General features: G+C 59.8%; 62 protein-coding genes and 1 other RNA gene (2 of these 63 only partly in view). 15 read left to right on the top strand and 48 right to left on the bottom strand.

The annotated features are described in order from the left end of the window. The 33 genes from HUV26_RS13250 to HUV26_RS13090 form a co-directional block, all read right to left on the bottom strand. On the bottom strand, window positions 1–1,070 hold the 5' portion of the coding sequence (locus HUV26_RS13250; RefSeq protein ID WP_174410609.1) for a DUF3383 domain-containing protein. Its footprint begins 400 nt before the window's first position; the window shows 1,070 of its 1,470 coding nt (coding positions 1–1,070); it begins with the start codon at window positions 1,068–1,070; its stop codon lies beyond the left edge, outside the window. Between the two features lie 4 nt (window positions 1,071–1,074). Beyond that, complete coding sequence (locus HUV26_RS13245; RefSeq protein WP_174410608.1) at window positions 1,075–1,662, bottom strand: phage neck terminator protein; 588 nt, start codon at window positions 1,660–1,662, stop codon at window positions 1,075–1,077. Further along, complete coding sequence (locus HUV26_RS13240; protein WP_174410607.1) at window positions 1,655–2,014, bottom strand: hypothetical protein; 360 nt, start codon at window positions 2,012–2,014, stop codon at window positions 1,655–1,657. Before HUV26_RS13240 ends, HUV26_RS13245 begins: the two co-directional genes overlap by 8 nt. Window positions 2,015–2,016: 2 nt before the next feature. Next, complete coding sequence (locus tag HUV26_RS13235) at window positions 2,017–2,517, bottom strand: hypothetical protein (protein WP_174410606.1); 501 nt, start codon at window positions 2,515–2,517, stop codon at window positions 2,017–2,019. Window positions 2,518–2,519: 2 nt separating this feature from the next. Beyond that, the gene (locus tag HUV26_RS13230) at window positions 2,520–2,921 is read right to left on the bottom strand and encodes a DUF4054 domain-containing protein (RefSeq protein ID WP_174410605.1); all 402 of its coding nucleotides are present in this window, start codon (window positions 2,919–2,921) and stop codon (window positions 2,520–2,522) included. Next, entirely contained in the window at window positions 2,922–3,224 is a 303-nt protein-coding gene (locus tag HUV26_RS13225; RefSeq protein WP_174410604.1) for a hypothetical protein, read from the bottom strand. 9 nt (window positions 3,225–3,233) lie between these two features. Beyond that, window positions 3,234–4,169, bottom strand: coding sequence for a DUF2184 domain-containing protein (locus HUV26_RS13220; protein WP_174410603.1), 936 nt, complete (start codon window positions 4,167–4,169; stop codon window positions 3,234–3,236). Between the two features lie 31 nt (window positions 4,170–4,200). Continuing rightward, window positions 4,201–4,668 carry a structural cement protein Gp24 gene (locus HUV26_RS13215; protein WP_174410602.1) on the bottom strand — a complete coding sequence of 156 codons (468 nt, stop codon included), beginning with the start codon at window positions 4,666–4,668 and terminating at the stop codon, window positions 4,201–4,203. 1 nt (window position 4,669) lies between these two features. Beyond that, on the bottom strand, window positions 4,670–5,956 hold the full coding sequence (locus HUV26_RS13210) for a DUF2213 domain-containing protein (protein WP_174410601.1): 1,287 nt from the start codon (window positions 5,954–5,956) through the stop codon (window positions 4,670–4,672). 218 nt (window positions 5,957–6,174) lie between these two features. Next, window positions 6,175–6,429, bottom strand: a complete 255-nt coding sequence (locus HUV26_RS13205) for a DUF4926 domain-containing protein (RefSeq protein WP_174410600.1) — start codon at window positions 6,427–6,429, stop codon at window positions 6,175–6,177. Beyond that, on the bottom strand, window positions 6,426–7,685 hold the full coding sequence (locus tag HUV26_RS16700; protein ID WP_205245146.1) for a phage head morphogenesis protein: 1,260 nt from the start codon (window positions 7,683–7,685) through the stop codon (window positions 6,426–6,428). The genes HUV26_RS13205 and HUV26_RS16700 overlap by 4 nt, the downstream gene beginning before the upstream one ends. Further along, window positions 7,669–9,102 (bottom strand): DUF1073 domain-containing protein, encoded by a 1,434-nt coding sequence (locus HUV26_RS13195; protein ID WP_174410599.1) that lies wholly within the window; start codon window positions 9,100–9,102, stop codon window positions 7,669–7,671. Before HUV26_RS13195 ends, HUV26_RS16700 begins: the two co-directional genes overlap by 17 nt. A 3-nt stretch (window positions 9,103–9,105) precedes the next feature. Beyond that, window positions 9,106–10,542 (bottom strand): phage terminase large subunit, encoded by a 1,437-nt coding sequence (gene terL / locus HUV26_RS13190; RefSeq protein ID WP_174410598.1) that lies wholly within the window; start codon window positions 10,540–10,542, stop codon window positions 9,106–9,108. Then, complete coding sequence (locus HUV26_RS13185) at window positions 10,532–11,080, bottom strand: phage protein Gp27 family protein (RefSeq protein WP_174410597.1); 549 nt, start codon at window positions 11,078–11,080, stop codon at window positions 10,532–10,534. The genes terL and HUV26_RS13185 overlap by 11 nt, the downstream gene beginning before the upstream one ends. Then, window positions 11,080–11,382, bottom strand: coding sequence for a VpaChn25_0724 family phage protein (locus tag HUV26_RS13180; protein ID WP_174410596.1), 303 nt, complete (start codon window positions 11,380–11,382; stop codon window positions 11,080–11,082). Before HUV26_RS13180 ends, HUV26_RS13185 begins: the two co-directional genes overlap by 1 nt. Window positions 11,383–11,385: 3 nt before the next feature. Next, window positions 11,386–11,856: a DUF2730 family protein gene (locus HUV26_RS13175; protein WP_174410595.1), complete on the bottom strand. Its 471-nt coding sequence runs from the start codon at window positions 11,854–11,856 to the stop codon at window positions 11,386–11,388. A gap of 201 nt (window positions 11,857–12,057) precedes the next feature. Beyond that, window positions 12,058–12,471 (bottom strand): hypothetical protein, encoded by a 414-nt coding sequence (locus tag HUV26_RS13170; protein ID WP_174410594.1) that lies wholly within the window; start codon window positions 12,469–12,471, stop codon window positions 12,058–12,060. Continuing rightward, complete coding sequence (locus HUV26_RS13165; RefSeq protein WP_174410641.1) at window positions 12,464–13,114, bottom strand: transglycosylase SLT domain-containing protein; 651 nt, start codon at window positions 13,112–13,114, stop codon at window positions 12,464–12,466. Before HUV26_RS13165 ends, HUV26_RS13170 begins: the two co-directional genes overlap by 8 nt. Before the next feature lie 125 nt (window positions 13,115–13,239). Further along, complete coding sequence (locus tag HUV26_RS13160) at window positions 13,240–13,605, bottom strand: putative holin (protein WP_174410593.1); 366 nt, start codon at window positions 13,603–13,605, stop codon at window positions 13,240–13,242. 85 nt (window positions 13,606–13,690) lie between these two features. Next, window positions 13,691–14,059: an RNA helicase gene (locus HUV26_RS13155; protein WP_174410592.1), complete on the bottom strand. Its 369-nt coding sequence runs from the start codon at window positions 14,057–14,059 to the stop codon at window positions 13,691–13,693. Then, entirely contained in the window at window positions 14,056–14,625 is a 570-nt protein-coding gene (locus tag HUV26_RS13150; protein ID WP_174410591.1) for a regulatory protein GemA, read from the bottom strand. The genes HUV26_RS13155 and HUV26_RS13150 overlap by 4 nt, the downstream gene beginning before the upstream one ends. A gap of 9 nt (window positions 14,626–14,634) precedes the next feature. Further along, complete coding sequence (locus HUV26_RS13145) at window positions 14,635–15,054, bottom strand: hypothetical protein (protein ID WP_174410590.1); 420 nt, start codon at window positions 15,052–15,054, stop codon at window positions 14,635–14,637. Between the two features lie 6 nt (window positions 15,055–15,060). Further along, window positions 15,061–15,492: a hypothetical protein gene (locus HUV26_RS13140; RefSeq protein ID WP_174410589.1), complete on the bottom strand. Its 432-nt coding sequence runs from the start codon at window positions 15,490–15,492 to the stop codon at window positions 15,061–15,063. Window position 15,493: 1 nt separating this feature from the next. Further along, window positions 15,494–16,030, bottom strand: coding sequence for a hypothetical protein (locus HUV26_RS13135; protein WP_174410588.1), 537 nt, complete (start codon window positions 16,028–16,030; stop codon window positions 15,494–15,496). A 9-nt stretch (window positions 16,031–16,039) separates the two neighbouring features. Continuing rightward, window positions 16,040–16,231, bottom strand: coding sequence for a hypothetical protein (locus HUV26_RS13130; protein ID WP_174410587.1), 192 nt, complete (start codon window positions 16,229–16,231; stop codon window positions 16,040–16,042). Window positions 16,232–16,240: 9 nt separating this feature from the next. Next, an RNA gene (locus HUV26_RS13125) (hammerhead ribozyme type II) lies at window positions 16,241–16,316 on the bottom strand. Window positions 16,317–16,318: 2 nt separating this feature from the next. Next, window positions 16,319–16,597, bottom strand: coding sequence for a hypothetical protein (locus tag HUV26_RS13120; RefSeq protein ID WP_174410586.1), 279 nt, complete (start codon window positions 16,595–16,597; stop codon window positions 16,319–16,321). 38 nt (window positions 16,598–16,635) lie between these two features. Continuing rightward, entirely contained in the window at window positions 16,636–17,244 is a 609-nt protein-coding gene (locus HUV26_RS13115; protein WP_174410585.1) for a DUF3164 family protein, read from the bottom strand. Between the two features lie 9 nt (window positions 17,245–17,253). Beyond that, window positions 17,254–17,472 carry a hypothetical protein gene (locus tag HUV26_RS13110; RefSeq protein WP_174410584.1) on the bottom strand — a complete coding sequence of 73 codons (219 nt, stop codon included), beginning with the start codon at window positions 17,470–17,472 and terminating at the stop codon, window positions 17,254–17,256. A gap of 11 nt (window positions 17,473–17,483) precedes the next feature. Further along, the gene (locus tag HUV26_RS13105; protein WP_174410583.1) at window positions 17,484–17,897 is read right to left on the bottom strand and encodes a hypothetical protein; all 414 of its coding nucleotides are present in this window, start codon (window positions 17,895–17,897) and stop codon (window positions 17,484–17,486) included. Next, a complete protein-coding gene (locus HUV26_RS13100; RefSeq protein ID WP_174410582.1) occupies window positions 17,890–18,471 on the bottom strand; it encodes a hypothetical protein in 582 nt (193 codons plus the stop codon). Before HUV26_RS13100 ends, HUV26_RS13105 begins: the two co-directional genes overlap by 8 nt. A gap of 3 nt (window positions 18,472–18,474) precedes the next feature. Continuing rightward, window positions 18,475–19,224 (bottom strand): AAA family ATPase, encoded by a 750-nt coding sequence (locus tag HUV26_RS13095; RefSeq protein ID WP_174410581.1) that lies wholly within the window; start codon window positions 19,222–19,224, stop codon window positions 18,475–18,477. Window positions 19,225–19,299: 75 nt separating this feature from the next. Next, complete coding sequence (locus HUV26_RS13090) at window positions 19,300–21,549, bottom strand: Mu transposase C-terminal domain-containing protein (RefSeq protein WP_174410580.1); 2,250 nt, start codon at window positions 21,547–21,549, stop codon at window positions 19,300–19,302. A 113-nt stretch (window positions 21,550–21,662) separates the two neighbouring features. On the opposite strand from HUV26_RS13090, the gene HUV26_RS13085 reads away from it, so the two are divergent. Then, window positions 21,663–21,875, top strand: a complete 213-nt coding sequence (locus HUV26_RS13085) for a hypothetical protein (protein WP_174410579.1) — start codon at window positions 21,663–21,665, stop codon at window positions 21,873–21,875. Window positions 21,876–21,909: 34 nt separating this feature from the next. Here the strand turns inward: HUV26_RS13085 and HUV26_RS13080 are convergent, their stop codons facing one another. The 6 genes from HUV26_RS13080 to HUV26_RS13055 form a co-directional block, all read right to left on the bottom strand. Further along, window positions 21,910–22,449 carry a hypothetical protein gene (locus tag HUV26_RS13080; RefSeq protein WP_174410578.1) on the bottom strand — a complete coding sequence of 180 codons (540 nt, stop codon included), beginning with the start codon at window positions 22,447–22,449 and terminating at the stop codon, window positions 21,910–21,912. Continuing rightward, window positions 22,449–22,739: a host nuclease inhibitor protein gene (locus HUV26_RS13075; protein ID WP_174410577.1), complete on the bottom strand. Its 291-nt coding sequence runs from the start codon at window positions 22,737–22,739 to the stop codon at window positions 22,449–22,451. The genes HUV26_RS13080 and HUV26_RS13075 overlap by 1 nt, the downstream gene beginning before the upstream one ends. Then, entirely contained in the window at window positions 22,736–23,020 is a 285-nt protein-coding gene (locus HUV26_RS13070) for a hypothetical protein (protein WP_174410576.1), read from the bottom strand. Before HUV26_RS13070 ends, HUV26_RS13075 begins: the two co-directional genes overlap by 4 nt. Continuing rightward, window positions 23,017–23,469, bottom strand: a complete 453-nt coding sequence (locus HUV26_RS16940; RefSeq protein WP_174410575.1) for a helix-turn-helix domain-containing protein — start codon at window positions 23,467–23,469, stop codon at window positions 23,017–23,019. The genes HUV26_RS13070 and HUV26_RS16940 overlap by 4 nt, the downstream gene beginning before the upstream one ends. A 28-nt stretch (window positions 23,470–23,497) precedes the next feature. Then, window positions 23,498–23,671 (bottom strand): hypothetical protein, encoded by a 174-nt coding sequence (locus HUV26_RS13060; protein ID WP_243451388.1) that lies wholly within the window; start codon window positions 23,669–23,671, stop codon window positions 23,498–23,500. A gap of 80 nt (window positions 23,672–23,751) precedes the next feature. Beyond that, window positions 23,752–24,192 carry a hypothetical protein gene (locus tag HUV26_RS13055; RefSeq protein ID WP_174410573.1) on the bottom strand — a complete coding sequence of 147 codons (441 nt, stop codon included), beginning with the start codon at window positions 24,190–24,192 and terminating at the stop codon, window positions 23,752–23,754. A 287-nt stretch (window positions 24,193–24,479) separates the two neighbouring features. Here HUV26_RS13055 and HUV26_RS13050 point away from each other — a divergent pair, with 287 nt between their 5' ends. The 3 genes from HUV26_RS13050 to HUV26_RS13040 all read left to right on the top strand — a co-directional run bounded on the left by HUV26_RS13050 (window position 24,480) and on the right by HUV26_RS13040 (window position 26,436). Then, entirely contained in the window at window positions 24,480–24,962 is a 483-nt protein-coding gene (locus HUV26_RS13050) for a helix-turn-helix domain-containing protein (RefSeq protein WP_174410572.1), read from the top strand. A gap of 902 nt (window positions 24,963–25,864) precedes the next feature. After that, complete coding sequence (locus tag HUV26_RS13045; RefSeq protein WP_174410571.1) at window positions 25,865–26,116, top strand: toxin HicA; 252 nt, start codon at window positions 25,865–25,867, stop codon at window positions 26,114–26,116. Then, window positions 26,113–26,436, top strand: a complete 324-nt coding sequence (locus tag HUV26_RS13040) for a type II toxin-antitoxin system HicB family antitoxin (RefSeq protein WP_174410570.1) — start codon at window positions 26,113–26,115, stop codon at window positions 26,434–26,436. Before HUV26_RS13045 ends, HUV26_RS13040 begins: the two co-directional genes overlap by 4 nt. Before the next feature lie 117 nt (window positions 26,437–26,553). On the opposite strand, the gene HUV26_RS13035 is transcribed toward HUV26_RS13040, so the two are convergent. Both HUV26_RS13035 and HUV26_RS13030 read right to left on the bottom strand, forming a co-directional pair. Continuing rightward, on the bottom strand, window positions 26,554–27,534 hold the full coding sequence (locus HUV26_RS13035) for an ABC transporter substrate-binding protein (protein WP_174410569.1): 981 nt from the start codon (window positions 27,532–27,534) through the stop codon (window positions 26,554–26,556). A gap of 254 nt (window positions 27,535–27,788) precedes the next feature. After that, window positions 27,789–28,487, bottom strand: coding sequence for a substrate-binding periplasmic protein (locus HUV26_RS13030; protein WP_274602464.1), 699 nt, complete (start codon window positions 28,485–28,487; stop codon window positions 27,789–27,791). Window positions 28,488–28,884: 397 nt separating this feature from the next. Here HUV26_RS13030 and HUV26_RS13025 point away from each other — a divergent pair, with 397 nt between their 5' ends. Continuing rightward, entirely contained in the window at window positions 28,885–29,394 is a 510-nt protein-coding gene (locus tag HUV26_RS13025; RefSeq protein WP_174410567.1) for a phosphatidylglycerophosphatase A family protein, read from the top strand. Window positions 29,395–29,672: 278 nt separating this feature from the next. Here the strand turns inward: HUV26_RS13025 and HUV26_RS13020 are convergent, their stop codons facing one another. Genes HUV26_RS13020 through HUV26_RS13005 form a run of 4 tightly spaced genes read right to left on the bottom strand, consistent with a single transcriptional unit; the run spans window position 29,673 to window position 34,185 of the window. After that, window positions 29,673–31,127, bottom strand: a complete 1,455-nt coding sequence (locus tag HUV26_RS13020; RefSeq protein ID WP_174410566.1) for an NAD(P)/FAD-dependent oxidoreductase — start codon at window positions 31,125–31,127, stop codon at window positions 29,673–29,675. Then, window positions 31,124–32,974, bottom strand: a complete 1,851-nt coding sequence (locus tag HUV26_RS13015) for a chemotaxis protein CheA (RefSeq protein ID WP_174410565.1) — start codon at window positions 32,972–32,974, stop codon at window positions 31,124–31,126. Before HUV26_RS13015 ends, HUV26_RS13020 begins: the two co-directional genes overlap by 4 nt. Continuing rightward, a complete protein-coding gene (locus HUV26_RS13010) occupies window positions 32,971–33,759 on the bottom strand; it encodes an Hpt domain-containing protein (RefSeq protein WP_174410564.1) in 789 nt (262 codons plus the stop codon). The genes HUV26_RS13015 and HUV26_RS13010 overlap by 4 nt, the downstream gene beginning before the upstream one ends. Before the next feature lie 33 nt (window positions 33,760–33,792). After that, window positions 33,793–34,185: a response regulator gene (locus HUV26_RS13005; RefSeq protein ID WP_174410563.1), complete on the bottom strand. Its 393-nt coding sequence runs from the start codon at window positions 34,183–34,185 to the stop codon at window positions 33,793–33,795. 386 nt (window positions 34,186–34,571) lie between these two features. Here HUV26_RS13005 and HUV26_RS13000 point away from each other — a divergent pair, with 386 nt between their 5' ends. From HUV26_RS13000 to HUV26_RS12990, 3 genes are all read left to right on the top strand, one after another. Continuing rightward, window positions 34,572–35,834: an HDOD domain-containing protein gene (locus HUV26_RS13000; RefSeq protein ID WP_174410562.1), complete on the top strand. Its 1,263-nt coding sequence runs from the start codon at window positions 34,572–34,574 to the stop codon at window positions 35,832–35,834. Then, window positions 35,831–38,086 (top strand): sigma-54 interaction domain-containing protein, encoded by a 2,256-nt coding sequence (locus HUV26_RS12995; protein WP_174410561.1) that lies wholly within the window; start codon window positions 35,831–35,833, stop codon window positions 38,084–38,086. The genes HUV26_RS13000 and HUV26_RS12995 overlap by 4 nt, the downstream gene beginning before the upstream one ends. Window positions 38,087–38,564: 478 nt before the next feature. After that, a complete protein-coding gene (locus HUV26_RS12990; protein ID WP_174410560.1) occupies window positions 38,565–38,981 on the top strand; it encodes a YbbN family protein in 417 nt (138 codons plus the stop codon). 331 nt (window positions 38,982–39,312) lie between these two features. Here the strand turns inward: HUV26_RS12990 and HUV26_RS12985 are convergent, their stop codons facing one another. The 3 genes from HUV26_RS12985 to acs all read right to left on the bottom strand — a co-directional run bounded on the left by HUV26_RS12985 (window position 39,313) and on the right by acs (window position 45,203). Beyond that, entirely contained in the window at window positions 39,313–40,170 is an 858-nt protein-coding gene (locus HUV26_RS12985; protein ID WP_174410559.1) for a hypothetical protein, read from the bottom strand. A gap of 507 nt (window positions 40,171–40,677) precedes the next feature. Further along, window positions 40,678–42,849: a methyl-accepting chemotaxis protein gene (locus HUV26_RS12980; RefSeq protein ID WP_174410558.1), complete on the bottom strand. Its 2,172-nt coding sequence runs from the start codon at window positions 42,847–42,849 to the stop codon at window positions 40,678–40,680. 368 nt (window positions 42,850–43,217) lie between these two features. Further along, a complete protein-coding gene (acs, locus tag HUV26_RS12975; RefSeq protein WP_174410557.1) occupies window positions 43,218–45,203 on the bottom strand; it encodes an acetate--CoA ligase in 1,986 nt (661 codons plus the stop codon). Between the two features lie 647 nt (window positions 45,204–45,850). Here acs and HUV26_RS12970 point away from each other — a divergent pair. The 7 genes from HUV26_RS12970 to HUV26_RS12940 all read left to right on the top strand — a co-directional run. Beyond that, window positions 45,851–48,538 carry a bifunctional acetate--CoA ligase family protein/GNAT family N-acetyltransferase gene (locus tag HUV26_RS12970; RefSeq protein ID WP_174410556.1) on the top strand — a complete coding sequence of 896 codons (2,688 nt, stop codon included), beginning with the start codon at window positions 45,851–45,853 and terminating at the stop codon, window positions 48,536–48,538. A gap of 72 nt (window positions 48,539–48,610) precedes the next feature. Next, complete coding sequence (locus HUV26_RS12965) at window positions 48,611–49,390, top strand: substrate-binding periplasmic protein (RefSeq protein ID WP_174410555.1); 780 nt, start codon at window positions 48,611–48,613, stop codon at window positions 49,388–49,390. A gap of 456 nt (window positions 49,391–49,846) precedes the next feature. After that, complete coding sequence (locus HUV26_RS12960; RefSeq protein ID WP_174410554.1) at window positions 49,847–50,992, top strand: sulfite exporter TauE/SafE family protein; 1,146 nt, start codon at window positions 49,847–49,849, stop codon at window positions 50,990–50,992. Window positions 50,993–51,155: 163 nt separating this feature from the next. Beyond that, the gene (locus tag HUV26_RS12955; RefSeq protein ID WP_174410553.1) at window positions 51,156–51,923 is read left to right on the top strand and encodes a hypothetical protein; all 768 of its coding nucleotides are present in this window, start codon (window positions 51,156–51,158) and stop codon (window positions 51,921–51,923) included. 17 nt (window positions 51,924–51,940) lie between these two features. Next, window positions 51,941–52,981 (top strand): phosphate/phosphite/phosphonate ABC transporter substrate-binding protein, encoded by a 1,041-nt coding sequence (locus tag HUV26_RS12950; protein ID WP_174410552.1) that lies wholly within the window; start codon window positions 51,941–51,943, stop codon window positions 52,979–52,981. Then, window positions 52,981–55,098: an ATP-binding protein gene (locus tag HUV26_RS12945; RefSeq protein ID WP_174410551.1), complete on the top strand. Its 2,118-nt coding sequence runs from the start codon at window positions 52,981–52,983 to the stop codon at window positions 55,096–55,098. Before HUV26_RS12950 ends, HUV26_RS12945 begins: the two co-directional genes overlap by 1 nt. Before the next feature lie 5 nt (window positions 55,099–55,103). Beyond that, on the top strand, window positions 55,104–55,169 hold the start of the coding sequence (locus tag HUV26_RS12940; protein ID WP_174410550.1) for a response regulator. The gene runs 294 nt beyond the window's last position; the window shows 66 of its 360 coding nt (coding positions 1–66); its start codon is at window positions 55,104–55,106; the stop codon falls past the right edge of the window.

Raw genomic sequence — 55,169 nt, 5'->3', positions numbered from 1 at the left:
TGCAAAATGGCCGTGTCGTTGTCGTATGCGGCGAACACGTTGCAGTTCTTGCTGGTCAGGGTTGTAGCCTGCGTCTCGGTCAATCCTTCTGCGACCACGCCGGGTTCCTGCTTGAACTTGAGCGTGATGGTGGAGCGGTTGGCGTTAAAGTTAACGGTAAACGCTCTGCCCAGAGCGGAGCAGGCTGCGTACTGGTTGGCGCTGTACTGCACGAAGGTGCGATTACGGCCCAGCGCCTTGAGCTGGGAGGCAAGATCATCCGTCACAGTGGAGGAGAGGATGCGGCTGTCCGTCACGGTTGCTGCATACATGCGGCTTTTGGAGGCAGCCTCTACATAGCCGGAAACAGCGAGATGTTCCGCCGTGGTGAGAGCATCCGCAAACGTCAGGCCATACCAGCCTCCGGAATGATCGGCCAGTTCCAGCGCGCATTCCAGCGGCGTTTCGGCGTCCATGCCTGCGACGAGCGGCAGCGCCAGTGCTTCGGTCACAGCCAATTTGGCACTGATGTCCGTTCCGGCTCCGGGTGCCACGGCAAAGCCGAGGGCCTGCTCCGCGCCGGTGCCGATTGTGGCGACGCGGAAATGATCCCCTTCCCATGTGCAGGTTGCGCCGTCTGCAGCCAAGGCTGCGGCAATGACTCCGGCAACGCCGTTCATGTTGGTGGTGCCGGAAAAGTCCAGCCCGTCCACGGTGATGCCGGTACCGTTTACGACCAGCCCAAACGCACCATCCGCAATCCCGGACCAGTCCGATACGGCCGTCTGCGTGACCGTGCCGCCAATGAGGTAGGCAGGGGTGTCCGCCTTGATCCAGCGGCCGATGCCGAGAATGTAGGGGCGCGGCGTCTGACTGAAGAACAGCTCGGCAGCCTTGTACTCCGGCGCGTCCACGCCGAAGTCGTTGGCCACACCGTCAATGCCGGTGTAGTAACGGATGCGCTCATTGGGCATAATGACGTCGCTGCTGCCCGCAATGCACAGCACGCCGAAATTGCGACGCTGAGCTGCTTTGGGCTGCAGGTTGACCGATACGCGGACCACGCGGTCCACGGAAAGCGTAGAGGCCATGATGTTACTCCGCGCAGCCGCCGCCCAGGGGAACCGAAAGATCACAATCGGTTTCCAGGATGCCGCAGCCGCAGTGTTGCAGGTTGAGAGTGGCGACTGTCCGGCGCGTTTCACGCCGGAAGAAAATTGTCATGTCCGACCTGGGCAGCCAGCGGTTACCCACCAGCTCCGGATTGCGGGTTACATCCCCGGCGGATTCAAAGGCCAGCCCCATGGCGCGTAACCCGGCGCGGTTTTGCGCCACATGCAGGCCGTCCCGTAGCAACAGGGTGGTTGCGTCGCCTTCAGGGCCGTAGAAGGCGACCATGACCGTCAACCGCGACTGGGTAATGATCTCATCGCTGCCGTCCCCGGCACCGACGTGGCGCACCTCTGGAAAATTTGAAACGGCGTGGTCCATGATCCCGAAGGCACACCATGTCTCGCTCGGCTTCGGTTGGCGCGGTGGCTCCGGCTGCCAACGCGGCCTGATGAGGCTGCCCTGCAATCCGGTAATGCCTGCGATAAGATCATGCAGGGCATCCTCAATGATGGAGAGCGGTGCAACGGACGTCAGGGCGAGATACCCGCCTGTGGCACTGGTGTTAGGCATCGGGTGTTTCCTCTTCCAGTACGGCCAAGGCCTTGGTGTATCCATCATCCCCCGGCCAAAACTCTGCCAGCGAGACGCGGTACCGCCTGCCATCGTGCAGCACCCGGTCCGGCTTTTCGCCGTCCCGGCCCGCCGTCAGGCGTACCGTGATAAACACCATAATGCTGTCCTTCCCCCTGTCCGCGTCAGGCAGGCGCTCCAGTTCTTCACCAGGCGCGGGCTGGATAATGCCGACGGCATTGTCCCCTACCGTGACCAGCACAGCGCGCCCCTTGTCGTCCACTGTCTCCGTGATCCGCTCAAAGTCGATGGTCCGGGCACCAAGTTCCGGGTCCGTGATCAGTTCGCGCATGTTCATTTCAGCACCAGGCTCGCACCGCGTTTACGCACGGCGTAGGTATAGGCTTTACGCAGCTGGCCGGTATCCAGCAGGGGATTGAGAGCGCCACGCTTCTGGCGCTTTGGGCTTGGGTTGAGCAGCGCTGGCCACTCGTTGTCCACAAACTTGGAGCGCACACTGTTCTGGCCCAGCAGGCCGATCTTGTTGAGAGCTCGTTCAACTGCCCCTTCGTTTCCGGCCAGGGCGGATGCCGCCGCGTCCTTGAGCAACGCGGCGACATCTTCCTGTATGTCCTTGATGCCCGGCAGCAGTGCGGGCCGCGCGGGCAAATTGTTGGCAGGTGCGCCAAACTCGTGGATGTAGCCCAGCTGGGCGTTGCTGATGCCTCCGGACGTGCGGTCGGTTTTGTCTTCGGGGATGCCGATGTATACATCCTGCTCCGTAATCGCCTGCACCGCCTTGCGGATGGACGCGGTCTTGTCCAGCACCTGACGCATGGTCATCTTGCCCTGCATGGCTACACCACCAGTCCACCGGCTCCGACGAGTTTCGCCAACTGCCAGTATTGCTTGCCGTAGATCGTGTCGTTCCAGTGCCCGGCCTCCGGGCTGCCTGTGGCGGCTGCACCGGCACGGCTTTCCGATGTGCTCACGGACCCCACGGATTTGCTTTTGGACACCACCGCGCCCGCTGCCGCCTGCATGCCGCCCGTGCCGTCCGAGGACAGCGTGGCGGCCCGCTCCAGAGTAAGGTGGTGCGCCGCATACAGGCACACGCCCTCCGGCCACAGCTCGTCCCAACGGTCCTCGGCAAGCTGCTTGGCGGCCAGACCGATCCAGAAGGTAACCCGGCCATCGGGGAACTGCTCTTCCCCGAACTGGGGGAAGCTGGCACGGAACTCGGCAACGGTGATGCCCATCTACTTCTTCGCCTTCTTGGCCTGTGTGTTTACGACCGGTTCTGCCGGTTCCGCCGATTCCGCCTGAGTGGAGTCCTGTCCCTCTACAGGCACAGCTTCCACCTCTGCGGGGTAATCTTCGGGCGTGGCCTCGGAAGGCGCTTCCACCACCACATCAGCCCAGCCCTCCTTCAGGGCGGTCTGCATGTACCAGTGTTCCATATCTTCCTGGGTTGCCTTGTGCATTCCCACGGTAAACGTGCGGCGCTCCTGCTTGCCCGCGTGGCGCAGAGCAAAGGAACGGGTTACCTTGATGACCTGCATGGCTACTCCTTACATGCCGTCCGCGTAACCGACGGTTTCGGGGTATACGAACTCCACCTCGCCCAGACGGCCGAAGTAGGTGGTGATCTGGTACAAACTGCGATTTTCCACGGGGGTGCGCTGCAGCGGCACCATGGGGAAGCGGACGAACTGTTCACCCTTGGTGTAGGCCACGGCCCGGTCCACGCCGCCAGCGCCGCGTCCGGTGAGCCATTTAACGGGATGAATCTTGAGAGGCTGGCCGTTGATGGCATTGGAGATGCACTGGGTGCTGATATATTCCATGATGCTCATACTGCCCGCAGCGGTTATGGGGCGGCTGAGCAGCGCGAACTTGCGGGGAGCAAGCAGAAGGTGCGTGGGGCACACCGCGTATCCTGCGGCCTTCCAGGTTTCTTCAACCAACCCGTTTACATCGTCCAGAATCTGGTCGCCGGTGGCGGTTGCCCATGTCGTGGTCACGCCTTCGGGAGTAATCCCCGCGTGGTTGCACAGGCCCGTGGCACCGACCAGGGAGTCGCCCACATAGACCATCTCGTCTGCGTCCATGTTGTGCTTCAGCCTGAGTCCTTCATACTTCTGCGTATCAATGGGACGGCCGAGCTGCTCGGCGGCAGCCAGTTCCGGGATGGAGAAGCCGAGTTCCATTGCCCACAGACGCAGAGGCTGCGCTGTCTTGTCGATGTCCAGGGCGATGCCCGCAATCTGGGTGGAGTTCTTACCCACCCAGTTTTTGCCGCCGGGGTTCACGCCACCTGCGGCCCCGAACGAGCTGTTGGTAAACGAACTGGCTTCATCCGCGATGGTCACATCGCTGCGCAGGTCGATATCACGGTTCCAGGTTACACTGGTCAGCGGAGCGTGCAGCGTCTTGTCCAGGCGCTCCAGTTCACCGACCATGAATGCGCCGGCGGAATCAACTGTGCGTTTGTCGAACGTATACATAGGTGTTGTCCTTTACTGTCTAGATGTTTGGCTAGACGTTGTAGGCGATCTCGGTGATGCCGTTGGCATCCGATGCGCCCATAAAGAAGCAGCCGGGCACGGCCATGGTATCCGTTCCGTCCGCTGCGGCTTCCAGATCGCCAACCAAGCGCCCGGCACCGGCGACCACGCGCACATGCACCTGAGCGCCCTTTGCGGGGGTGCCGCTCTTCAGGGTAACGGCCATATACCCGCTACGCATGACATCGCAGGAAGCGTTGGCAGGCATCGCCCCGGCTCCCATGGCGGTTTCCGTACTCTGCATGGGGTAAGGGCGCACCAGAAAGCCGTAAACAGTGCCTCCGGCGGCTATGGCGGCCACCTTGCCGCCTGTCAGCTGTATCACTGCCCCAAAGGGCAGCGCGGCGGCTCCCATCATGTTGGGTTCCAGCACCGCGTTTCCCTTGCGGGTTACATCGCCGGGAATCCCGGCGGGCATACGTTCCAGATAGGCGGTCATGCTATTTCCCCTGTGCCTTGTCGTGGTATTCACGGTTCATGCGGTTGATGTCTGCAGGCGTTACCGCCTTGCCGAAGTCTTTTGTCGTGGCGCGCGTGAGCGCATCGGCGGTGCGCCGGTTATTACCAACGGCGGCCAGCTCACTTGCCGCAATGAATGCGGCGTCCACGGTCACCCGGTCGGCCTTGTCCAGACTCTGGCCGCGCAGGCAGGAAGATATGACCTTTTCCAGCGCGGCATCACCCATGGCCATACGCAGCGCAGTGCGCTTGACGGTGCAAGCCGAATCGCCCGTCCGGAACCGCAGCGCCGGTGCGAGGACGGCGGCACGACGCAGCGTGTCACTGTCTGCCGTACGTGTGGATTTTCCGGTCCGCCCGGTGCTGGCCGGTCTGGACAAGGCCCGGTCGCCGGTGGGACGCTGTTCGGGTTCGTCTTCCTGCTCCTGGTCTTCATCCTGTGCCTGACCTTCATCTTCCGCAGCACCTTCATCGGCCGTCTTGCCCTGCCCTTCGACCAGGGCGCGCAGCATGATTTTGATTTCTTCCACTCCGGCTGCAATCCGTTCCAGACCATCCTCATCGGTGGCCTGCTGTTCGACTTCATCCGGGCTATCCTTTCCGGCTTCGGTCTCGCTTTCATCCTTCGCAGACGTGCGTTCTTCTTCCAGCGCCTCGTCCATGGCCTTTTTGAATCCCGGCTTGGACAACAGGCGATCCCAAAACCCGGCCTTCCCTTTTGTGCTTTTGCTCCCCATGGGGGTCTCCTTGTCGTTGATTTTGCAGCGGGCTCCACATCGGCCATGATGTACCAGCGCGATGTGGTTACCCCTGATGTCCACCTGCCTGCCCATATTCGGCCCCAGCCCTTCGTATTCCGCGTCATACCCGCACGATATTTCGCGCAGCCCCCCGCGAACCAGAGCAATGGCCTCCTTGTCGGTGATGAGCAGATCCGCCAACAACAGATCCCGCTGTTCTCCCACCCCGCGCCGGACGTTCTGGGCCAGACCAACGGTCAGTTCGCGCCAGGTCTCGGGGGTCACAAACTCGTCGGGATGATCCACGGTCACGGACTTGCCTTCAAAGCTGGAGATAGTCTCCGGATCAAAGACAACATCCTCGGACCGCAGCACCACCACTGTTCCGTCTCCATTGCCAAACGGCACCTCGTGGGCGGCGTATTCCATGGCACCGGTTCGGGCGATAGGTACGCCAACGCAGAGGAGGTAGCCCTCGGGCGTGGTGAACATGTTCTCGGAAAGCTGGGTGGCGGTGTAGTAACGCATGATGAACAAACCATACCGCGCACACAAAAACGCCACACCCTGATGATGTTCAGGATGTGGCGTTACCGGGGGGGGATGCGGGCACTAGCCCGAAGCAGATCAGGCGGCGCTACATAGCACCGCAAGTAAACGGCAGGTAAACGGGGCGTATTGCATCAAGGATGCGCAACGGGGACATTGCCCCGCCCTGATACAAAAACGGCCCGCACATCGTAAAATCACGCATCGGGAGCCCTTTCCGTAATCTGGTCCGGTGTGAGGGTAGCAAGGCACTCCACAGGATAATCTAGGATCTCGTCATTGGGACCGTAAGAGCCGGGGGCAAGAACAAATTCGACTTCGTAGGCCGCAGCCCGGTCGTGGACATACACAACGGTGCCCTCCGTCCCGGCCGGGATATGGTGGGTTGTACCGTCATCTGTCACGGTCAGCGGGCCTGAGGTCCGTATTGTATCCAGTTCTGCATAGCTCATGGTTTTTTCCCGCTCACACGCATGGTAATCAGCCTGGGGGTGAGCCTGCGTGCATTGGCGACCTGATCATATATCCATGATGTCTTTACGGCAACTGTTTTGCCGTTGGCTCCGGTAACAGGTACCTCGACCTCGAAGCGTTCGCCGTAACTGTCCACGCCATCTGGTTTGCGGCTGGCGGGTAGCATGGGCAGCAACCCCATGACCTGGCGCTGCAGCTCCTCGGCGTGTTCCGGGCCGAATCCCAGCGCCGCCTGAAACATACGTGCCTTATGCTTGCCGATGTGGCTGTCGGGCGACAGCACGTAAGCGCTCGCCTTGCGCAGGTCGAACATCGCCGCGTCCGCACCCACCAGCGCCTCGCCCTGCATATGCGGCACCACAGGACTTGTGGGCAGCTTTTCCCAATGGCTGCGCAGCACGTGGGTTCCTGCTGCTTCCTCCTGTACCGCCGTGGGCAGCGGTGCCCGGAAGGTCTTGCCTGCATCGTTGGCGATCACCGGTTCAGGATAACACCGGCAGTTGGGAAACTCTCCGGCATGACCCGTCATCCGGTCCAGCGTGGGCGGGCTGTCCCAGCGCACGAACTTGCCTTCCATGGCCCGGTGGCTGTCTCTGGTATCGCCGTCCCGTGCTGTACGCCAGATATACCCCTCACTGCCCACGCTGGCTGCGCGGGCCTGAGTGAGCGCCGTGCTGGCCTTGCTCACCTCTGTCGCTGCGATAACCCTTGCCCGCTTGACGCTCACGTTGCCTATTTGGGCAATCTTGTCGGCCAGTGCCTCCGCCCGCGTCCCCGTGATCATGGATTCCTGCACCAGTGCGCCCACCCTGTCGGCGGCCTCCACCACCATGCTGTTTATCAGCGCCATATTGTCGGCAATACGTTGCTGCACCACATGCCCCACATCCGTGGACATGAAGATACGCATGTCCAGCCCCATGCGCCGTGCGGTGCTGCGCCATGCCTGCTCATTCTTGCGCACAGCGCCAGACATCATATTGGCGGCGGACTGGCGCGCCCAAGGTTCCAGCGCGCGGGCATAGCGGCGTAGCTTGTCGGCGGCGGTTTTCGGATCGGCCAGCGCGTTTTTGATTTGGGAGGCAACGCCGCGCAGCTGGCGCTCATAGGCACGCTCCGCTGCGCGGGAAGGGCGGAACATGCCCTGTTCGGCGTTGTTTTTGGCAACGTCCGCAAACGTCCAGGGATGGGGCCACGGTTGCCCCTTATCCGGGCGATCAGATTCCGGCGGCATTAGGGGTACCCTCTCCGACATCAGCGGGGTCAGCGAAAACGGCGGAATCGGCAGGTTCAATGCCTTCAGGCAGGGGCGGGGCGGTGGCTATTTCGCGTGCCGCGTCGATATCTTCATCAGTAATGCTCGTCCACCTGCCCGTCACGCGCCCGGCGTCCCGCAGCTCGGCCAGAGCCATGTGCGCGGGAATAAGCCCGGAGGAGTGCAGCGCGGCAACGCTTTGCGCGTCCGCAGTAGCTATCTGGCTCTTTTCACCCTCCGTGGGCAGGTAGAGGCTGCGGAAGTCAAAGGTAAAGCTCTCCGGCAGCGGCTTGCCCCACAACGAACGGGCAGCCACGCTGAAAAGCAGGGTCAGGGCGGGGCGCAGGTCGTCCTCCTGCTGGGTGGCTATGGTATCATAATAAATGCGCAGGTCCGACTCGCCGGTGCTGAAGCCCTTGGGACTCTGCCCCAGCAGACGAACCAGAGGAATGCCGGTGGCACCGGATATCTGCTCGGCAAACGCCTGCAGGGCGTCGTATACCCCGGCAAAGGTCCAGCCGTGAGTCTGGAACGTGTCTTCTGCATCCAGCAGGGTGATTCCTTCATTGCTCTGGAACTGCCGGATCATGGTAAACATTTTCGTCAACGCCTGCTCGCGCTTGCCCCCGGACGCCAGCAGTTCGCGCAGGTTCTTCACACCTATGACCCGCAGGAACGATTTGTACAGCAGGTTCGCGCTGCCGTGTGTGGCGCTATCCAGTGCCAGTATCCGGTCATAGGCCCGCTCTACGACACTGCCACCCCATTGCTGCTCGCCCTGGCGCTGCTGCCAGGGCAGGTCCACGCCAATGAACCGGATGCAGCGGCTGTAATGAATATCCGTGCCACCGAGCGACGCTTGGGTGTTTATGCGGTAGCTTTCGGGGTATCCCAGCATGCCGCCAATTTCCGTAACGGTTTCCTGCGAGGGAACAACCTGATTGCGGTCCAATACATACAGCCCCCGGAAACTGCCTTCGGCGATGTCGTCCATGACAAGCGGCGTGGCAAGGTCGTGTCCGTCGATCAGGATCACGGCCAATCCGCCGCCGTAGAGCCGCCCCCACTTTATGGCGTCGGCAAGCCTGCCCGGCACTCCGGTGATGCGGAGCAGCCGGTGCAGTGCGTCAATCTCCGAAGCCTCCATATCTGCCGATTGTATGTCCACACCCCCGCGTACCATATCCTCGGCCACTACTTCCACCATGCGGCCCACTATCCAGGACGTGCGGTACATGTCCTCCAGAACCTGCGGTTGGCGGCTGATGTAGCTACCCGGCTTATAGCCGCTCCTGGCCAACAGGTTGTCCTGCTGCAGACCAAGATTGGCGCTGAAGCTGTCAAATCCATCCTTCCAGTGTTTACCACCGGGCTTGTGATCTTTACGTCTGCCCATTGTTTACCCCTCGGCCAGCGCATCCCACACGGAAAGCCCATGCGATCGCAGATAGCGCAGCGCCTGTGTCATGCTGTCCACCTGGTCGTCATGCGCCCCGGCCGGAAAAGCGATGAGTTCTTCAACAAAGTCACGTGTCCAGTACGCATCATCGCCCGGTATCCACACATTGCCCCCGGCCCACAATGGCGTCACCGCATAGGCGCGGGCCACCTTGGAACCGTCCGGCAGCACAGGCAGCAGGCCGGGCACATCGTCCCGCAGGGCGTCCAGCACCGCAGGACCGTTGGCCTTGTCTTCAATGAGCACGGCCGTGGTATCCGGATACTTGGCGCACATGGCAAGCACGGCCGCCTTGGAGGCCGTAAACCCCATACGCTTGCGCACCTGATCTAAGAGGTAGTAGTTGGCGCGGTGGCGGCCCCATACCTGCCCGACAACATAGTCCGCGCCGTCCGTATCCTTGAATGTCATGTCCCAGGACTGAATTATCTCATCCCAGTACGGAGGCAGCACGGAGGAATCCCAGCGCTGTATCCACTCTTCCTGGAAGATGTTGCCTCCTTCCTGTATAGGACTCTGCTGATACAGGGCGCTCCACTGGGCCGGGGCGAGCTGCGCCTTGGTCTCCAACAATTTTTCAATGGGGTGCAGCTCCGGCACCAGCGCTTCGCCATCGGCGTTAATGGCAGGAAATTTGAGATGCTTGGCGCGGGAATTTGTCTTGAGCACCGTTGCGGCCAGATCGTCGGTAGCCCAACTGGTAGCCATGATGATCTGACCGGAAAATTTGGACAGGCGCGTCAAGAAAACTGTGCGGTACCATGCGGCAATGGATTTTTTGACAACGGAGCTGCGTGCTTCCTCTTCGTTTTTGATCGGGTCGTCGATGATGCCTATGTCCACGCTTTTGCCCGTGAGCGGGCCGCCCACACCGGCGCATACGTAATACCCGCGCGTGCCCACGATATCAAAGCGGTCCGAGTTGCGAAGCGCCTGCCCCTCCACCGTGACCACGCGCTTGGTGTTCAACGCGGCATCCGGAAATATGGCGGTGTAGGCTTCGTCCAGCATGATGCGCTGCACATCGCGGTTCATGTCGCGAGCCAGGTCTGCGGCATAGGAGCACGCCGCTATGCGGAACTTCGGGTTGATGCCGAAAGCGTACGGAGGAAACAACCGGGAGACCAGCTGGCTCTTGCCGTGCTGGGGTGGGGCCTGAAACACCAGAACTGGACGCAGCCCGGCCAGCACGTCCTCCAGAAATTCGTCTAGGGCATCACAGGTCTGCCGCGAAAATTCGCTATTAATGAACTCCGGCATGATCTGGCTGCAGAACGCCAGCATGTTGCGCCGCGCCTGTTCCGTCTTCAGACGCCGCAGCTCGCGTTCCGCCAGCAGGCGGTCCATCTCGCTCTTCGTACGCTGTTTACTGCCCATTGCCGTCCTGTACCAGCTCCGCAATGCGGCGCTCCAGTTCCTCGTCGGTCAACTCCTTCAGATCCTTGGCGCTGCCCATTGCCTTGATGCGTTGAGAGACTTCTTCCATGGCCTGTTTACGGCCCTCTTCCCGTAAACGCAGCGTCAGGGCCGCGTCCATGCTCTTGGCCTGCACCAGATTCTTGGTGGCACGCGACAGCATGTCGGCTACCTTGGCATCGAACTTGTCACCCACGTTCTGCTGCAGCATCAGGATGGCTCCCTCCAGCAGCTCAATGTTCAGGCGGGTGGTCTTTTCTTCGGGCGCGTTCTCCAAGCTGCGCACCACGGTGTCGGCCAGCAGGCGTGTTTGCCGTATCTCCTGCGCCATGTCCTCCGCTGTTTTCTTGTAGCGCCCGACGGCGCTGCGGCTCACAAAGGCCCCCATGCCCTGCAGGTAGGTGTGGATCTCGTCCACGGTGTGGCCGCCGTCAATCAGCGCATGCACCTGTTCAAGGATTTTGCGGTCCAGCCGCCGCATGGAGGATGGTCTGGGCATCAGTCCAGCCCCTTCACAGGTTCCTTGACTCCGGGTACGATCTCGCGGCCTGCGGCAACATCCACACCACGCGGAGTGATGGTCGCCACGGTCACAGTGGATTCAATATCCTCGACTGTCACCAGGCGGTGTTCTGCCAGCCATTCCAATTCCACCTGCATCCGTTCCAGACTGACATCATGCCCTAGCGGCCGCAGTGCGGCACACAGCACAATATGGTTGGCCCGCCCTGCGGGCACCTTACTCAGGATGCGCAGAATCACCAGACGGCGATCCTCTTTTACCAGTTCAGCAAAACGCATGGGTCATTTCTCCTTGATATGGTGCGAAAACAGCATTTCCACCTGGCGCGAAACGCCGTTGAGCACATCACCCAATCCACCAAGCCGGGCGCTCTGCTCATCAACCAATCCTTCCATCCGGGCTGACTGCTCCTTGATGTCTCCGCGTATAGCTTCCATGGCTAACAGCACCTCCCGCATATCCGCTGCGGTTGGCAGTGCTTTCAACGCGTCCTCAAGACGGTCCACGCGCACGTTCAGTTCGGCAACGGCCGACCCTAAAGCTCCGGCAGCAGATTGCTGTTTTTCCTCAACAGTGCAAATCCGGGTATTCAGTTCCGTGCGTGTAACGAATGTCTGCCGCAGGCTCCACAGCATCCAGCCCAACACGGCGTTCGCGGCAGCGACTATGCCGCAAAGTGCATACCATGTAAGGTCTGCGTATGCGTTCAGTTTATCGAGCATTAATCGTTCTCCGTTTGCGCCGAATAGCATTCCACAGCGGCCTCCAGACCCTCTGCGTAGGCGCGGTATGTATCATCCCGTTCAAGCAGCACCGTCAGGTTTTCCGGAGCGTCAAAGGGCAGGTTGCCGTTTACTGACGGCAGGACCGGCCGCACAGGGGCCGGGCAGAGCACCGTGCGTAAGACAACAGGAGCGGGAGGCACCACCGGCACAGGCCTAACGGCACACCCGCTACCAAGCGCGGTTAAGATGATCAGCAGCGGCACGGCGCGTTTCGTCATCTACTACAACCTCCTTTTCCGCCTCTGTCCGGGGTCTGGGTTTAGCCTGATTCATTATCGCCGCCCGGCGCTGCGAGTCGGCGCGTGCGCGTGATTCACGCTCCAGACAGGCGCTAACCTCACGGGAGAGGGCACCTGATGTCGCGTTTAACTGGCGGGCCAGAGCGGCCCAGCGAGTACCATCCGCCACGGCAGTGTCCCGCTCCATGCGGGTAAGGGCGTGGGCGGCATACTCGTTTTGCAGTGTTGCATGCTGCATCCAGCACAGCACCAACACAGCCGCGCAGATGATCCAGGCGCTGCCGCCGAACCATCCCCCGACCACGCCCCATGCGCCGCGCAGCAGGGTAAACAGTTTAGTCATGGCACATTCCTTCTCCCCAGCCCGCCCGCCGATACACGTCTTCAATGCTCAACAGTATCCTGCGGGGATAGCCGCGATTTTCGGTAAACGCCGCACGGTTCCGCCCGGCGTTTACCGTTTCTACATGGTCCCACCAGCGCCGGGGGTTGAACCCGTGCGCAGCGGCAAGCCGCGCATCACGCTGCACCCATGCAAGGCCGCCATTATAGGCGGCAAGGGTCATGGCCATGCGGTCGCAAGGTGTTTCCGCCTGCACCCGTTGCCACAGCCACCGATCGAAAACGAGCATTGCACGTATGGACCATGCAGGATTAAACGGCATGGGGTCGCCGGTATGGGGTGCTATCTCCGGCATCCACCGAGCGGTCGCGGGCATGAACTGGGCCATCCCCTGCGCACCGGCAGGAGAAACGGCATCCGCTCTCCAGCGGCTTTCCTGATGTATCTGAGCGGCAAAGGTTGCCGTGGGAGCCGTAAGGCCCCACTGGGCACGCGCCTCACGGATAAGCAGGCGCTGGTGTTCCACGGCCTGCCTGGGGATCACCGGGCCTGCGTGGGCGTGGGTGACAATCAACGCCACCAAGGCCGCAATGAGAAGCCAATGCACGGCCTGATAGACCACATCCAGAAAGGCTCCAAACAGCCACAATAGAACATGCACCCAGTTAGGAAATTTGTCCGGTTGCGCGTCAGGGCTGCAGAGTGCAACGACACAGTCGCCAGGCAATGCGATTTTGCGCACTACACGCAGGCCGCCTGCAATGTGGGTCACATTGCACCACCCATGACAACGGTGCCCACCGCCACCAGAAAGGCCCGGCGGGCACAGGCGGCGATGAACAGCCAGCCGTCTGACTGCACGACGGGAAAGTCGGAAACCCCGTCGCGATAATCGTCTTCATCCACGGTATCACGCCAGTCCCGCTCCAGATATCCCTCCGGTGCCGCCCAGCTGAACGCCAGCGCGTCAATGACGTAGCCGCTGACCGCGCCAAGCATGAGCAGTGCTCCCTTGTAGAGGATAACCGGCACCTGCTGTGCGGCTACCACAGCCACAAGCAGCATGAGCAGGGTGGCAATGACTGCGCAGAGCAGCATCCGGATGTGGCGCAACTTTTTGAAATGGTCGAACATGAAAAGGCCCTCCTTGCGCATTCATTACGCGCGCGGAGGGCTTTTGCGGCACCCTGATGCGGATCAGGGTGCGGGCAGGGAGGGGTTATAAAAGAGGCAGGCTCAGTTGTTTTGGGGCAGGTTTGTACACACTGGCCACTTGGCGTACATAACGCTCTGTCAGGCCCAATTGCAAGGCTATTTGCGCGGGGCTTATACCGTCATCCAGCAAACGCATCACGTCACCCTTGCGGGGTGCGGTTTTGCGGGCGTTAGGCACAGTAATCCATTCCCCGGCGTATGCGGCGCACAGCAACTCCAGACATGCCACGCCGATGATGCGTGCGAGCTTGCTATCCGCCTGCGCCGTGCGCGGCACATACAGCGGCACGCCGCCATGGTGGGTACACAGTGCCGTTGCGGCCGTTTCTCCCAGCAGATCGCGCAGGGCAGGATAGCTGACCCATACACTCATTTCAATGTCCGCCCCTTGCGCTTGGCGTCACGCATCAGAGCCAGCATCACGTCCCGCAGCTGCTCCGGCTGCGCGTGCTCAAAGCAGCGGATCACGCCGCCGGTCTGCCGCTTGAGGATGGCAATAGCGTACCCCCACGGCACATGCGTTCCTTCCACGCGGCCCTTCTCGGCCAACAGCGCTTCTATCTTGGACATGAGTCCGTCGCGGTCCAGGTCTGTATGGTCACCAACCAGCAACGCGGGAGTGGTCTTCCAGCCCCGCTTGGCACCGCGTTTCGCCGAGCCGCGCTTGGGGGTGAAGCCCAGGCGGGAAAAGTAGATCAGCAGACCGTGCAACTGCGGCACGCTCAATTCCTTGGCGCTCTCCACACCGTACTGACCCTCAAGGATGGCGCGGTATTCCTCGTCCTTCAGGCCAAGCTGTTTCTTTGCCACATGCACTTTTGCGAGCAGGTGTTTACGGCGCTCTTCCTTCTCCGTCTTGCGGCTGTAGCGCGCCGGTGCTGCTTTACCCTCGGGTTGAGTCGTCGCGGCTGTTTTGGGGAATGTGAGTATCTTCGCCATGGCGCGCTCCTAGTGTTCCGACCACATCCACACGACATGCTGAATCAGGTCGTGCAGCGATGTGTACCAATGCGTTACCATACGGCGCATAAGGCCGGACTGTTCACCCTTGGCCCACACCCCGAGCACCGGCACGCCGGAGGCATATGCCGCCCCTACCTCCGCCCATGCATCGCAGCCGGACGGACCAAGATAGATCACCGCATCGGCAGTAGTGGCCGCGTGCACGTCATATTCAAACTTCCGGCGGCCGTCGTCAGAGGCTATCCATTGCGTGGTGTCTCCCCCTAGAGCGGCAGCCCCTTCCGCTGTGCGGGCATTGCGCACGAACGATTTGACCTCTATGGGCAATTGCTCCAGTCGCTCGGTGAGCAATTCCACGGCAAGGCGATGCTTCCAGCTGGCGGCTATGTAGATTACCTTTTTCATTGCTCCTCACTTGCGGATTAGATCGTCCACCGGCACAAACCGGGTACCGCACCCCCACATAAGCACTCCCACATGCCAGCGGCCGTCATGGCCGAGAATGGGTGGCGTGGTGGTTCTGGTCACGTCACGCAGCGCCATGTCGCCCAACATGCGCCCGTTGGGCACGCTGACCCCGGTGCCTGTAGGCAGGTCAGGACATGGAGGCGCGGCATTCACACCTCCGCACAGCATCCCGGCCATAAGGGCGAAGGCGCGGTCCAACGTGACAAACAAGGGCTCGCCGTCCGGCCCGTCAACAGGCACACAGCGATCACGGTACAGGCGATAGCTGCCTGGGGTGCCACCCTTCCATTGTTCGCCGGGGCGCAGATCGAAACGCATCTGCTGTTTACCGTCCATGATGAGAGAGACGGTCAGGGCTATTTCGCGTTTTTCCATGTCAATTTTGCTCACTGTGCAGCGCAAACCATTGCCTGCAGCCATCGCATTCTTTGCGGGTGCCGCACATGGTGCGACGGATTTTGGCCCGCATTCGCTTGCAGTAGATGGTGTGCTTTTTGAGCCATTCCTCATGGCTCTCATCCGGGTGGCCACCTTCTGCCTTGCGCCGCAGGTGGCGACTGGAGGGATTCTGCTGCAGGCCACGCAGGGCCGTCACTTCGCGCTCCAGTTCCACGTTGCGCAGCTTCAGCCGCTCGCATTCGGCAAGTGCCTCCTGCAGGCGAACAACCGCCGGGTGCGGTGCTGCCGGTTCAGGTTCGGCCTTGGCCTGCGCCTCCGGTGCTTCCGGTTTTTCCGGCTGACAGAAGGTTCGGGCCAGCAGTTCGTCCACGGGTATCCTGCGGCTCTCACCTCCGGCGCTGAGCGCATATCGTGTGCCAAGCCGCTTCATGGGATACCGGGTGTCCCGTATGCGTACCTGCCCCCGGCGGTTCATTTCGTAGGCCTCAAAGCCCGGTATGGTTTGCCATTCCATGGATTGCTCCTAGTTATGAGCGCCGCCCAGCAGCAGAATCATGCCGCAGGCATCGTACCGGATGTCGTACACATGGGGCCGCCTCCCTGTGACACAGGGCCTCCAACGGCCATCGTGGTACATTTCGATCACGTAGACTTCACGCACCCTCAAGGTGTCTATCCACGAAGCAACCCGAAAATTACCGCATCTGGTACTCATGTCCGCTCCTTCTGGCTGCTCATCAGGCCCGGTGCGCCACCACCGGGCGACCGCCTCCGCTCACGCGCGGAGGACGGTTTCGCGGTGTCAGTTGAACCGAAGCTGCGTCTTGGCAGGGTCGTAGTTCTCGGCGGTGTGCATCGTGTTCTGGAATATTGCCCGCTGCTTACCGGGAGAAACATCTCCCAGCACCACGGAAACGCCGTTAATAGCCCTGCCCCGTACGCCATTGGTCTCAAAAATCAGGTGCAGCACCATGCCCTTTGCGTTGTCGCCGTATTTGCTCAGGCAATCTTCCACTGCGGTGCGGACGGCGTCCGGCAGGCTCTGCGGTGCTTCAATTATCGTGGTTGTGGATTCTTCCATGGCTATTCTCTCCCTTCGGGCTTCTGGGTGGTTCTGGGCTACAGGGCTGCAATATCAAGCGATATCGCTTGCATCTTTCCACTTGCATCACGTTCATACAGGCGAAAGTAAGCCTTGGTGCCAGTGACAGTAAGGCTGTCGGAAATGGCCTCCATGGCTCGGTGCCAGCGCGGATCGTCAATGGCAACTTTGCGCAGGCCGAGAATGTTGCCCACGTTGATGCGGCCTTCCTTGTCCACATCAAAGGCTTTAGTCACCAGTGCCTGTAGTGCTTCAGGGCTGCCTTCGCTCCACTCCTTCAGGCATTCATCAATAAGGTTTTTGGCAACGTGCAGGCGCTCATCAAACGTGAGGTTTTCACTGATCTGCCGCTTCAACTGATAGCGACCGTCAAAGCTCGCCAGCGTGACATTTCCCTTGCGGCCGCCCATATCAGCGCCGTATTTCTCTGCGCTCAACGCGATGAACGCTTCCACGTCACCCATGATTTCACCCTTCAGGCGACGCAGCTCCGTCTGCATGGCGCGGGCCTTGGCTATTTTTTCCATCACCAGTTCGTGCCGGGCGAGATCTATTTCCTTCACCTGTCCCACGGGCACCAGATGCCCCTGAGCGTTTTCCATGTATCCTTGCGGTACCTGTGTCATAATCGTCTCCTAGTAGCGTCCCACGGGAATGTTGGATGCCAGCGCATCCACATCGTCCAGATAGGACATGGCAATGTTCAGGTGTTCCACCCCGGCTTCGCGGTCTCCGGTCTGTAGCGCGGCCTTGGCGGCTGCCAATTGGGATAGAATGTCGCGGGCCAACGCGCTCTGTAGCGTTGTGCCGCCCCCTCTGTTCCGGGTGCTTCTGGCGGTTTCGTCCGTACTCATGGCGTACCCTCCTATGGGGTGTTTTTCTGGGCGTTGGCGCAGCCGAGGCAGGCTCTGTACAGCTTGACCCGGAGCGGGTTTGACGAGATGAACGGCATGCCCTGTTCCAGATGGCAGTGCTCTGCCGTAATGGTGCCGAGCACCGGGCAATACACGTCACCGTGCGGCAGCAGGATGGTGCGCACCTGCGTTTCCAGATGGTCTGTAGGCGCGTGGTACTTGTTGTTCGCCACCAGGCTGATCAGTGTGGGAGAGACGGACAACCGGGCGGCAATGGTGCGCAGGCTGCTCTGGTCGCAGGCCATGGCAAGCCCCAGCAGCCAGTCCGGCGGCGTGGTCCACGAGGCCCGCACCTTATCCAGCACGGGCACGCGCTTTTTTGCTTCGCCGGCGCGGGCACGGAGGTCAAAGAGCCCTTTACTCATCACCGCCCTCCGTCTTGCTCTGGTAGACGACCTCGCCCGTATTGGGATCGTACAACTGCTTTATGCGCAGTACCTGCGGAGCCTTGGCTCCCGTGTCCCTGCCGGGGATAAAGCTCCAGCGGTCGCGTTCCCCGCCAGAGCGCAGGTACCCGCCACGGGCCAACCACAGGCAGTAGGTATGCACCTCTCCCTCGGCAACCGGAGCTTCAGGCAGGCTGGCATGCTCCGCCAGTTCTGCCTCCGTAAACACCTTGAGGATACGCATGGCCTTCCACATGCGGGCGCGGCCTGTGGGCGGCAACGGCGAGCCGTCTTTGCGCACACGGGGGGCGGACACACCCCGATCGTCAGCAAGGGTGTACTGCGTTGGCACGCGGCGCGGCTGGCCCGGAGAGGTCACGGCCACGATATTTGCCCGCACCAGGCTGCGCACATAATCCCGCACCTTGCCGTGCTCGCACTTGGAACACATGGCTATATCCACCAGTGTCCACGGCTGGGGCAGGGCACGTATGGCGGTCCATATCTCCTCCCTGTCGGTAAGGTGACCGCGTGGCTTCAAGGTTGCGGCCATGGCTTACCGTCTCCTGCTGGGGGCATCGCCGGTGTACAGCGGGGTATCGCCCCATTCGGCCAATCCCATTTGGGGGTGCCCCATGGTGCGGCCCGTCTCCTGCACGCGCTCCAGATTCACGCAGATACGGCGGGCAACCCCCTTGGATGCCGTGTGGATAAGCTCCAGCAGATCGTCCGCAACACGCACGGAGCGGCAGTACAGATCTGCCAGCGCCCGGGCGTCCGCAAGGGTGGCGGGCTGCGCGGGCAGCCATTCCAGCACGCGGTTGTGAATGCGCTCCCAGCGTGCCAGCGCGCCCGGGAGCTTTTCTTCACCGATCAGCAGGATGGCGGCCCCGGACCCTTCGTAAATGTCACGCACGCACTCAATGATGCCCCGGTCCGTCAGGTGGTCCGCTTCGTCTATTATCACTGGCAGACGGCTGAGCGCCAGTTGCGCCACAATCTGCTCCTCCATGGCGTAGATGGTGCGTGCGGGGTCTATGTTCATGACCTTGAGCAGCGCAAGGTAGAACGCCTTGCGCGTCCAGCTGCTGCGGCACTGCACGTAGTAGGCGTCGAACATCATGGACGCGCTGGTGGCCGCCGTGGTCTTGCCGTACCCGCTGGGTCCGTGCATCACCAGCAGGCCGGGGAGGTGCGATTCGCGGTTGATGGCCTTGGCAAACGAGCCTAAGCACATGCTCACGTTGGAGAGGTTGGCGATACGGCCCGCAAGGGGCGTGTTGACAGGGGAATCGTTCTGCATCATTCTGTGACCTCGCTAATCAATCCGTTGTGATTGGTTTCCTGCGGGCGGAGTCTCATCCTCCGCCCGTTCCTGTTTCTATCGGCCCACGTGTGCCCTGCGGTTCATGCCCTTGGGCAGGCCGTACTCCATGATTCGGAACCCAAGCCCCTCGCTGGTTTCCGGGTAGAGCCGAATCCATGTTTCCATGTCCGCAGCCAGTTCTTCTCCCGCCTGTTTACGGGCATTGATATCTTTCCAAAGTTGCCAGCGTCCGGCCGGGGTGTCCGGCAACGTGTCCGCGAAACAGGCAGGGCGCTGCGTGCGCTTGGTAATGGAATCGCCAAGGCGCATGGCTTCCTGCTGCTGCGCGGTGAACTGCGCCACCGGAGCGGCGTCCACGCGGGCAGCCTTGGCGGCTTCCATGAGCGCCGGGGAGGTGTGCAGCACGGGAGCAGGTGTTTGCACATCCGCATCCCGCTGGCGTATGGCGGTGGCTTCTTCCGCTGCGGCCGCAAGTATCTGCTGGCCCATCTCGCTCACGTTCATCTTCTTTGCCGCTGTGCGCAGTTCCTTCTTCTGCTCGGCCAGCATGGCCTTCTGCAGCCGCTGCGCCTGCATTGCCACCGCCTCGCGGGAGACTTCCGGCAGGGTCAGGTCGCTGGCGCGGCCGATAAACACGCCTTCCTCGTCGAACAGGTACACGTGGCGTATGTCGTGCTCGTCCAGCCGCACCTGCACCCGCTGCCCGACCATGTTGTTCAGCGCCAGCTCCTTGCAGAAGTATTCCGCGTTATCCAGCCGCACACCCTTTTTGGTCACGGTGCGGAAGCCACCGTTGCCGGGGGCAAGCGGCAGCAGCAGCACGTCCAGCGCGGTCGGGTCCGGCACCTTGCGTATGGACCCCGTGTATTCCAGCGCCATCTGATAGGGCGTTTTGCCCTTGGCCTCTCCCTTAAAGCCGCCGTGGGGCTGCATGGCGTACACATCGTCGCACCAGCAATCCAGCTTGGCCTGTAGCTCTTCCGGCGTAAGGCGCAGCGAGACGGTTCCGGCGTCCTCCGCGTGCTTGGGGAACAGGCGCTGCGCAAAGGTGGTACGGTTGCGTATGGCCTGCGCTTCGGCCACGCTGTGGCCGCAAAAGCCTTCCAGCACTTCAAAAATATCGCGCAGCATGGTGCCGAAAAATCGTTCTATGTAGGGCTTGTGCTCGGGGGTAAACGGCGGAGCCACATCCTGCCGGATGTTCAGGTCCATAAGCGCCGTGGTGACGCGGGCGGAAACGTAGTCTGAACCGTTGTCCGTTCCGGCCTCTTCCGGCACGCCCCAGTCCAGCAGGCACCGGCGCAGCAAGCTGCACACGGCCTGCGAGGAAGATGATTTGCTCACCAGCACCTTGGCGCGGCGTGAGTACACGTCTATGCAGCCCACAAGGCTATGGCGCTTGCCGTCCGCCAGCAGCACATCGCCGGGGGTGGAGTCGAACTCCCACCGCTGATTCAGGTCGAATATGGCGTGATCTGCGTTGCCCAGGGCAAACTGGTGGCGCGAACGGCTGGCGTCCGGATCGGCTATGGCCAGCACCAGGGCGGGGTTTTCCTGCCGCCATTTTTGCAGCCACAGTTGCAGGGTGCGCTTGCTGGGCATGGCGATATTGCGGTTGCGCAGCTTTGCCCGCAGGCCCTTGAGCAGCGTGCTGGCCTTTATGTGGGGGTATTCGAACACCGCGCCGCGCACGTAATCGTGCACCTCCGGCTGGCTCTCTATAATGCCTGTGCCGCGCCGATGCTTACCGTAAACACCTGCCAGCGCGGCAAGGCCTTCTGAGCGCAGATGTTTACCGAACGTGCGCACGGTGTTGGGGGAAATGTGCTTGACGGCGGCGCGGACCTCGGGGGTGATGGCAAGACCCGCGCCACCGCTGTTGTACAGGGTGCAGAAGGCGTTCATCGCGGCCGTGCGACTAAGGCCGCAGACCTTGGCGTAGTCCAGCCATGCGCGGTAGACCAGCGCCTTGGCCTCTGCGCGCTTTCGCTCCCTTTCTGTCAGGTCGGCCATGGCACGGGCCGTATGCCGCCGCACCTCTGCGGTGCGTTCTGCCTGCACGGTTTCCCGCGCCAGCTGCTCGGCGCATGCTCTGGCCTCTGCCACCTGTATTGCCACCCGCGTGGCTGCGGGCATGGAAACAACCAACCACTCAGGACCCCCGAGCTTCTTAGCTCGTTTCTTCACACTCCACTCTTGTCTACGGGCTCGTTTGGTGATGGCTGGTTGGCTTATACCAAGCAGGTCCACCAGCTCTTTCGTGCTGTAGGCGTCTTTGCTGGTGTGGGTGGTGCGTGTGGCCATGTGGTGGTTCCGTTGTCGTTGTTCGTGTTTTCGCGTTGTGGGGTCCGGCCCCTTTTGGTACGAGTATCTGGTATCGCCTATTCGTAACCCGCTAACCCCAAAAGGAGCCGGAGATGGAAACTAAGCATCTTGTTCTACCGAAGGAAAAGGACACTAAAATGGTTGTGGCAGCACTGTTGACTGTAGCGGCCTGCTCCCTTGACATGCCCCTGCCTGAAGCTGAAAGGCTAGCCTGTTCAATGTATGCACATATTCTCAACACTGCGGAAAAACTTGATCTTGAGAAGGAAATGAACCTCTATGAAAAACTAGGCAAAAAGCTCTAGATGCAAGGCCGGAGGCACACCTCCGGCCTCGCATCTATTCGATCCAGCCCCCGCTGAGAACGCAGGTCCGGGAAAATTGGATTAGAACCCCGTCACGCGCGGACCGTCTGTTTATGACTATGGCTGTTGCTGCAACCAGCAACTGCCATGAAGCGTCACCAACCAATGCGTCGATGGCGTCCGCCAGTTCGTTTCGACGCTTGCGAGCCGCTTCCTTTTCATCCGCACTGGCGTCTTCATCTGTGTCGCCAGTGTCACCCGTTGCCGTCGGTTCCTGCGCGCCGCACCGGGGGGTAGCCGATGCCGTATTATGAATCGGGGTTCCACACATGGGGCAACCGTGATCGTCGGCCCCCAGTTCGCGGAGCGTATGGAATCCGCACAGGGGGCAACGGAAGGTAAAGAGCGGGGTAAGGTCTTCCCTGCATCGGGGGCAGTAGTGGTAGTTGTCCTCTTCGATTTCCATCTTGCATGACGGGCACAGCTTTGTTTCGGGGAACACAATCTTCACCTTTGCGGTCATGCCGACCTCGATGTCTTCCAGAATGCCTTTGGGGGTCGTATCCTTTTCCATTACCTTGCTCCTTGTATTGCTTCCTGTAGTTCCTTCCCAAACGCCCTTACCGCGTTCAGCTTCGCCTCGCCCGTGGCACCTTCCGGCACGCCCGGGCACAAATGGGTGCGGCCGTCATAGGCCAGCCGTGCCCGACTGTTTACGAGCCTGCGCAGCCGGTAGCGCGGGCCTGCCGCCAAGGGCAGCGCGCCCTGCGGCAACGCGGGCAATACGTCGATTTTGCCATTCGCCCATACGCAGGCCACGGACTGGCGGGGCCATGTGCTTGCCGTCACCTTGCATGCCTTCATTCTTGCACTCCTTTCTGCTGAAGCAGGACGCGGCATTCCTCAATGTGGTGGATAAAGCTATCGAGTCCTCTTTCATTGTTGAAAACTATTGACGCCCCTATGCATTCGTCGGCCAGCTTGGCTCCGGGCATAAACATGCCCACCTCTTCGCCGACCTTCCGTTGCTGGCAGGCGAAGCTGAACGCAACACCCGGAACACCATCGACAAGCACCGTCGTGGTGCACACCGTGCCGTTCCCAAGATGAACGACAGGGTATCCGCGTGAAGTATCGATACTCATACCTGCTCCTCCTTTCGCCATTCCGGCTGAACCCGCACCTCAACCCGCGCACCTTCCGACAGCAAATCCAGCGTAATGCCACACCCTCGTGCCAGCCTCCCCAGAATTTTATCGCGCAGGTCCAGCTCGGCTTTCACCTTGGCTCCATCCTCAATCCGTTTAATTTCTTCGCGCATGACCACCTTGCCGCGCTCAACGCTGGGCACAGTAAACATGTCGCTGTGGCCGGTCAGAACCCAACGGGGATTCAGGTCGTACTGCAACTGCAGGGTAACCAGCCATTCAGGGGGGATAGAATCGCGCCGCTTGGCATCCGAAATGCTGGACTGACGAATGCCAAGCAGCTCCGCCATATCCTCTTGCGTCCGGGGCTTTTTTGCCCCTTCCGTGGCTTGAGCAACACCCGCACAAATGCGCTCAAAGCATTCTTCAAAATGGGTCTTGGACATACAGGACTCCTTTATCTGGTGTTTACCGTCAGCTTGCCTTGCTGCTCCGGTCATTCTTCAATTCATCCGGCAGGCTCAGCGCATCGAGGGGGCAGCCCATGTCGCGCAGGGCTTTCAGTACCTCACGGTTGTTCTTCACGCCCCGCACTGTGGCGGAAACCGTCTGGTGCGGCAGGTTCAGCTGCCGGGCTATTTCCGCCATGCTGGATTCCTTCGAGAACAAAAACTCCCGGATACGAAACGGTTTCCGGCGTTTACCTGCTCCAACTGCCGCATGCACGTTCATCTGATTGCCTCCTCAAGCTGCTTCTTGCGGCGTTGCAATTGTTTGATTTGTCGTTCCACCTCGGCCCGTTCCAGCAGCCGCAGCTGCTCAGCATCCACAACCGCGCCATCGTGCACTGCCGCCTGTACGGACAGGGGCGAAAGATCACCCACCACGTCCATGAAAACGTTGAGCGCGCGGATGCTGGGCATATGGTCGGGAGCGGATGGAGAAAGCCATTTGGCAAAGATGTGGTCGGTAAGCTCTTTGGCGTTACCACCTGTTATCCGCACGTCGAACTCTCTGGCGCGGGAGTTCATGCGGGAAACCACTTCTTCGCGTGAAACCCTGTGGCGGTCGCAAAACCGCTTGCAGGCTTCTGCCATGGCCGCCTTCACTTCCCTGTCCAGCAGGGCAAAGCGATTGGCCTTGGAATCGAATAAGGAAAGTTGCCGCATAATCACCGTCCGTCAGGAGCTTGGTCGACGTCCGATTTTCATGGATAACCGGACGTTGACCGTTGCGCGGTGCGGCTGTATTCAGGAGGTGTATTTGTGGACTCCGATTACAACCGCTCGCAAGCCAGTTCTTACACGAAATGCGTAGGCTTGCAACGCTTTTTGCGGTTTTAATTAAAAAAATGGAAGTTGTTATGGCAACTATCTGTTTTGGTTGGGCATTTAAAACAGCAAAAAGTTATTATAAAAGTTTTTATTAAACTTTTTGCGCAAGCATGGATCAACTAATGCACGAACTGGCAGTGATAGACATCCTTGAACGGTTGAAGCAGGCCACGGGAGCGACATCAGATGCCGCTCTCGCTATTGCCTTGGGGGTTACTCAACAGGCCATCTCAAGTGCAAAGGCTCGGAATAAGTTCCCTACAGCGTGGGCACCCATTGCGGCGGACCGTTTTGGAGTAACAACTGACTGGATATTCTTTGGCCGTGGACCGATGCGCCCGGAAGACGCCGCAGAGCAGCGGGAGCATGCGCCCGAACCCGCCGAACCAGGCAGATGCCCGTACTGTGCCAAATCCGAAAAAATTGCTGATGATTTGCGCAGTGAGCTGAGCAAGGAACGGGACATGAACCGGGAGCTGGTTGCCGAGAACCGGCAGCTATGGAAGGAAAACAGCGAGCTGCGGGAACGCCTTGCCCGCCTGGAAGAACGGCAGAACGCTCAACCTGTTTCGGGGGTTCCTTCGACGACTGGCAATGTGGCATAACGAGGAACGGACACGCAAAACTTAAAACCGTGGCCTAAATGCGGAAAACCAAATTTTTCCAGCTTGTTGCGCTTTGTCTGCCACGCACAACTTAGCGCACGACTTTCGAGTCGTGGCGGTTGTTTTCGCTCAAGGCCTCACATGGCATGTAACTATCTGATATGTAATCACAAATACAAACGCCTCTGGTTGTTTTCGAGGTTGTTTCCGCTTCCGACTTAACTTCCGACTTTGTTTCGGACTTCCAGCGGCTCGATGTCGCGGTTCGCGTAATATTAAAAACGGCCACTGTGCACCATAACATACTAATTTCAAACGATATGTTTCGTATTAATAACCGTAATATTATGTCGAAGCTGGTTTCGGAGTTGGTTTCGTTGTTTCACGCATTCACGCGCAACTTTCCGCGAAGCGCAAAAGGAACTATCACTCTGTAATACTAGGTAAAAACGACTATAATTGCTGCAAAACTTAGTGTGCATGTTTCACACCTTAGCTGCACGTTCGGTAATCGGCTGTGAAGCCGCAGCTTGATGCAACCAATACAGTACGTTATCCAAAATCTCTGGCACTCCGTAAACACAAAAAGAGCGGCCCCATCGCTGAGGTCGCCCTTCATTTTGTGTGTAAATTATGTTGCGCGCTTCTTCGGCCGCACCGCCGCAAAATTGTTCGCCAGGCACCGCCGCAACCCGCACCACTCAAAGGCCCGCTGGGTTTCTGTCCCGCTATATCCCCGCTTGTCCCATTATATCCCGGATCTCAATTCTATCCTGCACAGCACACTGCTTCTTGTTCTTCTCGATCCTCCTTTCTTTGAGCCAGCCCTTCAGCAATCCTTCCTCACTTCTCCCTTGACCCTTCTTAATGATATCACTATTACTATCATCAAGGAGACTGATGTGGCAAAACTCGACAAGATTCTCCAGCAGATGCTCACCTCCCCGCTGAATGTCCGGTTCAACGACCTTGCCCACGTTTGCGAACATTTCTTCGGCGCACCACGGCAGGAAGGCACCAGCCACAAGGTGTATAAAACGCCGTGGGCTGGTGACCCGCGTGTGAATATTCAGAACAAAAACGGCATGGCCAAGCCCTATCAGGTTAAGCAGGTGCTTGCCGCCATTGAAAAACTGCGGAGGGGTGAACGATGAACACCAAACACTACACGTACCGTGTTATCTGGTCCGATGAAGATCAGGAGTTTATCGGACTGTGCGCGGAGTTTCCCAGCCTTTCGTGGCTTGACGAAGACCAGATGCAGGCCCTTGCAGGTATTGTACGGCTGGTGGACCAGACTGTGCAGGATATGCTGTCAGCTGGCGAAACAATGCCGGAGCCGCTGAGCCACCGAAAATTTTCCGGCAAGATTTCCCTGCGCACCACGCCGGAAACGCACAGGGCGCTGGTTCTTGCTGCCGCAGAGCACAATGTGAGCCTGAACAGGCACATTTGCGCCCTACTCAACCGCTGATGTATTCCCCCTATACACAACAAACAACGCAGCCCGCGCTTCTGTGAAACACGGGCTGCATTGCGGCGGGCTGCCTGTTCCGGCATTCTTGCGGAGCAGCATGCGGGCGACAGCGGCTTACCTGAACACCGCCTTGCGGCGTATATCCTCCGGCAAGGTCAGCCCGAAACGGGTGAGGCGACTCTCGTTGAAAAAGAACATGCCGTCCTGATCCATATAGGCTGTCGGCAGCCTTGGGTTTTTGCCCTCAAGGATATCACGCGCCATAAGTGCCGCCAGCTGGGCGTGGGTTTCGCCAAAAATCACAAACGCCCCCACAACGCCGTTATCACCCACGGCATAGTCCTGATACGCGAACACGGGCACGGAACTGTTTTCAGTGGTCCAGCGGACCACTTCTTCCACGGGCACATGCACTCCTGCGTCATCCTTCAGGTCATGGTACAGCGGCATGGTGATGAAATCGAATCCGTGCGGCGACAGAATCACGCGCTGCCACTGTGCCCAGTCTGCGGCAACCTTGTACTCCACCCGCACACCATCCACCGACAACTCCATCCTGTCTCCGAACGCAACGCTTATCACCGCCTCTGCCGTTGCGCTGCCATCCAGAAGTACCAGCGCATTCTCCGCCCCCGGCACGATGCGTTTAAGATGGCGAATCCATGCAAACACGGGCACCCGCTCCAGCACACCGGTTACATTGTCCGGCATGCGGCTGAAATACTCACGCGGATTGTTGTTGATGCCGAAGTAGACAAGAGGCTTTCCCGTTGCCGCAATGCGCGGCCCGAGCAGACGCAGGGCGTCATCATCGCCCACCATTACAAGATCAGGCTTGAAACGTTCATAAAATTGCATGGCCTTATCCGCACGCGCCTGAAACTCCGAACGATGAATCCGCTTGGTATCCAGATAGACACGCTCCAGTTCGACAAGCTCTGCGAGCACGCCGTCTATGCCCCGGTTGCACTGCGCAACCCACGGCAGGCCCGGGTCATAGCTGTGAATGACCAGAATCCTCTGCCGGTCGGCATGCGCCGCCACTGCGGAAAACACACCCGCAAGCACGGCAAGGAGCATCAATAATCGCTTCATCTATCCACCTCGTTCCCACAAGATGTAACGATACCACATGGGCAACGCTTCCCGAATGATATCTTCACGGAATATCAGACAGAAGAAGGCAGGGTGCACCGCCCTGACAATGCGGGAGGCGCGATGCGGAACCGTTTACCCGCGGGATGAAAGACAGAATTGCAGGCGGGAAAAAAGAACGGACAGGCGCGGAGAACTCAGTTGCCCGCCATGTCCAGAGGACGGATGCGGCCGTATTCGGAGAGCAGGCGGTCTTATTCGCTCACGCCGCCTTTGCCGGGCTTGTGCAGTGCGTCCAAATTCTCCTGAATACGGCGGATAAGCGCAGTCTCCGTGGTCTTGCTGAAGATGAAATACATGGGCAGTTCCTTGAGCACATAGACCATCTCGTACGCATCCGGATTAATGTCGAACTGCCGCATGAGCGAAGGAACCACCGTATCCACATGGGTTATGCAATCCACGCGGTTCGCCTCCAGAATGCGCAGCTGGTGCTCGTTTTCTATCACCGGGGTCAGGGCATCCTCAGGCACGGCATACTCGTTATGCAGCACTGATTCCGGGGCACTCCCGTTTATCACGCCTATGCGCAGCCGATGAATAGCCGCCCTGTCCCGCACGCGCACACGGTTGGCCTTTTTGGCCACAAGGCCCATTTTAAGGGTGAACACGGGCCCCACCCAGTGATAGTCGGCCTCACGCTCCGGCGTGCGGGCAACCCCGACCACTATACGGCCCGGCTTCTCTGCCGTATCCTTCATGGACCGCGCCCATGGGACAGTGCGCACCGCAGAGGCATTAAACGGCACCCCGCTGCGCTCCATTACCCGCTCCAGCACACTTATGGAAAAGCCCTGCATTCTGCCATCTTCTCCGGCACAGTGGTACGGAGGCAGATCTCCCGCATACACAAGAAATTCGCACCGCCCCTGTGAAGGCGCAAGAAACAGCATGCACGCCAGAAAAACAGCGCACAGCAAGTACCTGAGCACCAAAGCACCATGAATACAGCCTGCATTGCGGCTACCGGAACATGGCATGAGCCCCCTCCATGCATGAATATGCAGTAGTATACCTGCTTCCGCACCGTCTGTCATCGGCACGGCGCACCGCTCCCCCGCCCCGGAAAAGGCGGACAACAAGAAAACGATGCATCCGACAGAAAACATGCCACGGGGCACACATAGCAGCAGAAACCAGGAGGCGGATTGCACAAACAATCAGTCACGTAACATTTCCCGTGCCCATGCCCCCCATGCACCTGCCACATTGACAAACACGCCTGTCCACGTACCATGCCGCCAACGCGCCGCGTTCGTACCGCCGATGCATAGACAAGGAGCACAGCCCATGACCACCCACACCACACCGCCCCGGCACAGCCCCCCCCGGCATAGTACTCTTGACACCATCTGCATCCACGTCAGCCGCCTCGGGCCCTTTGGCTGCAGCCCCAAGGCTCCCGGTACCGCAGGCTCCGCCGCTGCCATGCTTGCCGCCCCCTTGCTGTTCATGCCTCTTTCTCCCGGCTGGCGCGTGGCAGTGTTGTTCGCCGTATTCCTGCTGGGCAGCCTTGCCGTGACACGGGCCGAATCTCTGCTGGGCAAAAAAGACCCCGGCGAGATCGTGCTGGACGAGCTGCTGGGTCAATGGCTTACCTACCTGCCCTTTGCCGCTCTTTCGTGGGGCTGGCTGCTCACCGGCTTTGTCCTCTTCCGCGTGTTCGACATTCTTAAGCCCTACCCCGTGCGCAATGCGGAACACTGGCTCCCCGGCGGGTGGGGCGTGATGATTGACGATGTTATTGCAGGACTCTACGCCATGCTCTGTCTGGGGCTGCTGCGCCTTGTGCTTGCATGAACGGATCACCGGACCGAAACCCGGAAATGTTCCCATACCCATGTTCCTGATGTGCATAACCAGATTAACATGCTGGAATAGAACGAGAAAAGAACGGTAACAGTGATGCCGCCGTTCTTTTTTCATTGTCGTAACCTGCATACTATTACGAAATTACAGATATTTTAAGGAACATTCGTTCCGGTTACCGCGGACTTGTGCTCGCCATGCGCAGCGGCATGTGATCATAATTACACTTGGGCCTACACTTGGGCCTGCCATTTGGCCAAGCGTTTGGTCTAGCGCTTGGCCTGCGATTGGGCTGTAGAATCTGCCTTGGAAGTAGCCTTGAAATTCGCCTGCCCGCTGGCGGCATGCGACCCGGAACGGGGTGTGGCATGGGACGCTGCCTGCTCCGCACACGCTGCCGAACTGTCATCTCCCACACAGAACCCCGAAGCATCGAACCCGTTCCTTTCCAGCCACGGAATGCGGGGCAGAATGAGCCGTACGGACCGCTCGAAAAACAGATAGTCCCACGCCCAGTTCACCATTACGAACAGCCGGTTGCGGAACCCGATAAGGTAGGCCAGATGCACAAACAGCCACAGCACCCATGCCACAAACCCCGTGGCGGTGCGTTTGCCTATGCGCACTACCGCGCTGGAACGGCCTATGGTGGCCATGGCTCCCTTGTCTGCATACCGGAAGGGCCGTTGCTCCTGCCCCCGGATGTGCCGCAGAATATTCTGCGCCGCCAGCGTTCCCTGCTGCGTGGCGTTGGGCGCAATCATGGGCGCAGCCAACGGCTTGCCGCCCTCCTGCGGCATGCTCAGGTCACCGGCCACATATACGTCCGGGTGTCCGGCCAGTTGCAGGCTTGGCAGCACGTCTACCCGCCCGCCCCTGCCCAGCGGCAGGCCCATGTGCCGGGCGGTGCGGTTGCCCTGTATGCCCGCCGACCAGACCACCGTTTCCGTGGGCAGCGGGGCGGCATCCTTGAAAATCACTGCCTGCGGTTCCACCCGCGCCACGGTGGCGCGCAGCCGCACATCCACCCCCATGCGTGCAAGCCGGCGGAAAGTGTACTGCCGCAGCGGCTCTGGGTATCCCGCCAGCAGCCCGTCAGACGCCTCCAGCAGCACCACGCGCGCCTGTCCTGTGTTGAAATCGGGAAAATCCTTCGCAATGGGCGTGCGGATAAGCTCTGCCAAGGCACCCGCATACTCCACGCCCGTAGGACCGCCGCCCACCACGGCAAAGGTGAGCATGCGCCGTTGCGCGTCCGGGTCCGGTTCATGCGCGGCCAGTTCAAAGCGGGTGAGAATGTGGTTGCGCAGGGCAATGGCCTGCTCCAGCGACTTCAGCCGGAAGGAGTGTTCCTCTGCCCCGTGCACGCCGTAGAACTCGGTATTACTGCCCATGGCAAGGATAAGGTAGTCGTAGGGCACGTCTCCGTGGTCCGTGCGCACCATGCGGGCATGGCAGTCCACGCCGGTAACGCAGGCAAGGCGGAAATCCACGTTGTCCATACGCCGGAATACTCCGCGCAGCGGATAGGCTATCTGCTCCGGCTCCAGTTCGGCAGCCGCCACCTGATACAGCAACGGCAGGAAGGTGTGGTAATTGTTCCTGTCCAGAACCAGCACCTCCACCTCGGACGCGCGCGAAAGGGCACGCGCAGCCCACAGCCCTGCGAATCCTCCCCCCGCTATGACCACCCGTTTTCGTTCCGGCGAATGGTAGCCGCTCATGCCCGGCCCCTCGTCCGCACGGAAAGGCCTCCGTCCGATGCCTTTACCCTGTCGATAAGATTCTCCACGTCCACCACCAGCGCGTCCCTTTCTCCCAGCATGCCGTAGCCGAGAATGGGTATCTGATATATTTCCCGCACGGGAATGGTAAATCCGGTAACCACGGCCTGCTGCTGCCCCACCACCTCGTCAATGAGCAGGGCGGCGCGACAGTCGCCCACACGCACCACTATGGTGTGCAGATAGCCGTCTTCTCCGGGCTGCGATGGCAGGCCGAAATACTCCGCCAGCGGGATGATGGGGCAGGTTTCGCCGCGCACGCTCACAGCCCTCGAACCGTCGGGGAACTCCACCGTGTCTTCCACCCGTGCGGCGAACACCTCTACCACGTCCCGACTGGGAATGATGAAGGTTTCCGAACCGATGCGGGTTATCAGGGCATCCACAATGCCTTCGTTCACTGAGCGGTCCAGCGGGATGGAGATAAGAAACTCCGTGCCCCGGCCAAGTTCGCTCATCACGCGCACTTCTCCGCCCAGCTGTTCTTTCACGGCGGTAACCACGGCATCCATGCCCACGCCCCTGCCGGAGATATCCGTCACCTGCTCTGCCGTGGAAAAACCCGAGGCCATAATAAACTGGAAAAGCTCCTCGTCGCTGTAGGTGCGTCCCTCTTCCAGCAGACCCCTTTCCCGGGCCTTGCGCCGGATGCGTTCCGGGTTCAGCCCGCGCCCGTCATCCCGGATGGAAAGATAGGCCATATCGCCCTTGCGGTAGGCGTGCAGCCGCACTGCTCCCGTGGGGGGCTTGCCCGCAAGCTGCCTCTCCTCCGGGGTTTCCACGCCGTGATCCACGGCGTTGCGCAGCATGTGCACCAACGGCTCGTTGAGGTTCTCCACTATCATCTTGTCCAGTTCAAGATCATCGCCTTCTACCAGCAGTTCGATTTTCTTGTTCACCTTCTGCGCGGTGCTGCTCACCAGCCTGTGCAATGGTACGAAAATCTGCTTGAGCGGCACCAGACGGATATGATCCACCTCTGCCTTGATGCGCCCGATAACCGTATCCATCTCGCGCAGTCCGGAAATGGTGGCGCTGTCCAGATTCTTGTTCTGGGAAATAACGGCATAGCTCACCATGAGCTTGCCCACCCAGTCGATGAGGTTGTCCAGTTTTTCGGTGTTCACCCGCACGGAGACAATGCCGTCCCGCTTGGCCCTTCCCGGCGTATTGCCGTTTGCAGGCGCACCCGGCTGCGGCATGGCACCGGCTGTTCCCTGCGGTGCTTCCCGCCCAATGTCTGACGGAGGTTCTGAGACAGGTTCTGAGACAAGTTCCGAGACAAATCCTGAGGCAGATTCCGAGACAGGTTCTGACACGTAACCCCGCCCGCCCCCGCCCGCCGCGATGGCATCTCCACGGGCATCGGCAGATACCTGCCCCTGCTCCGCGCCGGAGACAGACCGGGCTTCCCGGCACGTTGCGGATTCGGGATCGCCGGCACAGGCACGCCGCTGTTCAGCCGCCTGTGCCTGTTCCTGCATGGCGGCGGCTGCGCGCGCCTCTAGCTCGCGCGCCTTATGGTCCACAAATCCGCCCATGGCATACAGCAGACGCTTATGCGCCTCGCACACGCTCAGCAGCGCGGTCACCAACTCCGGCGTTACGGGCTGAATGCCGTCGCGGAGCATATCCATCAGGGTGATAAGCTGCGCGGAAGTCAGCTTAAGATGCGACACGCCCAGCAGGTTCAGCACTCTGGCGACATTATCCGGCCTGCCGTCCTGCTCCAGATTGAGCACGGCGGCCTCCATCTGCTCGATGCAGGCGTTGATGACGTCCTTCATGCCAGCCTCCCGCTGCCTGTTCCTACGGGAGACGTGCCAGAAGAGATACCGGAAGAGGCGGCTTCTTCCGCAACGGCTGCGGCATGTTCATGCTCCGTGAACAATACCCCGTAGCCCCATCCATGAAAGGTGCCGCGCACATACGGGCACATGCCCGCCACATGGATGGGAAACCGCCCGGCATACGCCTCCAGCATCTCCCACAGCCCCGAACCCACGGACCGCACACCGGAAAAATCCAGAATTAACGGCACACCTGCCTCCTGCCGATCCAGCACATCCCGCAGCACCCGGCACTGCTCAGGCAGATGCACGCGCGGCATGGCTATGGCTGCTATTACACCGCCGCTGCCCGCCGACAGCCGCACGCCGTCCTTACCGGTTTCTTCCTGCACCGTGCGCGGCTCGCTGAGCAAGCGGATACGCTCCAGCACCCCGTCCATCTCGTCCTGCGGTCCGCCCCCGGTGTCGCGAATCTGCTCGATGACCTGAAAAACCATATTCACGGCGGTAATGGCGGCACTGCTCACGGAATCGTCCAGTTCCACGTCACCCGCCTGAACCTTTTTGAGAAAACTCTCCACCTTGTGCGTGAAGGTGGATGCCGTCTCAAATCCGCCCAGAAATCCGGTAACGCCTTTTATGGTGTGCAGCGGTCGCGACAGGGCTTCAATACCGGCGTGCACGCCGCCCGCCCGCATCTGTTCCAGCCCCTCCATCACCTGCGGATAAAACTTGTCGTAGAGTTCACTCATGAACTCTTCTATCTGGTCGTCATCGTGCATGGCTTACGCTCTCTTTCCCGCACGGGCTGTCGGTCAGTCTTCGATAAGTCCCAGCGTCTTCAGTTCCCGGTAGAGCTTTTCCTTGTCTATGGGCTTGACGATGTAGGCTGATGCCTGCCCGGTGTCGAATGCACGCAGAACGGACTGCATGTCGGAAAGTGCCGTGGTCATGATCACCTTGGCACGGGGCAGCTTGCGTTCGTCTTCCCGGCGGCGGATGATTTCCAGCGCCTCCAGCCCGTTGGTGCCGGGCATCATAATATCCATGAGGATGAGCCTGTAGGGACGCTCTTCACCGTGCGCCAGTTCAAACGCCTCCAGCGCCTCGCTGCCGTTGACCACGGCATCCACCTCAAACACGGGTGCCAGCATCTTCTCCACAATGATGCGGCTGATGAACTCGTCTTCCACAACCAGTGCGCGCATACCTTCTCCGAAAGGGTTGTCTGACTGTTGAAAAGCCCTGCTCCGCAGGCGGTTCAAAAAGGGGGAGAAGCGCGGCACAGATGGCGTTCAGCCCCGAATCCGCGCAGTTAGACAGAAACGCGCGCAAAGGCCTGAACGTTTCTCACCAGCGCAACATATTGCCTTCTCAACAGCCTGTTATGCGTTATTGCCTGCTGCCGCCCGGCATAAGGCCTTATCCGGCGCACAGGGCCGGATTGATATAGTCTATAGCACGACCCATGTATTGTTACTACCCTGCGGAGAACACATGAAGTATTTTTTCAAAACTCCCTGTCACTTGAAATGCTGGGCCATTGCTGTATCATTCTTTCAGGCGAAGACCATTCGCCCGCAAGGAGCCGCCGGTGGGAAAACTGCATATAGACGAACTGCGACCGGGCATGCGGCTGCAATCCGATGTATTCGGCATGCGCAACCGCAAGCTTTTTCCCGCTGGAACCGTGCTGGAAGACCGCCAGATAACCGCCATGAAAGCGTGGGGCGTGACCGAGGCAGAAATTGAGGGGGTTTCGCGCAAGGACCTTGCCGACCAGCCCGGACCGGAAATACCGCCCCAGATGCTGGAGGCCGCACGGGGCGTGGTGGATGACTGCTTCCGGGGAACTCACACGGGGAACGAGTTCATGGAAGAATTCCACCGCCTGTGTGTTCTGCGCACCGCGATGCGCATACAGCAGGGCACCTTTTCTCCCATGCTCTCCTCACAACTGGACGAACTGCGCACCCAATGCGCCGACCGGAATACCGAGCGACGCCCCGAATCCGCCCGCATGCTGGTGGCGACCGAGGTCAAGCTGCTCTCGTTTCCCCACGTCTATACGCACATTCTGCGCGAGATGCAGTCTCCCGCCTGCTCCGCACGCAGGCTGGGCGAAATAGTCAGCCGCGATACGGGACTCACCGCCAAGATACTGCGTCTGGTAAACAGCCCCTTCTACGGGTTCCCTGCCCGCATAGACACCGTGGAGCGCGCCATCACCATTCTGGGTGCCAACGAACTGACCACGCTGGCACTGGGCATTTCTGCCGTGAACATCTTCGGCAGCGTGCCTTCCGACGTGCTGAACATGCGCCATTTCTGGGAACACTCCATCTCCTGCGGCGTGCTTGCCCGGCTCATTGCGGGGCACATTCCGGGGCTTTCCGAAGAGCGGTTTTTCGTGGGCGGGCTGCTGCACGACATTGGCATGCTGCTCATGCTGCGCTGCACGCCCAAGGCGCAGTGCTGCGCCCTGCTTCACTCCCGCGACAACAAGGTGCCGCTGGAAGAGGCGGAGCGCCACACTTACGGGTTCGACCATGCCGAGGTGGGCGGGCTGCTGCTCAAGGCGTGGAGCATTCCGCAAACCCTTGCCCACATGGTGCGCAACCATCACTCGCCGCAAAAAAACCAGCCCCTGCTGGATGCAGCTATCATCCATCTGGCGGACATGCTGGCTCTGGGGCTCCGGTCAAACGACTACAGTGCCTTTTACGCCCCCAAAATCTCCCCGCAGGTGCTGGATGCCGTGGGGCTGCCGCCCAGCGCGCTGGAACCCATGCTCATTCAGCACCATCGGCAGATGTCTGAGATGATACATGTTTTCTTTGCGGGGGGCCTCGCGTGAGCGCACAGGAACACGGCGCAGGCGGCGAACCCAGCCAGCACGAACACCACTTTGCCCTCACGGAAGAACGCCGCGCCACGCTGCGCGCGCTGGAGCTGGCCGCCTCCATGGGCCAGTTCGGCAACAGCCTGAACGAACTGGAAAACGAAACGTCCATTCTCTCGCAAACCGCCGCCAAGCTTTCTGCCCTCATGGACTTTTCCGGCATCTGCATGCTGCTGGCGGATGAGGCGACCTTCGAGTTCGACATTGCATGGTGCTCCCACCCCGACATGCGCGAATCCTTCCGGCGGGAGACAGCCCTGCTCATAGAAGACCGCACCTTCGCGTGGGCTCTGGGCAGAAACAAGCCCTCGGTGGTCACGACCCAGATGGGGAAAATGCTGCTGCACCCCCTTTCCACCGCATCCGGCCCGCTGGGCATGTTTGCGGGCATTCTCGGCAACGAACCGGGAGAACGCGGCGACATGGCGGACATAAGCCACTACCTTATCACGGTGGCACTTTTTGCTTCCGCCACCCTGCTGGAGAACTTCCGCCTCTACCGCCATCTGGAGCAGGTTAACACCACCCTTGAGGAGCAAGTGGCGGAGCGCACCCGGGAACTTACCGACTCCAATACCCGGTTGCGCAGCACGCTGGCGGAAAAGGAACATTACCGGCAGAATCTGGAAGCCGTGTTCTCCTCCATGCAGGACCCGCTTATCACCGTGGACCGGCAGCGCCGTATCCTCAGCGTGAACAGGGCGGGAGAGGCTTTTTTCGGTGCCGGAGCCGAATTTGTGGCGGGCAGGCCGTTCCATGAAATATGTCGCCACGCCACCGCCGCCTGCCTGCAAGTCTTTGCCAGCACCATTGACCAAGGCCAGACTGTACGCGAATTTCGTACCCAATACCGGCACGAGGGCATGGACAAGGCGCTGGTGCTCAGCTGTTCACCGCTGGTTTCCGCAGGCGGCACCATGGACGGGGCGGTGCTGCTCATCCGCGACATAACCCGGCTTGCCTCGCTGGAACGCCAGCTCAAAGAACGCCACTCCTTCCGCAGCATAGTGGGCAAAAGCGCGCGCATGCAGCAACTCTACACCCTGCTGGAAAATCTGGCAGAGGTGGATACCACCGTGCTGGTTACGGGTGAATCCGGCACCGGAAAAGAACTGGTGGCAGACGCCCTGCACCATAACGGGCCGCGTGCCGCAGGCCCGCTGGTAAAGGTTAACTGCACCGCCCTGTCGGAAAGCCTGCTGGAAAGCGAGCTCTTCGGCCATGTGCGCGGCGCGTTTACCGGCGCGGTCAGCAACCGCGCAGGGCGTTTCGAGGCTGCGGAAGGCGGCACCATTTTTCTGGACGAGATAGGCGACATTTCTTTGCGCATTCAGGTGCTGCTGCTGCGTTTTCTGGAATCCAAGGAGTTTGAACGTGTGGGCGACACGGCCACACGCAAGGCCGATGTGCGCATTGTGGCTGCCACCAATGCCGACCTGCTCCGCAAGGTCCGCGAAGGCAGCTTCCGGGCTGACCTCTACTACCGCCTGAACGTGATGCATGTGCACCTGCCGCCGCTGCGGGAGCGGCGGGATGACATTCCCCTGCTCATCAGCCACTTTACGGAGTACTTTAACCGGACTTTGAAAACCGAGATTGAGGGCGTTTCTGATGACGCCATGCATTTTTTCATGCGGCATCCGTGGTCGGGCAACGTACGCGAACTGAAACATGCTGTGGAGCATGCCTGCATTCTGTGCCGGACAGGCACCATAGGCATGGAACACCTCACGCCGGAAATCCTGACTGCCGCGTCCGGTAACGAGGGTGCGCAACTGATGCCGCATCCGCCGTTCCTTCAGGCACCGGGCAACCATGGATATGCCCCCCTCTCTCCTGCCTTTCCATCCGCTGCGCCGCCTTCTTTTACGGGAGAGTCTTCCGCACCACATCACGGGCCGATGAACGGCAGGACGCAGCCTTTGCAACCGGACTCTCCGCACCTTTCCCCTTCTGCCAAGCAGGCGTATCCGGCGGAACAGGAGTATATGGCCGGCTTACACAACCTGCCTCATTCGCTTGGCTTGTCCCATCCGCCTTACCTGTCTCATTCTGGCCGCCGCCCCGCCTTTCATGACCTCTCCGCACAGGACATAGCCAACGCCATTCGGGCTGCTCATGGCAACAAGGCGCATGCCGCCCGCCTGCTGGGCATAGGGCGGGCCACGCTCTATCGCAAAATGCGCGAACTGGGACTGGATTACTGACCGCCACCCGCCTCTTTCCCGCGCCCGCCAGTCACTACCAATCGTCACCGGTGCCACAAGGCGCCGCCGGTCGCCCGGCAATCTATTGCAGTCGTTTGCCTATCGCCAGCCAGCCACCAGTCTGCCATCTGTCTGCCATCGGTCTGCCATCTGTCTGCCATCGGTCTGCCATCGGTCTGCCATCGGCCAGCCCCGACCGCATCGTGTTCCCGCAGCACGAAACCTGCGCAGCAGGCCGCAGTGGCGCCCCCTCCCCTCCCGCCAGAAGACGCTGCCGACCCAACATGTCTCAAGACACCTCATGAGACATTATTGAGACATATGAGACACAGCACTGTCTCATGAGACACCGCCATTCTTCCTTTCCACCACGCATCCGCACAGAGAATCGCGATTAATATATTGATCTTATTGGATTATTTATGCATGGCATCGCTGTTGCTAATACAAAGACAGAACAGCAACAGAGGATACAGCCATGTTGACTACCTATTCACCTACAGAATTCGCCCGGTTGCTCAGGCAGGAAACACGCCCGGTACTTGCTGGCTGTATTGAGAGCGATGCCCTGCATCAAGAACAGATGGAAGTCCTCCGCAAGGTTGCAGAAACCTTCCGGCACAAATTCACGGTCTGCCTGATGGACCCGGAATACTACTCCGAGTTCTCCAGGACATACGCCATCGCGGGAACACCGTCGTACATTCTCTTCTATTTGGGGGAAGAGAAGACCAGATTCCTCGGCTACGCAGATGCTCTGAATCTCATGAACATCATGCTCGTCGATGATTACAGCGAACTGGACCAGCTTGACCCGGAGCACGGGCAACTGAACAGCATGGTCAATCCCGTACCGTGCCTGTCCGACAGACTCCGCTTCTGGAAACGGCAGTGAACCGCACCGCACGGAACGGGTAACCGTCCGTGCACGGGGGAAAACGCGCCGGGAGCATGGGGATGCTCCGGTGACGTAGCAGGGGGGGGATAGCTTCCCCTCTCCGGAACGCAGGGTGCTTCCGGCGGGGAACATGCAGAATGTGCCTGATGCAGCGGTGCTCAGGCAACCGGACACGAGACAACACACACATCTGCACCCTGCGGGATTCCTTGGGAATGCCGTAAACCCCGACCCCGCCACCTCAGGCGGAGTCGGGGTTTTGCCGTTATACCACGCGTGCGCAGACCACGCACCCGACCTGCGCAGCAGTTCCGCAAACGCCTTTGCCCTACTCGCTGCGGGCGGATATTGTCACTTGGGCCATGCGCAGTTCAGGATTCTCCGTCGCAAATTCACGCGCAGAGTAGCTTACCCCTACCTTCATTCCAAGGGGCAGCATGTTCTGCACAGCCTGGTATGCAGCATGAGCGCGCAACACGGCCAGATCGATATTTGTCAACTTTGCGCCCACCGCATAACTGTGAACCCGCTTGCTGCCGTCTGCATGCAGAACGTTCACTCCACTGATTGCAGGGCCATCATACTCTGCCACTATGGCATCGGGAGCCGACACGTAGTTTGCCGAACCTTCTACGTGGAGATGCAGGACATCTTCACTCCGCAAGCCCCGAGCCTTAAGCTTTGCCAATTCATCATCAAAACTGTCGCGCAGCACCATAACCTGCTCCGGGCTCAGGCGAAAGACGGTTTTCTCAAAGTATGCGGGAGCCGTCTTGGAGCGGAAACCCATGCCCTGCACCTGCGGGGCCTGAGGCACCGTCCGGACCGGCTCGTGATTGACCGTTCCTCGCACCGAAACGGACGATGATGTCACGCCTCGCTCAGGCGGAGAGAACCTGGCGAGCGCTTGAATGAATAGCGCCATGGGGATGGCGAAGATGAGGACCCACACCAGTACGGCATGGGATAGTGACCTGCGGGGCAACGAACGAGGACGGGAATAGGGGCACGGAATGGCGGGATTGAATCCTGCGTGGCACACTGAGGCGGATGCATCTTTGACCGGAATGGGCATCGCCACAAGCGGTGTGTTGGGAGAGAAAACCGATAGGCACGAAACTGCCAAAGAAATCAGGACATCGTCGGGGAAGCGGGGCGTGGATCTGCGACTAAGACTGTCGTTCATGCCAACCTCCGGGGTAGGGGTCTCTGAAGAAACTGACGAACTTGTGGCGCCAACCATTTACTACCGTCACACTCCGTTCAAATGGTTTTTCCCAGCGTTTGTCGGCGGGGCGACCATGGCTCTTACACGTTGCCTGATGGGCGGAAAGTAGCTTGCTGAACATCACAGCCTCCTGGCTTGTTTGTGGCGCATACCGCGCCAGTTGTTTGCCTATTAATTACATGTCCATGAATATCAGTCAAAGTATTTGTAGTTCTTCGGGGAACCACTCCGCCAGCAGACTCGCTCTAACCGGCTGCCTTTTGCGTGCGGAAACTGCCCCCGTCAGTGGCCGCTAGCGCGGCGCAGAGGCCTGCCGTGTGCCACAACACGCAACAACGCGCCTTTGTATGGCAGACAATTGCTTTTTCACGGTTCCCCCTGCTCTTCGGCATGCTTCTGAGACAATAAAAGTCCGGCGCAGAAAAACCGCGCCGGACTTCGTATCCGCGGAATGGTCTGACGGTTCTAGAACCGCTCAAACTCTCCGTCTTCATCGGTCAGGGCAAGCTGCACCCCTTTTGCGGGTGCGCCCTTTCCTGCCGTGCCTTGCGGCAAGGCTCCTGCGCCCTGCTTATGCCCAATCTTCCGCCCGGAAGCAGCGGCCCCGCGTGCGCCTGTGCGGGCATGTCCCGCCCCTCTGCGCTCCGCGCCCGCCCTGCCGTTAAGGGTAAAAAAGGCTATGGATTGCTGCAGTTGCACTGCCTGCGCGGAAAACTCTTCCGCCGTGGAGGCAAGCTCCTCAGATGCAGAAGCGTTCTGCTGAATAACTGTATCCAGTTGTGCCACGGCCGAGTTAATCTGTCCCACGCCGGATTCCTGCTCAGCGCAGGCGGCGGCAATTTCGCGGACCATATCAGCCGTCTGCTGAATATCCGGAACCACGGCGGCAAGCATTTTGCCTGCCTCTTCCGCCACGGAAACGCTGGAACCGGTAAGCTCGGTTATCTCGCCCGCCGCCTCACGCGAACGCTCTGCCAGCTTGCGCACCTCTGCAGCCACCACGGCAAAGCCCTTGCCGTGCTCACCCGCCCGGGCGGCCTCAATGGCGGCATTCAGGGCAAGCAGGTTTGTCTGCCGGGCAATCTCTTCAATAAAGCCAATCTTGTCCGCAATCTGATGCATCACTTCCACAGTGCGGCGCAATGCGTCGCTGGACTGGCGCGTATCTTGGGCGGCTTTGGTGACAAGCGACTCGGTTGTTCGCGCATTTTCTGCGTTCTGGCGCACTCCGGCCAGCATCTGGGTCATGGAAGCGGAAACCTCTTCCACGGAAGCAGCCTGCATGGTGGCACCCTGCGACATATTTTCGGACGAAGAAGCCAATTCCTCTGCCCCTGCAGCCACCTGCTCGGTTGCGGCCTGAATTTCCCGCACCACGCCGATAAGCCTTCCCACCATCTCCTTGAGCGAGGCAAAAACCCCCTGCGCCAACCGGTCACCGAAGGCAAAGGTCAGATCACCGCGTGAAACCGTGGAGGCTATGTCTGCCATTTCATCCGGTTCGCCGCCCAGGGTGTTGGTAATGGAGCGCGTGAACAGGAAGCTGATGCCCAGCACCACGGCCAGAATGACGGCCGAAAGCAGAGCGACAAGACGCACCACACCGGAAACCGTTTCGTCCGTGGCCTTTTGCCGCGCGGCAATGGCCGATTCCACGCCGTCCACATAAATACCCATGCCCACCATCCAGTTCCATTCAGGCACAAGGCGTACATAGGACAGCTTGGGTTCCGGCCTGTCGGACCCATCCTTGGGCCAGACGTAATCCACCACGGCCTCTCCCCGCGCACCGGCGGTGGTAACTATCTCCCGGAAATAGGGCTTGCCGTTCTTATCACGGGTTTCCATCATGTTCGTACCCACGAGCGCGCCGTTGGGATGGCTGAGCATAACGCCCGCAGTGTCGTTTATCCAAAAATAGTTCCCGTCACCAAGGCGCATGCGGGCAACCTGCTCCATGGCGCGTTGCTGCATCTCCTGCGTGATATCCTCTATCCATGCGCCGGTACCGATAATCCAGTTAAGCCCCGGGATGAGCCGCACGTAGGAAATCTTAAGCGTTTCTTCCCGTTCCCCCGGCTTGGCCCAGTAGTAGGAAACCATACCCTCGCCGTGTTCGCGGCACATGCGCACCATATCCATAAACAGCTGGTTGCCTTTGGAATCGCGAACGCCGGAAAGGTCTTTTCCGTTCATGGAGGCATCAACGGGGTGCATGACCATCCGGGGCGTCATGTCGTTAATCCACAGGTAGTTGTCGCCGTCAAAACGAACGGCGGCCACAAGAGCCGCCACTTCCGCACCGAAACGGGCCTCGTCCATATCCGGTCTGCTTTCGCGCAGTCCTGCTATCTGCGATGACAGGGCGTCCACCACGGTTTTCAGGTCCGCCATCTTTTCCTGCTTCAGCGCCTCCACGTCCTTGGAACGCTGAAGATACGCTTCCACAGAACCGACAGCCATGTTCACGTAATCCCGCAGTCTTTCTTCTTCCTTCTGCATGGCCTCGGTGCGGTACTTTTCCGATTCTGCGCTGCTGTACGATATCAATTCCATGATGAACACCGCACTCAGCACGGATACGATCACTACCGTGGCGATGGCCTGAAACCCTGTCATTTTTGTCCGCAACTTCATGTCTCACTCCCTTGTTGCCATACCGGACGTCATATCTTGCATTACCGCTAACATTGCGATGGTATTCCCCGCGCCTTCCTGCATAAAACCCCCTGTTCTACACCCTGTGGCGGGAGAAAAACGACACGCATCCAGTTGTCTTGAAACCGTGTATTCCGAAATGGCATAGCGTTAATGAAAACGAACTTCAATTAGCAAGAACACCTTGCTCTTTCTTTTCGGGAGAAATTACCGCAGCCCCGAGTCGTTTTCTTGCCATTTTTGCCGGGATGCACGCAAATAAAAATGCGGCCCGCATAGGCAGGCCGCACAGATAATCACGATACTAACAGAGATTCTTACTACAGCGTCTCGGGCTATCGCTCCGGTTATCTTCCTGTCAGATCCACCCTGCCTTCAATAAGGTCAGCTATAACGCCGGGGTCGGCAAGAGTGGAGGTATCACCAAAATCGCTGGTAGAGCCGCCCGCAATCTTGCGCAGAATCCGCCGCATAATCTTGCCGCTGCGGGTCTTGGGCAGACCGTCCGCAAACTGCAGCACTTCCGGCGAGGCAATGGGGCCTATCTCCTTGCGCACCCATGTGCGCAACTCGGCGCGCAGTTCTTCCGTTTCTTCCACATCGGCAGAAAGCGTAACGTACGCGTATATGGCCTCACCCTTTATGGCGTGGGGCATACCCACCACGGCGGCTTCTGCCACTGAGGGATGGGACACAAGGGCGGATTCGATTTCCGCCGTGCCCATGCGGTGCCCGGAAACGTTGATAACGTCGTCCAGCCGGCCCATGATCCAGAAATAGCCGTCGCTGTCCACCCGCGCGCCGTCTCCAGCCTCGTAGGCACCGGGGAACCGTTCAAAATACGTGCTCTTGTAGCGCGCAGGGTCGCCGAACACACCGCGCAGCATGCCGGGCCACGGCTTGCGGATAATCAGGTGCCCGCCCTCGTTGGGCTGCGCGTCCGTTCCGTCCGGCCGGACGATGCGTGCGTCCACACCGGGCAGAGGGCGAGTGGCGGAACCGGGCTTGAGCGGCGTGGCAAAAGGCAGTGCGGAAATCATGATGCCGCCCGTCTCTGTCTGCCACCACGTATCCACTATGGGCAGCGCGCTGCCGCCGATGTGTTCGTGATACCACATCCACGCCTCGGGATTGATGGGCTCGCCCACGGACCCCAGCAGCCGCAGGCTGGAAAGATCGTGCTTGCGGGTCCATTCAGACCCTTCACGCATGAGCGAACGGATAACCGTGGGGGCGGTGTAGAAGATGTTCACGCGGAACTTTTCCACCACCTGCCAGAATCTGTCCGGTCCGGGATAGCTGGGTACCCCTTCGAACATAAGCGTGGTGCCGCCAAGGGCCAGCGGGCCGTAGACGATATAGGAGTGTCCGGTAATCCAGCCCACGTCCGCTGTGCACCAGTACACGTCGCTGTCTTTGAGGTCGAACACCCACTGCGTGGTGTGGGCGGTGTAGGTCAGGTAGCCGCCGGTGGTGTGCACCACGCCCTTGGGCTTGCCCGTGGAGCCGCTGGTGTACAGGATGAAGAGGGGGGCTTCCGCCTCCATGGGTTCGCAGGGGCAGTGACCGGATATGCCGGGGGCCTTCATCTGCTCATGCCACCACAGGTCGCGCCCTTCCACCCAGTCCACGTTGGCGTTGGCACGATTGACCACGACCACACGGGTTACGCTGGGGCATTCCCGCAGGGCTTCGTCCGCATTCTTCTTCAGCGGGATGGTGCGCCCGGCACGGAGCACGGCGTCTGCCGTGACCAGCACCTTGGCCTCGCAGTCCTGAACGCGGTTTTGCAGGCTCACGGCGGAAAATCCTGCAAAGACAATGGAGTGCACAGCACCGATACGTACGCACGCCAGCATGGCCACGGCCAGTTCCGGGATCATGGGCATGTACAGGGCCACACGGTCCCCTTTGCCCACGCCCTGTGCCTTGAGCACATTGGCGAAACGGCAGACCTGATCATACAGCATCTGATAGGTGTAGACCTTCACGTCCTCATCCGGCTCGCCCTGCCAGATGATGGCGGCCTTATTCCTGCGCCCGTTGGCAATATGCCTGTCCACGCAGTTATAGGCCACGTTCAGCGTGCCGTCCTGAAACCATTTTATGGACGGGGTATCCATATCCGCCTCAAGGACTTTGGTGAACGGCGTGAACCAGTCGATAAGCGTGCCTGCGCGCTCCGCCCAGAAGCCTTCGTTATCTTCCATGGACCGCTTGTACAGCGCCTCGTATTCTTCCATGGACTTGACCCACGCGGTTTCCCGGCCCTCCGCAGGCGGCTCGAAAAGTCTTTTTTCATCCATCATGCTTTCAATTCGTGTCTGGCTCATGCTGTGCTCTCCTTGTTATTGGACGGTCACGGAGAATTCGCCCGCGAGGCAATGCAACCATCATACATTACACATCTTTCGCTGTAAGGCTCCCAAACCGTGTACGGGGCGGAAGACATGTCTGATTCTCTATACACCTCAGCGTACCTGCTTTAAAGCATTGCGCCAGCTCTTTTCGGTGAGTGGTCGAAAATGCCCGGCGAAAGCCAGCCATGTGCCACACAGACGCCAGACGGACGCCACTCAGACGCCTGAAAAATGTCGGGCAAGTGCCAGACGAACACCAGACGAACACCGGACGGGAGCAGGACGAAAGACAGACGAAGGGGTTCTCCTTCGGTAAACGGCGTTGTGCAGACTGCGGCGGGAAGCGATTCTGCCCCGCAATGCAGGAATGGCGAGGAGTGATGCGCAGCGCAGAACCCAAAACACCTTTTCGCAGACGGAAACCAGCGAAATCGGGCAGATGCAAATTGACTTCACGCCCCAAGCCGTGAAAATATGCAACATCGGCAGCAGAGAGTCTGATGACAAAAGTACGGCGGCGAGTGCAGTGACAGAACGTCCACAGAACGTCCGAAGCCGGAAAGACGGACGGCAGGCAGCAGACACGAACAGCCTGGTAACCCTTTGCGGCGGGGAGCGACATGAGCGCGTCAAAACTGGAATTGATGTTCAAGCCCACTTCAGTTGTGGTCATAGGCGCGACGGATGAGCCGGGAGAGCCCGGCAACATCATCATGAAGAACCTGCTGGCGGGCAAGTTCCTCGGCCCGGTGCTGCCTGTGAATCCGCATGTGGGCAGCGTGATGCGCATTCCCAGCTACTCCGCCATAGACACCCTGCCCCTGACGGCGGACCTTGCCATAATCTGTTCACCACCGGAAACCATCCCCGGCTACATAGAAGAGCTTGGCAAACGGGGTACGCAGAACGCCATTATCATGTCGCGCGGCTACTTCCGCTTTAACCGCGAAAAACTGGAAGTGCAGAAGCGGGAACTGCTCGACGTGGCCAAAAAATACCGCGTGCGGGTGCTCGGCCCCAACTGCCTCGGCTTCATCAATCCCTCGGTGGGCGTTAACGCCAGCGTGGCACAGCGAGACGCCCTGCCCGGCAAGGTGGCCTTTGTCACCCAGTCCGATGCGCTGTTCACCACCATACTGGACTGGGCTGCCTCCAAGAGCATAGGATTTTCCCATTTTATCTCGCTGGGCGACAGGTACGACATCCACTTTGAAGATGTGCTGGACTACCTGAACGACGATGTTTCTACCCGCGCCGTGCTGCTGTACATAGAAACCATTGAAAATGCCCGCCAGTTCATGTCTGCCGTGCGCGCCCTTGCCCGCAACAAACCGGTGCTGGTTATCAAGGCGGGCCGGTCTGAAGCGGGTGCGGCAGCCGCCGCAGCCCATTCCGGCATGCTGCTCGGCTCGGACGATGTGTATGACACCGCCTTCCGCCGGGCGGGCATGCTGCGCGTGTTCGACATAGACACCCTGTTTGACACCGTGGAGACCATTGCCCTTGCGCGACCGCTCAAGGGCGAGCGTCTGGGCATAGTCACCAACGGCGGCGGGCCCGGCTTTCTGGCAACGGACATGCTGCTGGAGGGCGGCGGGCAGCTTGCCGAGCTTTCCGAAGAAACCTGCCAGACACTGGACAATGAACTTGGCAGCGGCTGGTCCTACTGGAACCCCCTTATCATGCGCAGCGACGCGGACGGCGAGATGTACGCCAAGGCCGTGACCACCCTGCTGCGTGAAACCGATGTGGACGCCCTTCTGGTCATGCACGTGCCCACGGCGGGGGTGGACAGCTCTGAAATTGCGGAACACGTTATCAAGGCGTGCAAGAAGACCAAAAAGCTGTTGCTCACCAGCTGGCTGGGCATAGACGATGCGGAATCGGCGCGGAAACGATTCACCGAGGCGGGATTCCCTTCCTTTTTCACGCCGGACAAGGCCGTGCGCGCCTTTCTGAACTTAGTGCAGTACCGCCGCAACCAGGAAATGCTTGTGGAAGCCCCGGCATCGCTGCCGGATGACTTCCACCCGGACGCCTTTATGGTGCGCGGCATTGTGGTTTCCGCCCTGGAAGAAAAACGGCAGATGCTCACCATTCAGGAATCGTGCGCCGTGCTTTCTGCCTACGGCATTCCCATTGTGGAAACACGCATTGCCGCCAACGCGGCAGAGGCGGCGGCAGCGGCACAGGAGATTGGCTTTCCCGTGGTGCTTAAGGTGAACTCGCCGGATATCTACCGCAAGTCGCTGGCGGGCGGGGTGGCCCTTGACCTTGAATCGGAAGAGGATGTGCTTGCGGCGGCAGAGGCCATAGTCTCCCGCGTGCGGCACGACCAGCCGGACGCCCGCATTTCCGGCTTTATTGTGCAGCGCATGACCCGCCGCGCCAGAGCCCGCGAACTGGCCGTGGAAACCGCCACAGACCCTGTGTTCGGCCCCATTATCCGCTTCGGGCAGGGCGGTTCGCTGGCTTCCATCACGCAGGACAGGCAGACGGCTCTGCCTCCCCTGAACATGAGCCTTGCCCACGAACTCATCACCCGCACCAGAATCCACACCCTGCTCAAGGGCAACCGCGATATTCCCGCCGCCGATCTGGACGCCGTTCACTCCACGCTGGTCAAGGTTTCCCAGCTGATCATCGACATTCCGGAAATATTCGAACTGGAAATTGATCCCCTGTTTGCGGATGAAGAGGGCGTGGTGGCGCTGGACGCAAACATCCGCATTGCATGGACCACATCCTCCGGCACGGAGCAACTGGCCATACGCCCGTACCCCAAGGAGCTGGAAGAGTGCGTGCAGCTTAAAGACGGTTCCAAGGTGGACCTGCGGCCCATACGGCCCGAAGACGAACCGGACCACTGGGATTTTTTGGAACACATGTCACCGGAAGACAAACGGTTCCGCTTTTTCGGCAACGTGGGCACCCTGCCCCGTGCGGAGATGGTCAAGCTTACCCAGATTGACTACGACCGCGAGATGGCCTTTATCGCCAAGGGGCAGGCACCGGACGGCCCGTACAAGACGCTGGGGGTGGCCCGCGCCATGATTCAGGCGGGCAACACCAGCGCCGAATTTGCCGTTGCCGTGCGGTCTGACCTGAAACGCATGGGCCTTGGACGTCTGCTCATGGAAAAAATTCTCCGGTATCTCCAGAGCCGCCGGACACAGCGCATCATCGGTGCCGCCCTCAGCGACAACAAGGGCATGATTGAGCTTGCCCGCTCGCTCGGATTTACCGTGACCAAGGACTTTGATGACGACGTGCACCACTTCGAAATGGTCATTGACGATGACGAATAGCACGGCCCTTCCCCTGCCTGCTTGCAAACCTTACAAAGTTTCCTTACAGGAATAGATGACAAGGGGAATGGCATGATCATATGGAGAATCCGGTACGTGGCTGCGCTGCTGCTCGGTCTGCTTGCACTTGCCCCGCCGGGTTTCGCAGGACAGAAGGGCATGCCTCATTCCCTGCAGGTGCTGACGGAGGAACTTGCACCGCTCAATTACACCCGACAGGGAGAGGTTCGCGGCGTGTGCGCCGAGGTGGTGCGGGAGATCATTCGCCGCACCCGTACGCACACCCCATCGGGCATCCGGGTTCTGCCGTGGTCCAGAGCCTATGCCAAGGCGCTGGCAACCCCCAACGTGGCCCTTTTTTCCACCGTACGTTCCCCGGAGCGCGAAGACCTGTTCCATTGGGTCGGCCCCATCTACACCTCGCACGTGGTTATGTTCAAACGGCGGGGGCACCCCGTCCATATTGCCTCACTGGAAGATGCCCGTTCCCTGACGGTGGGGGTTCTTCAGGACTATTTTGAACAGCAGTACCTTCAGCAACGCGGCTTCACCAACCTGTACATTGTGCCGGGCGCGCCCGAGCAGATGGTACACCTGCTCTCCAAAGATCGCATAGACCTGTGGTTTCAGTCATGGCCCACGGGCACCTTTGCTGCCGCACGCGCGGGCAAGGCTCCGGACTGGCTGGAAGTGGTGCTGGAAGTGACCGACGAGCAACTGTACATAGCCTTTTCCCGTGACACGGACTCCAAAATCATTGACGAGTGGACGGCCAGTCTGGAAGCCATGAAGAGTGACGGTTCCTACGATGCCATAATCAGCCGGTTTGAATCCGGGCTTATGGCACGGTAACAGGCGGCGACAGACCGCAACCGGCAACAACCGGCGCGCCGTTGCCGCCACGCCGACTTGGAAAACGTAGAAACACCGTGCTGCGCGTTTTCCATACGGCCTGCGCAAAACATTATAATCCCCTTTATTTTAACATATTGTATAATTTGATTGTGACTGCTTTCACAAGCTGACGAGCCACAGCGGCGTTCTTTTGGCCTTTCCTTGTGAAAAAAAGTGATTGTTTTCCCATAGTCGGTTCTCCTTGCTGCCGCTGTGCCCCGCTGCTATCTCGCGTTTACTGGAAAATGCCGTTCGCCGGGCGCCCAGCGTTCCCGGTGCGGGCTGCCGGAAGGCCGCCCGCGCAGTGTACAGAGGAAGCAAGTAGCATTTGCGCCAACGGCAGGAACCTCCCGCGCGTTGGGAGCACCTGCCCAGTCAATCAACCTGCTTGGTTGCAACCGCAAGGAGTACAACGTGTTCAAGTCGAAAAAATCACTTCTCATGCTGGCATTCACTGTTATGGCAGTGCTTGCGTTCATGGAACCCGCATGGGCGCAGCGCCTGCAGGAAGCCATTGCCTCCGCTCCCGTGGGCACGGAGCCCGGGCACATTAACCCCGAAGCTCCCACGGGCTTTCTGGGCATTCCCGGCGCACCTAACGTAAACCTGCTGCTCGGCTTTGCCTGGGCCGTGTGGGTAGGCTGGATATTCTCCACCATCGGCGCATTCGGCGGCATTATGGCAGGCGTGGGCCACATTACCGTGTTCGGCTTCGGCTCCTATGCCTCCAGCTTCAAGGACACTTCCCCCACCCTGAACAAGCTGGTCACCGACTCCATCCGCGTGTCCAACCAGTGGCTGGTGGGTACATCCGCCGCCATCTCCTCCTTCAACTACTGGCGCATGGGCCGGCTGGTGCTGCCGCTGGCACTGGCACTTGGCCTTTCCTCCATCGCCGGTGCATCGCTTATTCCCTGGCTCACCGCAGGCAAAATTTCGCTGAAGGCCTATATCGGCTACTTCGGCCTGTTCGTGCTTGCCCTCGGCTGCTACCTGTTCTGGGAAACCACCCCCAAGGGACAGGAATCCAAGAAAAAGGCCAAGGAAGCCGCCAAGGCGTTTGAAGCCTCTATCAAGAGCGGCTCCAAGGTTGATACCGCAGCCATGGGCGTGAAGGTTATTTCCTTTGCCCCCAACAAGTGCGTGTTCACCTTCTTTGGCGTTGAGTTCTCCTTCAATCCGCTCATTCCCCTCGTCGGCGGCTTCTTCATCGCCGGTCTGGCTTCCTTCCTGGGCGTTGGCGGCGGCTTCCTGCTCGTGCCCTTCCTCACCAGCGTTGCCGGTCTGCCCATGTACCTTGTGGCAGGCACCTCCGCTCTGGCGGTGCTCATCAGCATGATCACCTCCATCTTCACCTTCATGTTCGTTTCCAACACCCCCATCTTCTGGCCCCTCATCGGCGCCGAGCTGGTGGGTATCTTCGTGGGTTCCGTCATCGGTCCCCGCACTTCCAAGTACATTCCGGACATCTGGCTGAAACGCCTGTTCATCGTGGTGGCCATGTACGTAGGCATTAAGTACACCACGCAGGGTCTCTTCGGCCTGAAGATTCTGCCTTAGCCTTAGCCCACACTTGCCTGTCCGGCGGACCCGTAACAGGGTCCGCCGGACAGGTACCCTGATCCGCGGGACAGAAAATTGGGTCCGCGGGACCGGCAACAAGGTCCGCCAGATACTCGCCGGACAGACAACACGCCGGCAGGCAGACCACACAGGAGCGCGCATGGATTTCTCTTCCCTGCTTCAGATGGTAGACCCCGTTCTCATAGCCCCCTACCGCTGGCTGGAACCGGCAGAGGCGGGCTTCTGGCTTGGTACGGCCATTCTCTCCCTGTGGATTCTGCTTGTGGGCGAAATCTTTCTCTCGCTGGTCTACCTGTGCAACCGCAGGCACTACGCCTCGCTCAGCACCAAGATGGTGCACATGCACAACCTTTCCGTGGAGGCCATAGTCAGCAAGGACAAAGCCAGCTACAAGGCCACCAACAAATTTGCCAACGACTACTTCGGCAAATATTTCTTCTCTCAGGCAGCGCTGTTCTCCGTTTCCATCCTTCCGCTGCCCTTTGCCATGGCATGGCTGCAATCCCGGTTTGAAGGGATTGCCGTTCACACCGTTCCGTATTTTGACAAGCCTTTGGGCTACACATTTGTTGTGCTTGCGTGTTACATTCCGCTCCGTTACGGGCTGAGCCGCATCCGCCAGCATATTCCCCTGCTCCGCAGGGTGGCGCGCATGCGTACCGAGGATGCAAAGGCCATAGAACCCATGCGCCATTGGAGCGACCTGTTCGGCCAGAAACCGACCGATACAAACGAAGTTACGAACGGGGCAGCGCACCCTGAAACCGGAACGGAAACGCCTGCCGCAGTTGCGGAGACAGCCCGCCTGTGTGCCGATGAACAGGCATCTGCCGGGGCCACCGACAAACGCGACAGGAAGAACACCGCCATGGCCCCTGTGCCCGAATCCGCAGGGGGAACCGCCTGACCGGCAGGAGCCTTGCCATGCCCCGCTTTACCGCCCTGCTTGTCTGGATGCTCCTTACTCTTCCCGTTCTGTACGGCTGCGGAGAAGACGAAGCCGTGGTGCGTGTGGACATGTCCAAACGTGAAGAAGTGCGCGTGCCGGAACCGACTCCCTCCATCACCTACGCGTATCTTCCCCAGTACTCGCACACCGTTTCCTACCGGCGGCACAATCCGCTGGTGGAATATCTCGCCAGAGAAACAGGCCTTTCCATGCGGCAGGTCTTTCCCGACACCTTTGAGGAGCACCGCAGGCTGGTGGAGCGCGGCGACATAGACATTTCCTTCACCAACCCGTTCACCTACGTAAGCATGGCCAAATCCGGCGCACGCGCGTTTGCGCGCATTGTGGATGCCTCCGGCAGTGCGGACTTTCGGGGGCAGATCATTGTCCGCGCTGACAATCCGGATATCCGCACGCTGGACGACTGCCGGGGTAAACGCTGGATTGCCGTGGACCCGCTCTCCGCAGGCGGCTACCTGTTCGCGCTGGGGCATTTTCTGGATCATGGCATACGGCAGGAAGACTTTGCGGAAATAGCCTTTGCGCCCGGCCCCGGCGGCAAGCAGGAAAAGGCTGTGCTTGCCGTTTACGCGGGCAAGTACGACATTGCCTCCATACGAGAGGGCACGCTGGAGATTGTGAAGGACAAGGTGGACCTTGAGAAACTGCGTATTCTGGCCACCACGCGCGGCTACCCGGAATGGCTCTTTTCTGCCCGCAGGGGGCTGCCGGAAGAAACCATTAACGCCATTGCCAGAGCACTTTTCAAGCTTTCGCCGGAAAACCCCGTGCATGTTCCCATTCTTGCGGCAGCGGGCATAAGCCGTATTCTTCCTGCCAGTGATACAGACTATGACTCGGTGCGGGAGCTTATTGAAAAAACCCGGTTCTCGCTTCCGGCAGATGAGCAGGTTTCCACATCTGACGCTGTGCCCGACGACCTTTCGCGAGGAACCTTTGCAGACCCCGCCATCCCCAAGCCCGACATTTCCGGCGCGGAACCTGAGGCATTGTGATGCTGCCGCTCAAGTATCTGCGCCTCTCCCGCATGCGCTTCCGCAACAAGCTCAATCTGGGCATCACGCTCATTGTCGTTTTGTCGTCCATTGTGCTGGCAACGGCTGTAACACGCATATCGGCTGACGCGCTGCTTCAGGAATCCAAGCGACGCGGGCAGGTGCTGGCGGACAACCTTGCCCTGCGCGCGGCAGACCCCATGCTCTCCGTGGACCTGCTGGTACTCAAGAACATGGTGGACGAGCTGCATTCTGTGGATGAAGACATTCTCTACGCCTTTTTTCTGGACGATAAGCACCGTATTCTGGTGCACAGCTTTGCGGGCGGATTTCCCAGCGACCTTCGTGCCGCCAACCTTGTTCCCTACGGAGAGAGCAAAAGCGTGCGCCTGCTGGATACAGGCAGGGAACGCATCTACGACTTTGCCGTGCCCGTGGTGGTGGCGGGCAGGTCTGTGGGTACTGCGCGCATAGGCCTTTCGCACACCAAGGCGCAGGAGGTGGTGCAGGGGCTTATTGTGACTATTGCCGGGCTTGCGGGCATTGCCCTGCTGGTGGCCATATTCATCTCCACCCAGTTTGCGCGGCGCATCTCGCTGCGGCTGGGGCAGCTGCGCGAACATGCGGAAGAAATGGTTCGCGGCAATCTGGAACTGGACACCGGCGTGCACCTGCATCGCAACTGCTGGGAAATTCAGCAGTGCCAAGGAAGAGACTGCCCCGCCTACGGCGACACGGAGCGCCGCTGCTGGTACCTTGCCGGAACCATGTGCGCCAACTGCAATCCGGAAGACTACCCCGGCAAGATGAGCAACTGCCGTGAATGCCCCGTGTTTCTGGAAAACGCCGGAGACGAGATTCAGGAACTTTCCGAAACCTTTGATGTGATGGCTCTTTCGCTGCGCAAGCACATAACGGACCTGCAAAGGGCACAGAAAGACATTACCCGCCAGCAGGAACTGCTGCGCACCATCCTCTCCGTAAGCCCCGACCAGGTGTCGCTGATAGACCGTAACTTCCGCTATCTTGCGGTGAACAGGGCCTTTGCCCGGTTTTTCGGCAATGAAGAACACGAGATCATCGGCCTGGCCGAAACGGATGTTATTTCCCCGCTTACAGACCCGGAACGGCAGGCGGAAACCCGCGCCATTCTGCGCGACGGCACTCCGGTGAACCGAGAGGCGCTTATCGTTTCCGCCGCAGGGGTGCGCCGCTGGTTCCATATTCTGCGCGTTCCCGTGCTGGACGAACGCCAGCGCATTATCGGCGTGCTGACCACTGCCCGCGACATCACGGACCTGAAGAGTTATCAGGACCAGCTCATCCACTCACAGAAAATGGAGTCTGTGGGCAAACTGGCAGGCGGCGTGGCTCACGAGGTAAACACCCCGCTGGGCATCATACTCGGCTATGCGCAGCTTTTGCAGGAAGATGTTCCGCCGGAAAGCCAGATTCATCAAGACCTTGCCATCATTGAAAAACAGGCAAAGTTCTGCCGCAAGATTGTCGCCGACCTGCTGGGTTTTTCACGTCAGACCAGCAGCGAGAAAAAGGAAATGTGCTTCAACAACTCCGTTATGGAGGTGGTGCAGCTCATACGGCACGCCTTTAAACTGGACCATCTGGAAATTATCACCGACCTTGATGACCGGTTTCCCGTTATCTACGGCGACCCGGAAAAGCTGAAACAGGTGTGGATAAACCTGCTCTCCAACGCGGCGGAAGCCACGGAGTGCGGCGGCATCATCAAGATTGTCACCCGGCTGGATGTGGCCAACTTTACCATAACCGCCATATTCATGGACACGGGCAGCGGCATACGGGAAGAGGACAGGAAGGCAATCTTTGACCCCTTTTTCAGCACCAAGCCGGTGGGCAAGGGCACGGGACTGGGGCTTTCTGTCTCCTTCGGCATCATTGAAGACCACGAGGGAACCATTGAGGCCGTAAGCCCGCTGCCGCAGGGCATGATTGACGAAGAAACGCTGGCGGGCATTACCCACGGTCCCGGCACGGCCTTTATCGTTACCCTGCCGCTGGAATCTTCTGACGGGTACGAACCCAGAACCTGCAAAGACAAAAACCGGCCTGCAGAGGCCGCAAGCGATACGGAGTAATACCCATGGCCTCCATTCTGGTACTGGATGATGTGATAGACGCAGGCGTGCTGGTTAAGCGTATTCTGGAA

This window comes from Desulfovibrio psychrotolerans (assembly GCF_013340305.1).
GTDB lineage: Bacteria > Desulfobacterota > Desulfovibrionia > Desulfovibrionales > Desulfovibrionaceae > Halodesulfovibrio > Halodesulfovibrio psychrotolerans.
This window is presented reverse-complemented; position numbering and strand designations above follow the sequence as displayed.

Coding starts and splice junctions, on each gene's coding strand:
- HUV26_RS13245 (WP_174410608.1), bottom strand. CDS start 1,662: ATGCCTAACACCAGTGCCACAGGCGGGTATCTCGCCCTGACGTCCGTT.
- HUV26_RS13240 (WP_174410607.1), bottom strand. CDS start 2,014: ATGCGCGAACTGATCACGGACCCGGAACTTGGTGCCCGGACCATCGAC.
- HUV26_RS13235 (WP_174410606.1), bottom strand. CDS start 2,517: ATGCAGGGCAAGATGACCATGCGTCAGGTGCTGGACAAGACCGCGTCC.
- HUV26_RS13230 (WP_174410605.1), bottom strand. CDS start 2,921: ATGGGCATCACCGTTGCCGAGTTCCGTGCCAGCTTCCCCCAGTTCGGG.
- HUV26_RS13225 (WP_174410604.1), bottom strand. CDS start 3,224: ATGCAGGTCATCAAGGTAACCCGTTCCTTTGCTCTGCGCCACGCGGGC.
- HUV26_RS13220 (WP_174410603.1), bottom strand. CDS start 4,169: ATGTATACGTTCGACAAACGCACAGTTGATTCCGCCGGCGCATTCATG.
- HUV26_RS13215 (WP_174410602.1), bottom strand. CDS start 4,668: ATGACCGCCTATCTGGAACGTATGCCCGCCGGGATTCCCGGCGATGTA.
- HUV26_RS13210 (WP_174410601.1), bottom strand. CDS start 5,956: ATGCGTTACTACACCGCCACCCAGCTTTCCGAGAACATGTTCACCACG.
- HUV26_RS13205 (WP_174410600.1), bottom strand. CDS start 6,429: ATGAGCTATGCAGAACTGGATACAATACGGACCTCAGGCCCGCTGACC.
- HUV26_RS16700 (WP_205245146.1), bottom strand. CDS start 7,685: ATGCCGCCGGAATCTGATCGCCCGGATAAGGGGCAACCGTGGCCCCAT.
- HUV26_RS13195 (WP_174410599.1), bottom strand. CDS start 9,102: ATGGGCAGACGTAAAGATCACAAGCCCGGTGGTAAACACTGGAAGGAT.
- terL (WP_174410598.1), bottom strand. CDS start 10,542: ATGGGCAGTAAACAGCGTACGAAGAGCGAGATGGACCGCCTGCTGGCG.
- HUV26_RS13185 (WP_174410597.1), bottom strand. CDS start 11,080: ATGCCCAGACCATCCTCCATGCGGCGGCTGGACCGCAAAATCCTTGAA.
- HUV26_RS13180 (WP_174410596.1), bottom strand. CDS start 11,382: ATGCGTTTTGCTGAACTGGTAAAAGAGGATCGCCGTCTGGTGATTCTG.
- HUV26_RS13175 (WP_174410595.1), bottom strand. CDS start 11,856: ATGCTATTCGGCGCAAACGGAGAACGATTAATGCTCGATAAACTGAAC.
- HUV26_RS13170 (WP_174410594.1), bottom strand. CDS start 12,471: ATGACTAAACTGTTTACCCTGCTGCGCGGCGCATGGGGCGTGGTCGGG.
- HUV26_RS13160 (WP_174410593.1), bottom strand. CDS start 13,605: ATGTTCGACCATTTCAAAAAGTTGCGCCACATCCGGATGCTGCTCTGC.
- HUV26_RS13155 (WP_174410592.1), bottom strand. CDS start 14,059: ATGAGTGTATGGGTCAGCTATCCTGCCCTGCGCGATCTGCTGGGAGAA.
- HUV26_RS13150 (WP_174410591.1), bottom strand. CDS start 14,625: ATGGCGAAGATACTCACATTCCCCAAAACAGCCGCGACGACTCAACCC.
- HUV26_RS13145 (WP_174410590.1), bottom strand. CDS start 15,054: ATGAAAAAGGTAATCTACATAGCCGCCAGCTGGAAGCATCGCCTTGCC.
- HUV26_RS13140 (WP_174410589.1), bottom strand. CDS start 15,492: ATGGAAAAACGCGAAATAGCCCTGACCGTCTCTCTCATCATGGACGGT.
- HUV26_RS13135 (WP_174410588.1), bottom strand. CDS start 16,030: ATGGAATGGCAAACCATACCGGGCTTTGAGGCCTACGAAATGAACCGC.
- HUV26_RS13130 (WP_174410587.1), bottom strand. CDS start 16,231: ATGAGTACCAGATGCGGTAATTTTCGGGTTGCTTCGTGGATAGACACC.
- HUV26_RS13120 (WP_174410586.1), bottom strand. CDS start 16,597: ATGGAAGAATCCACAACCACGATAATTGAAGCACCGCAGAGCCTGCCG.
- HUV26_RS13115 (WP_174410585.1), bottom strand. CDS start 17,244: ATGACACAGGTACCGCAAGGATACATGGAAAACGCTCAGGGGCATCTG.
- HUV26_RS13110 (WP_174410584.1), bottom strand. CDS start 17,472: ATGAGTACGGACGAAACCGCCAGAAGCACCCGGAACAGAGGGGGCGGC.
- HUV26_RS13105 (WP_174410583.1), bottom strand. CDS start 17,897: ATGAGTAAAGGGCTCTTTGACCTCCGTGCCCGCGCCGGCGAAGCAAAA.
- HUV26_RS13100 (WP_174410582.1), bottom strand. CDS start 18,471: ATGGCCGCAACCTTGAAGCCACGCGGTCACCTTACCGACAGGGAGGAG.
- HUV26_RS13095 (WP_174410581.1), bottom strand. CDS start 19,224: ATGATGCAGAACGATTCCCCTGTCAACACGCCCCTTGCGGGCCGTATC.
- HUV26_RS13090 (WP_174410580.1), bottom strand. CDS start 21,549: ATGGCCACACGCACCACCCACACCAGCAAAGACGCCTACAGCACGAAA.
- HUV26_RS13085 (WP_174410579.1), top strand. CDS start 21,663: ATGGAAACTAAGCATCTTGTTCTACCGAAGGAAAAGGACACTAAAATG.
- HUV26_RS13080 (WP_174410578.1), bottom strand. CDS start 22,449: ATGGAAAAGGATACGACCCCCAAAGGCATTCTGGAAGACATCGAGGTC.
- HUV26_RS13075 (WP_174410577.1), bottom strand. CDS start 22,739: ATGAAGGCATGCAAGGTGACGGCAAGCACATGGCCCCGCCAGTCCGTG.
- HUV26_RS13070 (WP_174410576.1), bottom strand. CDS start 23,020: ATGAGTATCGATACTTCACGCGGATACCCTGTCGTTCATCTTGGGAAC.
- HUV26_RS16940 (WP_174410575.1), bottom strand. CDS start 23,469: ATGTCCAAGACCCATTTTGAAGAATGCTTTGAGCGCATTTGTGCGGGT.
- HUV26_RS13060 (WP_243451388.1), bottom strand. CDS start 23,671: ATGGCGGAAATAGCCCGGCAGCTGAACCTGCCGCACCAGACGGTTTCC.
- HUV26_RS13055 (WP_174410573.1), bottom strand. CDS start 24,192: ATGCGGCAACTTTCCTTATTCGATTCCAAGGCCAATCGCTTTGCCCTG.
- HUV26_RS13050 (WP_174410572.1), top strand. CDS start 24,480: ATGCACGAACTGGCAGTGATAGACATCCTTGAACGGTTGAAGCAGGCC.
- HUV26_RS13040 (WP_174410570.1), top strand. CDS start 26,113: ATGAACACCAAACACTACACGTACCGTGTTATCTGGTCCGATGAAGAT.
- HUV26_RS13035 (WP_174410569.1), bottom strand. CDS start 27,534: ATGAAGCGATTATTGATGCTCCTTGCCGTGCTTGCGGGTGTGTTTTCC.
- HUV26_RS13030 (WP_274602464.1), bottom strand. CDS start 28,487: ATGCTGTTTCTTGCGCCTTCACAGGGGCGGTGCGAATTTCTTGTGTAT.
- HUV26_RS13025 (WP_174410567.1), top strand. CDS start 28,885: ATGACCACCCACACCACACCGCCCCGGCACAGCCCCCCCCGGCATAGT.
- HUV26_RS13020 (WP_174410566.1), bottom strand. CDS start 31,127: ATGAGCGGCTACCATTCGCCGGAACGAAAACGGGTGGTCATAGCGGGG.
- HUV26_RS13015 (WP_174410565.1), bottom strand. CDS start 32,974: ATGAAGGACGTCATCAACGCCTGCATCGAGCAGATGGAGGCCGCCGTG.
- HUV26_RS13010 (WP_174410564.1), bottom strand. CDS start 33,759: ATGCACGATGACGACCAGATAGAAGAGTTCATGAGTGAACTCTACGAC.
- HUV26_RS13005 (WP_174410563.1), bottom strand. CDS start 34,185: ATGCGCGCACTGGTTGTGGAAGACGAGTTCATCAGCCGCATCATTGTG.
- HUV26_RS12990 (WP_174410560.1), top strand. CDS start 38,565: ATGTTGACTACCTATTCACCTACAGAATTCGCCCGGTTGCTCAGGCAG.
- HUV26_RS12985 (WP_174410559.1), bottom strand. CDS start 40,170: ATGAACGACAGTCTTAGTCGCAGATCCACGCCCCGCTTCCCCGACGAT.
- HUV26_RS12980 (WP_174410558.1), bottom strand. CDS start 42,849: ATGAAGTTGCGGACAAAAATGACAGGGTTTCAGGCCATCGCCACGGTA.
- acs (WP_174410557.1), bottom strand. CDS start 45,203: ATGAGCCAGACACGAATTGAAAGCATGATGGATGAAAAAAGACTTTTC.
- HUV26_RS12970 (WP_174410556.1), top strand. CDS start 45,851: ATGAGCGCGTCAAAACTGGAATTGATGTTCAAGCCCACTTCAGTTGTG.
- HUV26_RS12965 (WP_174410555.1), top strand. CDS start 48,611: ATGATCATATGGAGAATCCGGTACGTGGCTGCGCTGCTGCTCGGTCTG.
- HUV26_RS12955 (WP_174410553.1), top strand. CDS start 51,156: ATGGATTTCTCTTCCCTGCTTCAGATGGTAGACCCCGTTCTCATAGCC.
- HUV26_RS12950 (WP_174410552.1), top strand. CDS start 51,941: ATGCCCCGCTTTACCGCCCTGCTTGTCTGGATGCTCCTTACTCTTCCC.
- HUV26_RS12945 (WP_174410551.1), top strand. CDS start 52,981: ATGCTGCCGCTCAAGTATCTGCGCCTCTCCCGCATGCGCTTCCGCAAC.